This window comes from Aeromicrobium sp. (assembly GCF_047607065.1).
GTDB lineage: Bacteria > Actinomycetota > Actinomycetes > Propionibacteriales > Nocardioidaceae > Aeromicrobium.
In genome coordinates, this window is sequence record NZ_JASGDU010000054.1 from 1 (window position 1) to 57671 (window position 57671).

Below are 57671 nucleotides of genomic sequence, written 5' to 3' on the forward strand. Positions count from 1 at the left end.
GTGGCGGGCCGAGACGGCGGTGCGGCCGGGGGGCGGGGGGCCGGTTCGGCGGCGGCCTGCGTGTGCCCGGCGGCGCTCGGATCGACGATGGACTCGATGCGCCAACGCACGCCGACGACCTGGAAGATCGCCTCGGCCAGCACCTCGTCGGACTTGCTCGCGTGGAAGGAGTCGCGCGCGCCGGCGTTGACCAGCGCCATTGTCAGGACGTTGCCGTTCAGGCTCGTGACGTGGGCGTTCTGGCTCAGCAGGATCCACGTGAAACGGCGCAGCGACTGCACGGCGTCGAGGATGTGGGGCCACAGCCGGCGGACGTCGGCGACCCCCAGCTGCCCCGCAGCCGGAGCCGGGGACGCCGGCTCCGGTTCGGGTTCTGGGGTCGGTGCGGGAGCGGGTTCCGGGGTCGGCTCGGGAGCGGGTTCCGGGGTCGGCTCGGGCTGCGGTTGCGGGGTAGGTTCCGGCGCGGGCCGAGGGGCCTCCGGTGCCGGGGCTGGCTCGGGCGTCGGCGCGCTCCCCCCGCTCGCGTCGAGGCGCCGTTCGATACGGTCCAGGCGCGCGGCGAAGCCGTCGGAATCGTGGTCGGCACCGGGCACGAGGATGCGCGCGCACAGGAGTTCCAGCAGGAGCCGGGGTGCCGTCGCGCCGCGGAAATCCGTCAGGGCGGTGTCGACCAGATCCGCGTTGCGCACCAGCTCGGCCGGACCGAAGGACTGCGCCTGCGCAGTCAACTGGTCGGCGCGGTCGGCGGGTATGTCGAGCAGCCCGACGGCGAAGGCGTTCGGGACCGCGCGCACGACGACGAGGTCGCGCAGCCGCTGCAGCAGGTCTTCGGCGAAGCGGCGCGGGTCTTGCCCCGATTCGATCACCTTGTCGACGACGCCGAAGGCCGTGGCCCCGTCGCGCGCGGCGAAGGCGTCGACGGCCTCGTCGAGTAGCGAATCGGGCGTGTAGCCGAGCAGGGCGACCGCGAGCGCGTAGGTCACTCCGTCGTCGCTCGCGCCGGCGATGAGCTGGTCGAGCACGCTGAGCGTGTCGCGGACCGAACCGCCGCCGGCGCGTACGACGAGCGGCAGCGCGGCCGGGTCGAGCGTGACGCCTTCGCTCGCGCACAGTTGGTTGAGGTAGTCGCCGAGCGCCTTGGGCGGTACCAGCCGGAACGGGTAGTGGTGGGTGCGCGAACGGATCGTGCCGATGACCTTGTCCGGCTCGGTTGTGGCGAAGATGAACTTCAGGTGCGGCGGCGGCTCCTCGACCAGCTTGAGCAGCGCGTTGAAGCCCTGCGGGCTGACCATGTGCGCCTCGTCGATGATGTAGACCTTGTAGCGGCTGCTGACCGGCGCGAAGAAGGCGCGTTCGCGCAGGTCACGGGCGTCGTCGACGCCGCCGTGGCTGGCCGCGTCGATCTCGATGACGTCGACGCTGCCGGGGCCGCCCCGGGCCAGGTCGCGGCAAGACTGGCACTGTCCGCACGGGTCGGCGACGGGGGCGGCTTCGCAGTTGAGCGCGCGGGCGAGGATGCGGGCGCTGGTGGTCTTGCCGCAGCCGCGCGGGCCGCTGAACAGGTAGGCGTGGTTGACGCGATTGTTCGCCAGAGCGTGCCGCAGCGGATCGGTGACGTGCTCCTGACCGATGACCTCGGCGAAGGTCTCGGGTCGGTATCGGCGATACAGGGCGAGGGGCGCGTCCACGCCGCCAGCCTAACGACGCCCGCCGACACCCGCGACCGCTGCGCGGGGGCGGGCCTCAGCGCTCGAGGATGAAGTCGTGCAGCCAGCGGTCTGTGGCGGCGTAGGCCTGCGCGCGGACCGCCGGTGCCGACAGGTACACGTCGTGCAGCGCCCCCGGAATCGCCAGCGAGGTCACCGCATCGCCCAGGCACCCGGCCCACCGCGCGATCTGCTTCACGTCGAGCACCGCGTCGCTCACATCGGTGCGTGGCCGGTGGGTCCGCGAGAAGTAGGTGGCGTCCGAGCGCAGCACCAGCGACGGCACGCCCACGTCGATCCCGCGATGGAAGGCCGCATGACCGCGCCGGATCGCGTTGATCCAGCCGTAGGTGATCGGGAATCCGCCGATGGGTTTCCAGTCGAGGTTGTAGTCCCACTCCCCGTGCGCGCTGACGTGCAGGCTAGAGCCGTAGGCCGAACTCTTGGGCAGGTTGAGCGCGCGATACGGCTGCACCTGGGCGACCAGCCGGATGACCTGCGTGCCGACCGACCGCAGCCACGCCGCACCCTGCAGGTCGAACCACGGGCTGTCGAGCAGCAGTCCCTCGATGCCCTCCTTGCGGGCGCGGCCGGGTACCGAGTTGAGCCGGCCGGCCCACAGTGCCAGCACCAGTCCGCCGGTGGAATGCCCGCCCAGCAGGATCGGCAGGTCGCCGCTCTCCTCGCGTACGAGGTCCAGCGCCCGGCCGATCTCGGCGTCGTAGAGGCCGAGATCGGAGACGTAATGCGGGGTCTGCCCCGGCCGCCGCGACCGGCCGCACTTGTGCAGGTCGAGCGCGTAGAAGGCGAAGCCGCGCTCGACCAGGAAGTCGGCAAGCTCGGTCTGGAAGAAATAGTCGGTGAAGCCGTGGACCCAGACGAAGGCGTGCGTCGCCTTCACCGGCTCCGTGGCGCGGACGAGGGTGGCCACGATGTCGCCCTCGCCGTCGGGGTCGGCACCCAACTCGATGGTCCGCTGTTCGTAGCCGGAACCCAGGACATCCTCGACCCACGCAGACATGCCGCGAGCATAGCCGCGCTCGGAGACCGCGATGGGATTTGACGGACCGGCGGGATGCGAGGACCCCCCGCGTACCCGACAGAGCACACTGACCCTTGCTGCCTTCCGGCCCTGGGGGAGTTGGGTGAGATGTCGCCACGCGAGGGGCTGCGCACACTGTACCGACCGGGACTGGCTCGCTCCAAGTCGAGGTGGCCCGGTAAGGTCTCTCGCGGAGGATTCGCATAGTGGCCTAGTGCGCTCGCTTGGAAAGCGGGTTGAGTGAAAGCTCTCAGGGGTTCGAATCCCCTATCCTCCGCAGATGACTCTGGCCCCCGCAGCGCTCTTTGCTGCGGGGGCCAGAGTCATCTTTGAGCTAGTGATTCGAGGAGGAGGGAACTTGCGACCGACGGAGTCCCCTATCCTCCGCAGGTGGAAGTCCTGATCTATTCGGGTTGTGTGCTGTTGCCCGGTCCCTGAGGTGCGAGGCCGCTCGCGGCCGAGCCTCGAAGGGACTCAAACTGCAACTCATTTCGCCCTTCGAGGCCGCTCCTTCGTCGCGGCACCTCAGGGGCCGGATTCTGCCGACCTGCGGAGTCCCCTATGGTCCGCAGACCGAGAAGGGCACCGAATCCCGTGGATCCGGTGCCCTTCAGGTGAGGAGGCTCAGCGCTCTTCTTCGCCGCGGATGAAGGCTTCGAGCTTGGCGCGACCGAGGTCGTCGGGGCGCTGCTCCGGCGGGGACTTCATCAGGTAGGACGAGGCGCTCAGCAGCGCGCCGCCGATGCCGCGGTCCTTGGCGATCTTCGCCGCACGGATCGCGTCGATGATGATGCCGGCCGAGTTCGGCGAGTCCCAGACCTCGAGCTTGTACTCCAGGTTCAGGGGCACGTCGCCGAACGCGCGGCCCTCGAGGCGCACGTACGCCCACTTGCGGTCGTCGAGCCAGGCGACGTAGTCCGACGGGCCGATGTGAACATCCTTGTCGTGGACCTTGCCGGCCAGCGGGCCGGTGAGGTTCGACGTGACGGCCTGCGTCTTGGAGACCTTCTTGGACTCCAGGCGCTCGCGCTCGAGCATGTTCTTGAAGTCCATGTTGCCGCCGACGTTGAGCTGGTAGGTGCGATCCAGCACCACGCCGCGGTCCTCGAACAGCTTGGCCATGACGCGGTGCGTGATGGTCGCGCCGACCTGGCTCTTGATGTCGTCGCCGATGATCGGCACGCCGGCTGCCTCGAACTTCGCCGCCCACTCCGGGTCCGACGCGATGAACACGGGCAGCGCGTTGACGAAGGCGACGCCTGCGTCGACGGCGCACTGCGCGTAGAACTTGTCGGCGTCCTCCGAACCCACCGGCAGGTAGGACACGAGCACGTCGGCCTGGGTGTCCTTGAGTACCTGCACGACGTCGACGGGAGCGGCGTCGGACTCCTCGATGGTCTCCAGGTAGTACTTGCCGAGGCCGTCGAGGGTGTGACCGCGCTGCACGGTCACACCGGTCGGCGGGACGTCGGTGATCTTGATGGTGTTGTTCTCGCTGCTGCGGATCGCATCGGCCAGGTCGAAGCCGACCTTCTTGGCATCGACGTCGAACGCCGCGACGAACTCCACGTCACTGACGTGATACTCGCCGAACTGGACGTGCATCAGGCCCGGCACGGTGCCGGCCGGGTCGGCGTTCTTGTAGTACTCGACGCCTTCGATGAGGGACGTGGCGCAGTTGCCCACGCCCACAATTGCCACGCGTACCGAACCCATGGGTTCTCCTTTTGTAGTGCTCGTTCTCGGGGTCATGCTGATTGGCTGGTCGTATCGGAACCGTCGACGTCGTCGTCGACGGTCGTATACCCACCTGCACGCTCGCGGTCGATGAGCTCGGTCAACCAGGCGACCTCGCGCTCGACCGACTCCAGCCCGTGTCGCTGGAGTTCGCGCGTGTAGGAGTCCGCCCCACGCCGACCCCGAAGGGAAGCGTCGCGGACGTGCTCGAGTCGCTCCTGGAGCCGGCTGCGCCGGCCTTCGAGAATGCGGACCCGCGTCGGAGCGTCGGTCCGCGCGAAGAACGCGAATCGCACACCGAAGTTCTCGTCATCCCATGTCGCCGGGCCGGATTCCTCCATGACCTGCGCGAAGTACTCCTTGCCCTCGGCCGTCAGGCGGTAGGCGATCCGGTTGCGGCGGCCGCGGATGGCGGCACCGGGGTCGTCGTCGGCGACGATCAGCCCTTGGCGCACGAGGCTCTTCAGGCAGGGGTACAGCGTGCCGTAGGACAGCACCCGGCCCCAGCCGAGCAGCGCGATCAACTGCTTGCGCAACTCGTACCCGTGCATGGGCGAGTCGTGCAGCAGTCCGAGGGTCGCGAGCTCCAGAGCCGCACCGCGCCGTGCCATCGAAGAAAAACCTCAACCAGATATCAGGAGAATGGATATATCGGAACGATACATCGGTTCGTTGTCTCGAAACAAGTCTGGGTGCCACAACAACCCGATAGGTTTGGTGCCTGCATCACGAACAGGCACACTTGAGCAGATTGTCCGCGACCGGCCGGGTCCCTCTCGTCGGCCGAGATCACCAGAGGAGGTGCCCGCGATGGCGCGCAACGGCACCAGGAGCGCATCCACGCGAAAGGCCGCCATTCGTGACGGCATCTTCAAGTTCGTTCGAGCCATCGGCGGTGAAGGTCGGCCCCGGTGGGTTCAGGTTCTGCGATGGATCGCCTTCCTGACCGTGACCGGATTCGTGAGCGGTGCGCTGGCGTTCTTCGTCCTGTACCAGATGATCGACATCCCCGACCCCAACGAGGAGTTCCAGACCCAGACCACGAAGGTCTACTTCTCCGACGGGACCACGCTCCTGGGCGAGTTCTCCGAGCAGCGCCGCGAGAACGTCACTCTCGATCAGGTGCCCGCCTCGATGCAGGCCGCCGTGATCTCGGCCGAAGACCGGTCGTTCTACTCCAACCGCGGCATCGACTTCAAGGGCATCCTGCGCGCCCTGCGTGACAACACGGCCAGCGGCGAGATCAGTTCCGGTGGCTCGACGATCACCCAGCAGTACGTCAAGATCCTCTACCTGACCCAGGAGCGGACCTACACCCGCAAGTTCAAAGAAGCGATTCTGTCGCTCAAGATCGACAATCAGCTCAGCAAGTCCGAAATCCTCGAGGGCTACCTCAACACCGTCTACTACGGCAATGGTGCCTACGGCGTTCAGGTGGCGGCCAAGACCTACTTCGGCAAGGAGGCGGCCGATCTGACGGTGCCGGAGTCGGCCTATCTGGCGACGGTCATCAACAGCCCGTCCTTCTACGACCCCTATACCGCGAGTTGCCTGGCCGACGCCGCGAGCGCCGAGTGCCAGGCCGAGACCGCCGAGCGCGACGAGCGCATCCTGCCGCGCTACAACTACGTGATCGACGGCATGGAGAAGTCCGGGGCGATCACCGCCGAGGAGGCCACGCAGTACCGCGATACCCTCCCGGCCTTCTCGCCGCGCGTCGTCAGCAACCGCTACGCCGGCCCGAATGGCCACCTGCTGAAGATGGTCGAAGACGATATGGCCAAGAACGACTTCAGCGAGGCCCAAGTTCAGGGCGGCGGCCTGCGCATCACCACGACTATCGACGCCACCTTGCAACAAGAGGCCATCGACGCGGTCAACGACGTCAGCCCGCAGGGCCTCGACGGCCTCCATCAGGCGCTGGCGTCGGTCGAACCGGGCACCGGTGCGGTCAAAGCGCTCTACGGCGGACCGGACTTCCTGACCAGCCAGATCAACTGGGCCACGGCTGGCACCCAGCCGGGATCGACCTTCAAAGCGTTCGCCGTGGTCGCGGCCTTGGAAGACGGGTTCAGCCTCAAGACCAAACTCAACGGCAATACGCCCTATCGGATCGGCGGCGGCGCGGTGAAGAACGCCGGAGACAGTGGCGGCTCTTCCTACGGCACGATCGACCTCGCCAAGGCGACGGCTAAATCGGTCAACACCGCGTTCATCGACTTGACGGTGCAGATGAGTGACGGCGGCGATGTGAGTGTCGGTGCTCAGAAGATCCTCGATGCCGCCGTCGACCTGGGCATCCCCCAGGAGACGGTCGACCAGATCGACCCGGTAGCGGTGACCCCGCTCGGCTACGCGCCGGTGGCACCGATCGATATGGCCAACGCCTACGCGACGCTCGCGGCCGGTGGCAACCGCGCGGACTGGCACGTCGTGCAGAAGGTCGCCAGTGCGGAGGGATCGGTGTTGTACGAGCACTCCGACACCACCGACCAGGCCGTTCCGACCGATGTCGCGGCCGACACCTTGTCCGCACTGCAGGGGGTCACCAGTTCCGGCGGCACGGGAACGGCAGGTAAGACGGTGTGCCCGACAGCCGGCAAGACTGGTACTGCCACCGCATCGGACGCCTCCGGTGATGTGCGCACGTCGGCGGTGTGGTTCGTCGGTGCGACGCCCAAACTGGTGACCGCAGTGATGTATAACCGCGGCGTCGGCAATGAACAACTCGACGGCTTCCTCAAGCCTGCCTACGGCGGTGCCTACCCGGCCCGCACGTTCAAGGCGTTCATGGACAAGGCGCTCGACGCGGACGACTGCGGCAGTTTCCCGGATGCCGCCAACATCTCCGGCGACAAGGGCGAGACCGTCTCGACTCCCGCCCCGTCGTGCGGCCCCACGCAGCAGTTCAACGCCGATCACACCGGCTGCGAAGAGCGAACCGTGCCGACGTGCTCGAGCGACGAGAAACTCGACTCGTCCGGCTATGCCTGCGTGCCGAGGACGTGTGCCGACGACGGTAAGACCGGCACCTACCCGAACTGCACAGCGACAGCGACACCCACACCGACAGCCACGACAACCTCGACGGCGTACGGGTCGGTGCATCCGTCGAATCCGTCTTCAGCAGCCGCCTGTGCGGCCTACGCCTCCGAGGGCTACACCTGGTGGGGCAGTCCGGCGAGATGTCGTTATTCCGGGTAGCGCGCTCGCGGGCCGACCAGCGCAGACGCTTCGTACGCCGTGTGCCTCCGCGCTATAGCGCAAAGCCTCGTCCGAGGACGAAACATGGCTGACACGAAGGAGTCCTAGGGTGACCACGTGAACGAGCGAAGCGAGCGAAACGATGGGCCATGCACGTGGTCGTCGCCTAGTGTCGGTTCTTGTGGGTGGTGACCGCGTGAACGAGACCAGCCTGTTCGACGACTACGGTGCGGGGGCCGGATTCGACGAGATGTTCACCGCCGACGGCCACGTGCGCGGCGAGTACGCCTCGGTGCATGCGGCCTTCCGCGCGATGAGCGACGACGAGATCCGCAGCCGGGCCGATGCGCTCGCGTCGTCCTATCTCGACCAGGGCGTCACCTTCGGCGTCGCCGGCGAAGAGCGGCCGTTCCCGCTCGACCTCGTTCCCCGGGTCATCGAGGCCGCCGACTGGAAGCACGTCGAGGCCGGGGTCAAGCAGCGGGTCACCGCGCTGGAAGCCTTCCTCGCCGACGTCTACGGTCCCGGCGAGTTGTTCGCCGACGGCGTTGTTCCCCGTGAAACAGTCGTCACCTCCCCCCACTTCCACCGGGTCGTGGCCGGACTGGAACCGGCCAACGGCGTGCGTGTCCACGTCGCCGGCGTCGACCTGATCCGTGACGGCGACGGCCACTTCCGGGTGCTGGAGGACAACGTGCGGGTGCCGTCGGGTGTCTCGTACGTGATGACGAACCGGCGGGCGCTGTCGGGCGCGCTGCCGGAGGTGTTCGCCGATCACCGCATCCGGCCCGTGCAGCAGTACTCGCGCCACCTCCTCGGGGCGTTGCGCGCGGCGGCCCCTGCCGGTGTCGGCGAACCGAACGTCGTGGTCCTGACGCCGGGCGTCTACAACTCGGCGTACTTCGAGCACACGCTGCTGGCCCGCACGATGGGCGTGGAGCTGGTCGAGGCGCGCGACCTCGTCTGCCAGGGTGGCCGGGTCCTCATGCGCACGACGCGCGGGCTGGTGCCGGTCCACGTGATCTACCGGCGCATCGACGACGAGTTCCTCGACCCCGCCCAGTTCCGCCCCGACTCGGTGCTCGGCATCCCCGGCCTCGTGACGGCGGCGCGGGCCGGCAACGTCGCCATCGCCAACGCCATAGGCAACGGGGTGGCCGACGACAAGCTGCTGTACACCTACGTCCCCGACCTGATCCGCTACTACCTGCACGAGGAGCCGATCCTGCGCAACGTCGACACCTGGCGTCTGGGCGACGCCGATCAGCGCGCCGAGGTGCTGGACCGGCTCGACGAACTCGTGCTCAAGCCGGTCGACGGCTCGGGCGGCAAGGGCATCGTCATCGGTCCGGCGGCCGACCGCGCCGAACTGGACGACCTGCGCACGAAGATCGCCGCCGACCCCCGCGCGTGGATCGCGCAGCCGGTCATCTCGCTGTCGACCGTGCCCACGCTGGTCGATCAGGGAATCCGGCCGCGCCACGTCGACCTTAGGCCGTTCGCGGTCAACGACGGCGACACCGTCTCGGTGCTGCCGGGCGGGCTGACCCGGGTCGCGCTGCCCGAAGGCGAGTTGATCGTCAACTCCAGTCGCGGCGGCGGCTCCAAGGACACCTGGGTCCTCGCCGATCCCTTGGTCGACCCCAGCCCGGAGGACGAGGCCGACGAACCGGCTCCCGCGCGCGGCAAGGACGCGGCCAAGCGGACCGCTCAGAAGCAGGTCGCCGACGGAAGGACGGTGGCCTGATGTTGAGCCGGATCGCCGAATCGCTGTTCTGGATCGGCCGCTATCTAGAGCGCGCCGACGACACCGCCCGCATCCTCGATGTCGAGTTGCAGGTGCTGGTGGAGGATCCCTCCGTCGACGAGGACCGCTCGTGCCGCCAGATCCTCACCATCATGGGCGTCGAGGACCTCCCCTCGACGGTCGACCGCTGGAGCGTGCTCGACCTGTTGGCGCACAATCCGGAGTCGGCCGGCTCCATCGCCTATGCCATCGACGCGGCGCGCGAGAACGCGCGGGGTGCCCGCGAGACACTCTCGACCGACATGTGGGCGGCGATCAACACGATGTGGCGCGGCCAGCCCGCATCGCGTTCGATGCGACCGATCGACATGTTCGGCTGGGTGCGCGGCCGCACGGCGATGATCGCCGGCATCGCCGATGCCACCATGACCCGCGACGAAGGCTGGCAGTTCTTCATCCTGGGGCGCAGTATCGAGCGGGTCGACATGACCGCGCGACTCCTGTCGGCGGCCTCCCTCGCCTCCGAGGCACACCTGGCCTGGCCCACGACGCTGCGCGCGTGCGGGGCGTACGAGGCCTTCATCCGCGCCTACCGCGGAGTGGAGGCCGACCGGCTCGCGGCGGAGTTCCTGCTGCTGGATCGCTGGTATCCGCGTTCGGTCGTCTCGGCGCTGGTCGAGGCCGAACGGGCGCTGTCGACGCTGGAGGCCGAGGGACGCCGTTCGGGCTTCACCGACGAGGCGCTGCGGTTGCTCGGGCGAGCGCGCACCGAGTTGGAGTACCGGCCGCTGAGCGAGATCATGTTCGACCTGCCGACGGAGATGGAGGGCCTCCAGCGTCGGTGCGCGGAGGCCAGCGACGCGGTCACGGCGCGCTACTTCTCCCACGGTGAGGCCCACGTCTGGAGTGAGGGGGCGCTGCTGTGAGCACCACCGACACGATGCAACTGCGCATCCGCCACACCACCGGTTACACCTACCCCGAGGGGGCCAGCGCCTCGCTCAACGAGGCCCGTATGACCCCGATGACCACCAGCGATCAGACGCTGCTGCGCTCGCGGCTGGAGATCTCGCCGAGTCCGTGGTCCTTCGAGTTCCGCGACTACTGGGGCACGACGGTCACCGCCTTCGAGGTGACCGAGGAGCACACGGACCTGCAGGTGGTCGCGACCTCGACGGTCGAGACGGTCGCGGGTAGCGAGGCGACGGCTGACCGGTCACGGGCGGCGTGGGAGGACCTGGCCGAGGTGGCCGACACCTGGTGCGAGTTCCTCATGCGTTCGACCTGGGTCGAGCCGCCGGACGACCTCGTTGCCGCCCTGGAGCCGATACGGCAGGCGGCCGCCCGGCCCGGCGATTACGTGCGCGCGGTCGGTGCGTTCCTCCACGAGCAGATCGCCTACCTGCCCGGCAGTACGACGGTCGACTCGACCGCAGCCGAGGCGTGGGCGGCGCGCGCGGGGGTCTGTCAGGACTTCGCACACCTCATGGTCGGTGCGCTGCGCTGGGCAGGCATCCCCGCGCGGTACGTCTCGGGCTACCTGCACCCCTCCCCCGATCCGCGTATCGGTGAGACGGTCAGTGGCGAGTCGCATGCGTGGATCGAGTGGTTCGACGGCGAGTGGACGGGTTGGGACCCGACCAATGCGGTCGCGCCGGCCGGGCGGCATGTCGTCGTCGCGCGGGGGCGGGACTACTCCGACAACCCGCCGCTGCGCGGCATCTACGCCACCACCGACACCTCAGCGTTGTTCGTCGTCTCCGTCGAGATCACCCGCCTGCGGTAGGCAGCCACCACGGCCGGTGAGGTGCGACGAGGAACGAGAAGCCTCGAAACGACCTCTCGCTCACGCCAGGACGGCGACGGGGGTGGGGTCGGGGCGCCCGCGCAGCACGACCGGCTCGGCCGGGGTCCAGCGTCCCGCCTCGGCCGCTGCGGCCGCATCGACGGAAGCCTGCATGACGAGCACCCGACCGGGGACGTCCTTGGCGAGATCGGTCAGCCGAGAGGCGGAGTTCACCGCGTCGCCGATGACGGTGTACTCGAAGCGTGACTCGTCGCCGATGTTGCCCGCGACGACCTCGCCGGTGGCCACGCCGATGCCGGCACCGACCTCGACGACCTCGGCCGCGAGCCGCCGCGCCATCGCCCGCGCCGCCGCGAGCGCCTGGGCCGCGTGGTCCGCGCGGGTGACGGGGGCACCGAAGATCGCCAGCACCGCATCGCCCATGAACTTGTTGACCAGCCCATGATACCGGTCGACCTCCTCGACCACGACCCCGAAGAAGCGATTGAGCACTTCGACCACCTCGGTCGGTGAATGCTCGGTCGCGTAGGTCGTCGATGACACCAGATCGACGAACAGGACCGTGACGAAGCGCGTCTCGCCGCCGAGTTCGACAGCGCCCAACTCGGCCGCCTCGGCGACTTCGCGGCCCACATGGCGCCCGAACATGTCTCGTATCGCCTCGCGCTCGCGTAGGCCCTGCACCATGTCGTTGAAGCCCGCCTGCAGCGTGCCCAGCTCGGTGCCGTCGTAGACGACCACCTCGGCGTCGTAGTCGCCGTCGCGCACCCGGCTGAGCGCGTCGGTGACCGAGCGCAGCGGGTTGACGACCGACCGTGCGGTCAGGGCGGTCACGAGTAGGCCGAAGGCCAAGATGATCCCCGACAGTCCCAGCACGACGATGGCGAACTGTACTTTTGAGGACGCGGGGAAGACGAGTACCAGCATGGCGGCGACGACGAGTCCGAGGACGGGTGCGGCGGTGCCGAGTCCCCAGAAGACGAGCATGCGCCATTGCACGCCCATGCCGCGGGTGCGGGTCGGCTCGTGCCCGGCGAGCGCACGGGCCGCGACCGGCCGCAGCGCGAATTCGGCGAACAGGTAGGCGATGGTCGTAACCACCAGACCGGCGATGACGACCGACGCCACCGCCCCGAACACGGCCCGCGGCTGCAGGAAGAACGCGAGCGTCCCGTAGAAAATCGCGGCGACATCCCACAGTACCGCCTGCATGAGGCTCAGCCGCCAGGGCAGCCGTAGGGCCGCGTAGCGTTCGACGTCGGTCGGCTCACGTTCGAGGATGACCCAGCGCAGGCCGCGCAGGCCCATGATCGTGCCGAAGGTGGCACCGAAGATCACCGCGAGCAGGACGTAGGTCGGCGTGGTGATGGCGACGACGAGGCCGAAGCGGGCGTTGATGCCTTCGCCGGGGATGACGACGAAGGTGAGGGCCGCGACGATGACCGAACCGATGATGTTGGTGCCGACCAGCAGCACCGTGAGCATCGTCTGGATACGCACCCGCAACCGCAGAGGTCCTTGATCGGCGGACCCGAGCAGCAGCGAGCCGTACGCCGAGCTGCTTCTGCGTGCCATGGGGGTCCGTTCTCGTCTGCCGTCCCGCCCGATCCTAGAGGTTCGGCCGCCTGTTCTCCCGCCACCGGTCCTACAGTGGAGGCGTGTCCGAGACGAGTGCGGCCCCGTGGAGCCACATCGAGATCACCCGCCCGACGGCTTTGCTGATCGTCGACGTGCAGCACGGATTCGTCGGGCCGCATACCGCGCATGTCCCGGCCGCCGTGCGGTCGTTGCTCGTCGAGCGCCGCAGCGACTACGCGGCGGTGATCGCCACCCGTTTCCACAACCCGCCCGAATCCAACTTCCGCGAGCTGATCGACTGGCACCGGCTTGCCGAGCCGCCCGAGACGGACTTGGTCGACGGGCTGGAGTCCGTGATCGACACCGTCATCGACAAGGACACCTACGGTGCGGTCGAGGCCATCGCCGCCGTCCTGGATCACCTCGGCGTCCGCGATGTCCACCTGTGCGGCATCGACACCGACGTCTGCGTCCTGCAGAACGCCGCCGGCCTCTTCGACCGCGGATACCGTCCGGCCGTGCTGATCGACGGGTGCGCCACCAACGGCGGCCCGGATGCGCAGGCCTCGGCCATCCCGTTGCTCGGTCGCACCATTGGTGCTCGCCAGGTGATCCGGCGTGATGACCAGTAGCAGGGCCATGAGCGTCGCACCGCTCGATCTCGGTCCGACGGTCGAGACCTTCGCGCGCGCCACACCCACGAAGATGCGCCGCAGTTACGACGACAAGATCGTTCACTACGCGATGACCACCTACTTCCTGACCGCCACGACGAGCGATCCGCAGCGGCTCTCCGACGAGGCCTGCCGGCATCTGACGGCCTGCCTCGACCCGTCGGTCATCGACTTGGACGACACCCCCTTCACTGCCGACCTCGTGACGACCGACGAGTCGCTGGCCGCGCATCTGGCGGACTTCGATGACCGGATGGAGCGCGTTCAGGAGCGGATGTCGGACTATCCCGACTACGACACCTCCTCCGCGACGGCCGTGTTCGCGAGCTGGTCGAGTGTCGTCGTGCTCGGCGACACCGACGAGGAGACCACCTATCTCATGGCCGCGTTGCAGGCGCGGGTGCAGATCTCCTGGCTGGCCGCCTGGACGATCCAGGATATCTCCTCGCGCGTCCTGCACAGTTCGCGCAAGGGGATCAGCCGGGTGTCGCTGGACTGGCAGGCCGTGGAACTCAATCGCCTCAAGCGATACGCGCGCGCTCGGGTCGACTCTTCCGAATCGGACCGCATCGCCCGGCTGCTGGAGTGCTTCGAGACCACGAGCGGGCTGACGCGTGAGTGGAACCTGGCCGAAGAAGCCTTGGAGGATGCCCGGGAATACGCCGAGGTCGCCAATGCGAGGGGCGCCGAATCCCGCCAGCTCACCATCGAAGCGCTCCTGCTGCTGTTCTCCTTGGCGTCGTTCGCGCCGATGTTCCTCGAACTGCCGCTGACCGGGTGGTCTGATGTCCGCGAGCAGTGGCAGATGTGCGTGACGCTGTTGATCCTGCTCGGAATCGGCCTGGCCGCGGTCTTCCGCCGCGACCGCTGAGAACCTCAGCCGGCGGGCTTAGAACGCGCGCGGATAGGCGGAACCCGGTCCCTGAGGTGCGAGCTTGCGAGCCTCGAAGGGACCTCACCGCGACGGGCTTCGCCCTTCGAGGCTCCTCGTTCCTCGTCGCTCCTCAGGACCCGGCTCGGCCGCGGGCCTACCCCCGCGTTGTCAGAAGGTGCGGTGGCGGCGCAGGGCGGCGGGGCGGCCGTCGGGGTCGTGGAGGTAGCGGTACCACGGCGCCGCGAAGGCCTGACGGAACAGCGGCAGCGACGGCGCGGGCAGGCGGCGCAGCCGGCCGGCGGGCCGAGGCCCCTGCCGGCCGTCGCGGTGCCAGGCCTCCAGCCGCTCGGCCGCTCGCGCGAACTGGGCGAACATCGCGGCGGCCTCGACCGCCACCTCGCCCGGCTCGACATCCAGATGCTCCGCCGCCAGCGCCAGCCGCAACTCGCGCGCATAGGCGCTGTGACCCTCGCCGGCCGGGTCGATCACCACGGCCGACAGCTCCGAGTCGTGGGTCCACGGCCGGCGGCAGAAATTGTCCGAGCCGATGGACGCCCACCAGTCGTCGAGCACGCACACCTTCGCGTGGACATAGACCGGTGTGCCCGCGTGATTCTCCAAGCCGTAGAAGGCCACCCGGTCCGGCGCCGCCGCGTACACCCGGCGCAGGGCGCGCAACCGACCGAGCACCTGCGGGTCGCGGGCGAACCAGCCGTCCTGGTCCGGGAATTGCGGCAGCACCCCGATCAGGTGCAGGCCCGGATGCGACTCCAGCGCGTCGACCAGGACCTCGCTCATCTGCCGGCCCCAGAGGAACTGGTCCTCCACGTAGATCAGCGACCGGGTCCGGCGCACCGCCTTGGCGTAGCCGCGCGCCACCGAGCGCTCCCCCTGCGGCGCGAAGTCGTACGCCCAGCCCAGGCCGAGCTTCGGGTAGGTGCGCAGCAGCTGCACCCGGTGGCCGGCGGGCCGCGGCGGCGGAGGGGGAGCCTGCGGCGGCAGCGGACGGCGTTCGCGGTGCAGCCCGCGCAGGGCGTCTCGCAGGCGGCGCAGCGGGTTGCGGGTCAGCGGCGTGGCGTCGTCCCACCGCTCGCGGAACACCGTCTCGACGTCGTGGACGACCGGCCCTTGCAAGGCGACCTGCACGTCGTGCCAGGGCGGTCGGTCGCCGTATTCGGACGCGAGGGCATCGGCCTGCGGATCGCCGAGGTGCCCGGCGTCGTCGCGCCGGCCGTGGCACAGGTCGATCCCGCCGACGAAGGCGATGTCGCGGTCGGCGTCCCGGGCATGACGGATAACGACGAACTTCTGGTGATGTGCGCCGCCGGGCCGCACCCGCATGTCCAACTGCACGTCGGCGCCGCGACGCTGGAGCAGGTCACCGAGCCGCCGGTGCTTCCCGGTCGCATAGCCCAAGGCGCCGCTGTGCGAGCGCCAGATGAGGGCGCGCATGTCGACACCGCGCTCCACCGCACGCCCGAACGTCTCGGCGACGCTGCTGCCCGGGTCGTCGGTCAGCCGCTGGTCGGGGTCGCCCTGCCAGTCGGTGAAGCAGATGAGGGCGCACGGGCCGGTCGCCTCGATCCGGTCGTACAACTCGCGGAAGTAGGCGGCGCCGTGCAGGAGCGGCCGGGCCTCGTTGCCGTCGCGCCAGGCCCGGTCGATCCCGTCGGGGCGGGTGTCGAGGCGCGTCGCGGGGTTGCCGCGCTCGGCGGCGGTGAGGAACCAGGCCGCCCGTTCGGTATGCCCGTCGATGCCCATACGCGTCCTCCCACCCGGTGCGGATCGACATTACGCCCGCACGGGTGCAGCGAGTTTTCCCCGGGCGCGCAGCACGGCTTGAGCGCACCTCGATGACCGGGGTCGCGCGGCGGCGGGACTCCGGGGTGCGGCGAACTACACTGGATCGCTCGCCCTGAACGCCCGAGGAGACCGGTGACCTCACCTGCCGCAGCCCAACGCGAGATCGCGTCCGAGCAGTCCTACGTCGACACCGTCTACGAACGGCTCGATGCCTCTGCGGACGTCGCGCGCGCCCTCGTCCGGGAGGGTTTCGCGCGTGCTGACGTCGGCCACGAGGGCGGACTCGTCGAGCGCGACGCGATGGTCTTCCAGGCCACCCGCCGGCTCACGGCGCTGAACGCCGCCCACGACGGCCTGGTCTTCGGCCGCCTCGACCTGACCGACGGACAGAAGCGCTACATCGGCCGGATCGGCGTGCGCGACGCGGAACGCGAGATCCTGCTCGTCGACTGGCGCGCGCCCGCCGCCTCGCTGTTCTACCAGGCCACCGCCGCCAACCCGTCCGGCGTCGTGCGGCGTCGCGTCCTGCGTTGTTCGGGCAGCACCGTCATCGGGGTCGAGGACGACCTGCTCGACGCCGAGCATGCGCCGCCGGACATGGTGATCGTCGGCGATGGTGCCCTTCTGGCGAGCATGTCTCGTGCCCGTGACGCCCGCATGCACTCGGTCGTCGCCACGATCCAGGCCGAGCAGGACGACGCGATCCGCGCCCCCAGTCGCGGGGCCACCATCATCGGCGGCGGCCCCGGCACCGGCAAGACGGTGGTGGCGCTGCATCGCGCGGCCTACCTGCTCTACACCGACCGGCGGCGCTTCGAGTCCGGCGGCGTGCTCGTGGTCGGCCCGTCGAACGTGTTCATGTCCTACATCGAGCGCGTGCTGCCCAGCCTCGGCGAGACGAGCGTGACCCTGCGTTCGCTCGGCGAGGTGGTCGACGGTCTCACGGCGTCGCGCCACGACGAGCCGGTCGCCGCAGCGGCCAAGGGGTCCTCGCGCATGGTGCGGGTGCTGCGCCGGCTCGCGGTCGAACCCGCTCCGGAGACGCCGGCGGAGTTCCGCTACTTCTACAAGGACGACGTGCTGCGGCTCGACGCGGCGCGGCTGGCCGGCCTGCGCCGCCACCTTCTGCACCAGTCGACCTATAACCGCGCGGTGCCTCGCGTGCCCGCCGCCCTGGCCGACGCGCTGTGGCGGCAGGTCCGCGGGGAGCGGGCGCGCGAGGGGGGCCGGGCGGAGTTCCTCGACCGGATCGCCGACGACCGCCGGTTCGTCGACTTCGTCGAAGCCTGGTGGCCCGAGCGTGACGCCGTGCGGATGTGGCGCAGCCTGCGCGAGCGCGTCGCGGAGGTCGCGCAGGGGGCCTTCCGCCGCGCCGAGCTGGACGCCCTGCGGGCCTCGTGGGAGGCCGGCGGTGGCACCCCGAGCATCGAGGACATCCCGCTGATCGACGAGCTGCGCTACCTGCTCGGCGAGGTGCCTCCTCATGACGAGGCCGACGACGACCTACCGAAACAGTTGATGAGTTTCGAGCGCCGCGAGCGCGAGGAGGTCCGCACGACCACCTCCATCGCCGACGACGGCTACGCGCATGTCCTCATCGACGAGGCGCAGGACCTCTCGCCGATGCAGTGGCGCATGGTCGGCCGTCGCGGGCGGCACGCGAGCTGGACCATCGTCGGCGACCCCGCGCAGTCGTCGTGGCCGGTGCCCGAGGAAGCCGAGCGCGCCCGGGTCGAGGCGCTGGACGGCAAGCCCGAGCACCGTTTCCGGCTGTCGACGAACTACCGCAACTCTGCGGAGATCTACGAACTGGCCGCCGGGGTGGCTCGCCGGGCGATCCCCGGTGCGGACCTGGCCGACGGGGTGCGGCGCACCGGCGAGCATCCGGCCCACCTGGAGGTTCCCGCCGGAGCCGTCGCGGCGGCCGTGCGCGAGGAGGCCGAGAAACTGCTCGCGCGGGTCGGGGAGGGCAGCGTCGCGGTGGTGACGCCGCTGGCGCTGCGGGCCGGCCTCGAACGCGAGCTGGCCCCGGTGCTGGCCGCGCACGAGCGGGTCCGGCTGCTCGACGCGCTCGACACGAAGGGCCTGGAGTTCGACGGGGTCGTGGTGGCCGAGCCGGACACGCTGATCGGCGAGTCCGAGGCCGGATGGCGTACGTTCTATGTCGTTTTGACCCGCGCGACGCAACTGCTGACGACTGTCGGCTCGTCCGCGCGCTGGCGCACCGAGGAGCCCCGATGAACCTTCCCGCCCCGTTGCGTCGGCTGGCGGCGCGCGCCCTGCCCCCGCTCCTGCTTGCGGCCGTCGTGGTCCCGGTCGGTGTCGCCGTGGCGAGGACCACCTTCGAGACCTCCGAGCGGCCGATCTCCATCGGTGCCCACCAGGCGACGCTGCGCCCGGACTACAGCGGCGACATCGTGCTCGACTTCGGGCCGCTGCTGCCCCAGGTGAAGATGGACTTGGACGATCCGCGCTTCGGTATCGGCGCGACCATCCAGTTGGGCGACGCCGAGGTCACCTCGCTCGACGAGCTGATTTCCCGCGACGCGGTAATCGCCTCGCAGCCCGACGGCGAGGTCGCGGCGGTGGAGGCGGCGCTGCGCGATATGTGGATCGCGTCGGCCTGGCGCGGCGCGGGCGTGGCCGTGGCGCTCGCCGTGGTGCTGAGTGTGGCGTGGATCGCCGTCGGCCGCGAGCGGCGCGCCGCCCTGGTGGAGGGTCGCAAGCCCCTTCGGATCACGGCGGCGGTCGTCGCCCTCGCCGTGGCCGGCGGGGGCGTCGTCGCGGCCGTGCGCTCGGACCCGTCGCGCGACCCCGATCCGGTCTCGTGGGTCACCCTCGCGGAGGCCTTCCCGGACCTGCCGCTGCCCGACGACTCGCGACTCGGCGCACTGCAGCTGTCCGACGGTGCCGCGCTGCGCAGCGGGGAGTCGCTGATCGAGGGCGCCCTCAACACCTACACCGCCTCGAATGCCTTCTTCGACCAGCTTGCCACGACCGCCGAGGACGTCAAGGTGCGGCGTCCGGGCGAGGGCCAGACCGTCGCCCTGGTCGTCACCGACCGGCACGACAACGTCGCGATGGACCCGGTCGCCCGGCAGATCGCCGAGAACGCTGATGCCACGATGCTGCTCGACCTCGGTGACGACACCTCCAACGGTGCCGCGTGGGAGGAGTTCAGCATCAACTCCCTCGCGCGCGAGTTCACCGGCTTCGACATCGTCGCGGTCGCGGGCAACCACGACCAGGGCGCGCACATTGCCGACTACATGGCCGACAGCGGCTTCACCCTGCTCAAGGGCGAGCCGGTGACCGTCGACGGCATCCGGTTCATCGGTGACAGCGATCCGCGTTCCTCCGGTCTGACGAAGGGCTACACCGGCAACGAGGACGACAACATCGCCGCGATCAGCGAACAGGATCAGGAACTGACGGAGACCGCCTGCGACGACGGTGAAGTGGCGGTGGCGCTCGTTCACAGCATCGCGTCGGCCAAGCAGTTGGCCGAGTCCGGCTGCGTCGACCTGATCCTGTCGGGGCACCTGCACCGCCAGGTCGGCCCTGACGTGGTCCGCAGCGATGATGACGAGCCGACGGTGACGCTGGCGACCGGCAGTACCGGCGGCGCGGTGTATGCGTTCGCGCTGGGCACCGGGCTGCGGCGCGAGGCGCAGATGACGCTCGTGACCTTCGCCGACGGTCGTCCGGTGGGCCTGCAGCTGGTGGACATCGACACCGGGGGGCATATCGCCGCGCAGCCGTACGTCACCCTCGACGACCTCATCGGCGACTGAGCGCCGGGCGGGGGCAACCGGGTCCCTCAGGTGCGAGCGAGGAACGAAGGGACGTGGGCGGGTCATTTCGAGGCTCGGCCGCGAACGGCCTCGCACCTCAACGACCGGCTCCGTACGTCGGTCCCTGAGGTGCGAGCGAGGAACGAGCGAGCCTCGAAGGGACCTACCTCGCACCTCAACGACCGGGAGCCGCCGGGTCCCCGAGGTGCGGGCGGGGCGGACCGGCGCGCTAGGCTGCGTGTCATGTCCGAGCGTCGCTGGTGGTCCCTCCCGTAGAGGAGGACTGCCGTCGCACGCGCCCAGACCCCTCGCACCGGGGCTGGGCGTTTTTCGCGTCGGGACCCGGGCGAACCCGTGAGGAAGCATATGAATCTGCTCGACACCGTTGTCCTGAAGGACGTGCTCGCCCAGCCGGCCTTCGCCCTGATCCGTTCGCGCGAGGCCGACACGGTCACGCTCATCGGCGGCCCGCGCATCGACGTGGCCTCCCTCGACGACATCCCGGTGGAGACGGCACCCACCGGCCGACCCGAATGGGACCACCTCGTCTTGATCCCGTTCGCGCAGGTCCGTGAGCGCGGCTACGAGGCGCACCAGGACGGCACCCCGCTCAGCGTCATCCGTGCCGAGGTGTGTGCCGAGGTGCCGCTGGCCGATCTCCTCGCGGACCTCCCCGATGTGCCGGTGACCTTCGCCGACTCCGGCGGCTTCGCCATCGGTGACGACGAGTACGCCGGCGTGGTGCGCCGGATCATCGACGACGAGATCGGTCGCGGCGAGGGCGCCAACGTCGTCATCGGCCGCCGCTACACCGCCGAGCTGGAGGGGTGGGGCCACGACCAGGCGCTCACCGTCCTGCGCCGGCTGCTGGAGCGCGAGCGCGGCGCGTTCTGGACCTTCTGCATCTTCACCGGCGACCGGCATCTCATCGGCGCGAGTCCGGAGCGGCATGTCAGCGTCGAGCACGGCGAGGTCCGCATGAACCCGATCAGCGGCACCTTCCGCCTGCGAGGCCTGGAGACGCAAGGCGAGCGCACGGAGGCGCTGCTGGACTTCCTGCGCGACGAGAAGGAGATCTACGAGCTCTTCATGGTCGTCGACGAGGAGCTGAAACAGATGTGCCGCATCTGCCACGAGGGCGGCCTCGTGCTCGGCCCCTACCTCAAGGCGATGAGCCACCTCGTCCACACCGAATACCTGCTGTCGGGCCGCACCGACCTAGACGTGCGTGAAGTGCTGCGCGAGTCGATGTTCGCCGCGACGGTCACCGGCAGCCCGGTGGAGAACGCCTGCCGGCTCATCGCGCGCTACGAGGACGAAGGGCGCGGCTACTACGCCTCGGTGGCGGCGCTCATCGGGCGTGACGCCGACGGGGGCGTGCGCGCCGACGCGCCGATCCTCATCCGCACGGCCGATGTCGATGCCTTCGGGCGGCTCTCGGTCACCGCAGGCGCGACGCTCGTGCGCGATTCGGACCCGGTCAGCGAGACCGCCGAGACGTGGGCCAAGGCGAGCGGCATCCTCAGCGCCTTCGGCCTAGTCGACGCCGCACCGCCGGCGACCGACGGGTTCGCGGCGTTCACGCGGGCCGACGACGTGCTGGTGGCGCTCGGCGCGCGCAATCAGCGGCTGAGCCAGTTCTGGCTGACCGACCAGTCCGGTGCCGCGCCGGAGGCCTCGCTGACCGGCAAGCGGGTGGTGATCCTCGACGGCGAGGACGACTTCGTCAACATGCTCTCGCACGTGTTCGGCGTCCTCGGCATGACGACCGACATCGTCCGCCACGATGCTTCCGACCTGTCTGCCGAGGGCGCGCTCGACGGTTACGACCTCATTGTGGTCGGCCCTGGTCCCGGTGACCCGCGCGACACCGGCGACCCGAAGATCGCCACGATCCACGGCGTTGTCGACCGGCTGCTCGCCGCCGAACGCCCGTTCTTGGCGATCTGCCTCGGCCACCAGGTGCTCTCGCACCGTATCGGCCTCGACCTGGTGTTCAAGGACATCGTTTTCCAAGGCACGCAGAGCCGTCTGTCAGTGCTGGGCCGGACTGAGACGGTCGGCTTCTACAACACCTTCGTCGCCCGTGTGCCCGAGGCGGGGCTGCCTGCGGGCGTGAGTGTCGAGGCCGACGAGGAGACCGGCGACATCCACCTTGTCGCCGGCCCCCACTACCGCGGCGTGCAGTTCCACCCCGAGTCGGTGCTGACCCAGAACGGCTTCGCCATTCTCCGCGATCTCACCCTCGACCTCCTGGGCTGAGACCATCGCCGGTCCCTGAGGTGGGGGTCATTTCGAGGCTCGCAAGCTCGCACCTCAATGACCGGCTCGGCCTCGCACCGGCTCACTCCTGGGAGGAGGACAACTCGCCGCCGTCGGAGTCGAGCTTGACGTCGACGGTGTCGGACTTGCCGTCGCGCAGGTAGGTGATCTTCACCGTGTCGCCCGGCTGGTGGCCGCGCACGGCGGCGACCAGGGCGCTGGAACTGGCCACCGGGTGACCGTCGAGCGCGGTGATGATGTCGCCCGCTTTCAGTCCCGCATCGTCGCCCGCGCCGCCGGATTCGACTTCGCGGATCTCCGCGCCGATGCCGGTCAACTCGTCCTTCTCGGTCGCCGGAGTGACCGTGACGCCGATCCGGGCGTGCTCGACCGTATCGCCCTTGACCAGTTGCTCGGCGACATTGCGGGCCAGGTCGATGGGGATGGCGAAACCGAGGCCGATGGACCCCGACGCGCTCGAATCGGTACGGATCGCGGCGTTGATGCCGATGACGTTGCCGGCCAGGTCGACGAGCGGGCCGCCGGAGTTGCCGGGGTTGATCGCCGCATCGGTCTGGATGGCGGGGAAGACCGTGGCGTTGTCGCCGGAGGCGTCGCTGGATTCCACCGGACGGTTCAGCGCGCTGACGATGCCCTGGGTGACGGTGCTCTCCAGGCCGAAGGGTGAGCCGATGGCCACGACGTCCTGGCCGACGACGAGGTCCGCCGACGAGCCGAGTTTGGCCGGCGTCAGGCCCGAAACATCGTCGGCCTGGATGACCGCGATGTCGGTGACCGGGTCGCGGCCGAGGATCGAGGCCTGCGCGTTGGTGCCGTCACTGAAGGCGACCATGATGGTGCCGCCGTCGGCCGCCGTCTCGACGACATGGTTGTTGGTGAGGATCTGGCCGTCTCCGCTGAGGATGACCCCGGATCCGGAGCCGCCCTCCTCGCCGTTGCGGACGTTGATCTGCACGACCGACGGCATGACCTCGGCGGCGACGCTCTCGACCTCGCCCGAGGGGGCTTCGTCGGTGGAGGCGGGGCGATCGAGCGAGGAGGTGCTGTCGTCGGGCGTCGAGGAGGTGCTGTCGTCGTCGCCGCGATTCTGCAGCCACGTGCCGCCGTACCCGGCTCCTGCGGCCAGCGCGATGATGACCGCGCCTGCCCCGACCCGACGAGCAACGGTACCGCCGCGCTTCGAGCCGGAGCCGGGAGCGGCAGCGGGCGGACCTGGCAGCGGCTCACCGGCGGCGGCCGCCGCTTCGGGCGGGGCGGGGACCACGGGGCTGGGCGGCAGGACCGTGGTCGGGGCGGCGTCGCTGGCCGGAGGCGGGGCGATCTCGGTCGTCGCCTCGATATCGGCGGAGGTCTCCGCAGGGGGTGCCGGATCGATGGGGGGAGCCGGGACCTCGTGGTCGCTGGTCTCGGCGAAGGGGTCGTGCGAATCGGTCATGGTGTCAGCATCTCCGAGGTCACTGAGACGGCTCTGAAGCCGTGGTGTGAGGGGGCGAAAAAGGGTGCGGGTCGGCCGGTGGGATGGTCATCGAGAACGTCGCTCCCTGGCCGCGGACCGACTCGACCTCGACCGTACCGCCGTGGCGTTCGGCGGCGCGGCGGACGATGGACAGCCCGAGACCCGATCCGGGCTGGGTGCGGGCCTCGGGCGAGCGGTAGAAGCGGTCGAACACGTGCGGCAGGTCCGCATCGGCGATGCCCGGCCCGTGGTCGCGGACGGTGACGACGCCCTCGCGCAGGGCGATCTCGACCGTGCCGTCGACCGGACTCCACTTGGCCGCGTTGTCGAGCAGATTCGTGATGGCCCGTTCCAGCGAGCGCGGCTCGCCCACGACCCACCACGGAGCGAGGTCCGCCTCGAAGGTCACCGAGGGCGCGCGCAGGCGTACCCGGTGCAGGGCGTGTTCGACCACCTCGGCGAGGTCGACAGGCTCGGGGTCATGGGCCAGCGGTTCGTCGCGGGCCAGTTCGACGAGATCGCCGATGAGCGTGGTCAACTCCTCGACCTGGGCGTGGATGTCGCCCATGACCTCGCTGACCTGTTCGTCGCCGAGCGGCCGGCCGGCTGCGCTGGCCTGGGTCAGGAACTCGATGTTGGTGCGCAGGCTGGTCAACGGCGTACGTAGTTCGTGACCGGCGTCGGCGACGAGCTGGCGCTGTTGGGTCTGCGAGGCGTCCAGCGCGACAAGCATCTGGTTGAACGATGCAGTGAGCCGGGCCAGTTCGTCGCGGCCGATCACCTCGATGGGCTGCAGTTCCTCGGTCCGGGCGACGTGCTCGGCAGCGGCGGTCAGGCGGCGCACCGGGCGTAGGCCGTTGGTCGCCACAGCCCAGCCCGCGCCGCCGGCGACCGCCATGCCGACGAGCGTCGTGATCGCCAGGACCAGGCCGAGCCGGTCCAGGGTGCTCTGGATCGAATCCATGCGTTGCACCATGACGAGGGCAGCGCCGGGACCGGCCTGGATCGCCACCACGCGGTAGGCGGTGTTATCGATCACCGTCGTGCGCGCCGACGTCTGCTCGCGTCCCAGGGAGACAGCCAACTCAGTATCGGTCAGGCGGACTTCGGTGCTCCCGGTGAGGCTGGCGAACAGCCGGTCGCCCTCGACTCGGAAGATTTCCAGACCCGCGACGTCGAGCAATTCGGCGTCCTGTTTGTCCAGGGATCCGGGGGTGTAACCGGAGGCCACAGCCTGATGTGCGCGCGCCCGGATCGAGGCGTCCAGGTTGGCGACCAGCTCGGCCCGAACAACGAGATAGATCGCCGAACTGACGCAGCCGAGGGTCAGTGCCACCGCGATGGTGGTGAGGGTGGCGACGCGCGCCGCAAGTGAGACGCGCAGCGTCCACTGGCGCAGTCGTGTCCAGAGCGGGCCGTCGTCGGAGTGGTTGCGGAGTCGGTCGAAAGGCCGGCTCACGGCGGCGTCTCGCGCAGGACGTAGCCGACCCCGCGAACCGTGTGCAGCAGCCGGCTCTCGCCGTCGGCCTCCAGCTTGCGGCGCAGATAGCCGACGTAGACCTCCAGGGAGTTGGCCGTCGTCGGGAAGTCGAAGCCCCATACCTCTTGCAGAATGAAGGACCGCTCCAGGACTCGCTTCGGCCTGCGCAGGAACAACTCCAGCAGCGTGTACTCGGTGCGGGTCAGGGAGATCTGGCGCTCACCGCGCATGACCTCGCGGGTCACCGGGTTGAGTGACAGGTCGGCGAAGGAGACCGGTTCCTCGTCCGGTTCCTCGTCGGTGCGCGTAGCGCGGCGCAGCAGCGCGCGCAGGCGGGCGAGCAGTTCTTCGAGGGCAAAGGGCTTGGTCAGATAGTCGTCGGCTCCGGCGTCCAGGCCGTCAACCCGGTCGGTGACGGCGTCGCGGGCGGTCAGCACGAGGATCGGGACGTCGTTGCCGGCCCCTCGTAGTGCGCGGGTGGTCTCCAGGCCGTCCAAGCGCGGCATCATCACGTCCATGACGAGGGCGTCGGGCTGGACCTGCGGTACTCGGGCGAGGGCGTCGATCCCGTCGGTGGCGACTTCGACGACATAACCGTTGAACTCCAGGGACCGCCGGATCGAATCACGGACGGCGCGATCATCGTCGACCACCAGAATGCGCATGGTGCCAGTGTGCCGCGCAGGCCTAAGACTGCGCTGAGACCCAGCGCGGGGGCCGCTGAGGAGTCCGCGATCACGGTTGCGGTGGTGTCAGGCGCGCCGAGCGGTGTGGAGCGGGTCGTTATCGTGGCAGCGGTTCGCCACAGAGCATCGACACAGGAGGCCGACAGCCCTATGACCCCTCGCGCCGCCCTGGTCGGCTCCCTGCTCGCTGCGGCCCTGGTGTTGACCGCCGGATGCGGTGGCGGTGACGATTCGCCGTCGAAGACGCAGGTTAACCCTGAGAACGTTTCCCCGCAGGATCTGCCCGACGTCCCCGACCTTCCCGGTGCCGAAGGGGCGATCGCCGATGCCACTTTCGGCGAGTGCGGTACCGACGCCGGATCGCAGACCGTCGAAGGCGAGGTCGAGAACTCCACCAAGGCTGCGGCGAACTACGTCGTTGCGATCAGTTGGATCAACGAGCGTTCGGACGTCCTGGCGCGTGGTGTGACCGAGATCCAGGACGTCAAGGCGGGCAAAACCGAGGGCTTCGAGGTCACCGCCGAGGTGCCCGAGGGTGTCGGGTCCTGCACCTACTACGTCCTGCGCGCCGCCGCGTAGGGAGCGCGGGCTTGCGGCGCTACACTCGGGCCGTCAGACAGGGGAGCGCCGGGTCCACCGCAGACGGACAGGGGCGCTGAGAGTGCGGGTGAAGCCGCAGACCCTCCGAACCTGCTCCGGTTAGTACCGGCGAAGGGAGTCCACATGAGTTCTGCATCCCTGCGCGATCTCCTGCGCTACCGCACCATCGACCTGGTGACCATCGCGACCCTAGGCGTCGCGTTCGGCGTCGTCTTCTGGGGGTGGGGCAAGCTGTACGCCCTGTTCGACATCGCCGCCAAGCTCGGCTTCCCGCCGGCGGCGGCTCTCATGGGCGGCGGTTGGCTGATCGCCGGCGTGGTCGGCGGACTTGTGGTTCGCAAGCCCGGTGCCGCGCTGGTGACCGAGCTGATCGCTGCCTGCGTCTCGGCGTTCATGCCGGGCAACGAGTGGGGCAGCTCGGTCCTGGTGTCCGGCTTGCTGGAGGGTCTCGGTGCCGAGCTGGTGCTGGCGGTCTTCGCCTACCGGCTGTTCGGGCCTGCCGTCGCTATGGCCGCCGGGGCGCTTGCGGGGGTCTTCGAGGCCGTTTACGAGTGGGGGTCCTGGTACGCGGACTGGGATTTCGACTACCGCCTGGCCCACCTCGTGCTGTTCGTCGTCTCCGGGGCGCTGATCGCCGGGGTCGGCGGCTGGTTGCTGGTGCGCGCGCTGGCCAGGGCGGGTGCGCTCGACGCCTTCCCGGCCGGGCGTGAGGCCGTCACCACCGTCTAGATGACGTCCGTGCTGCGCCGGGGCGAGGTGGTCGCCCGGTTCACCTGGCGACCCCTCGGCCGGCGTGAGCCGACGGTCCGCGACCTCGACCTGCGCGTCGAACCGGGCGAGCGGCTGCTGTTGGTCGGCCCGAGCGGCAGCGGCAAGTCGACGGTCCTGCAGGCGCTCGCCGGTGCGCTGGGGCCGACGGTGCCCGGCGACCTGGACGGCTCGGTCTGCGTCGGCGGGTTCCTCGGCTTCGTCCCGCAGAATCCGCTCGACGGTCTTGTGGCGGACCGCATCGACCGCGAGATCGCCTTCGGTCCGGAGAACCTGGGCCTGCCGCGCGAGCAGATCCGGCGGCGTATCGCCGAATCCCTGGCGGCGGTGCGGCTGCCCTATGGCCTCGATCATCCGACTGCCGCGCTGTCCGGCGGCGAACAGCAGCGGCTGGTACTCGCCGGCGTGCTGGCGATGCGGCCGGACGTGATGGCGCTGGACGAGCCGACGTCGATGCTTGACGAGGCGACCGCGCGGGAGGCGCGTTCGGCCGTGCTCGACGTGACCGGCGACCGGACACTGATCGTCGTCGAGCATCGCTTCGCCGGGTGGCTGGAGCACGTCGACCGGGTGGTGGTGCTCGATGCCGGGCGGATCGTGTTCGACGGGTCGCCCGCCGCCCTGCTCGACGCGGCACCGGCGGGTTTGTGGCTGCCCGGTCGGCCAGTGCCGGAGCCGGTGGCGCTGCCCGCCGGCCTCGTCGGGGCCTCGGGCGAGCCGGTGGTGATCGAGTCCGTCTCGGCCGACCTGACCACCCGGACGCTGCGCGGGACCCGCCGGCACCGCGCGCTCGCCGGGGTGAGCGCGCGGTTCGATCCCGCCCGCGTCCACGCGGTGACCGGGCCGAGCGGATCGGGCAAGAGCACGCTGCTGCTGACGGCTGCGGGCCTGGTGCGGCCGGCATCGGGGCGGGTGCGGCCGGACCGGTCGCGACGCCGTCCGCGCGACCTGGCGGCTGGCCTCGGCTGGGTGCCGCAGAATCCCGAGCACGGCTTCGTCACGACCAGGGTCCGCGACGAGGTCGCGCGCACCTCCGGGGTCGTCGGTGCCTCGGTCGATGTCGGGGCCGTGCTGGAGGCGGTGGGGCTGTCGCGGCTGGCCGAGGCGCATCCCTTCCGGCTGTCCGGCGGCGAGCAGCGCCGGCTCGCGCTGGCCGCAGCGCTCGCACACCGGCCGGGCCTGGTCGTGCTGGACGAGCCGACCGTCGGCCAGGACCCCCAGGCGTGGGCGCTGGTCGCGGGGTGGATGACGAGCGCGGCTCGTCACGGCGCGACGGTGTTGGCGAGCACCCATGATCCGGACCTGCCGCGCGATGCCGAGGTGCGGTTGTGACCGGTCTCATCGCACGGGTCAATCCGCTGGTGCTCGTCATCGTCGGCCTGTGCGCCCTGGCCGGGTCGCCGTTCGTGCGCAGCTGGCCGGTGGCGCTGGTGACCCTCGGCACCTACGGGCTGGCCGCGGCGCTGTTCGTGCCGTCGTGGCGGTATGTGCTCGTCTGCCTCGCCTTCACCCTCGTCGCCGGGGTGAGCGTCGCCTATTCGACGTGGCGGCTCGGTGGGCACGACCCGGCCCTGGCAGTGACGGCGGGCCTGCGGATCGTCGTGCTCGCCTGGCCCGGATCAGTCGCCGCCGGCTACATCGATCCGGCGCGGCTTGCGGACTATGCCGGCCAGCGGCTGCGGCTGCCCGCGCGCGGGGTGGTCGCGTTCTCGGCGGCGTTGCAGCGCTTCTCCCACCTCGCGCAGACCTGGACGACGCTGCAGCGCACCCGCCGTGCCCGAGGCCTGCGGACCCGGCCCGGTCCGCTGGCCTTCGCGCTGCTGGTCGACGCGATGCGCGGCGCGACCCGCTCGGCGGTGGCGATGGACGCGCGGGGATTCGCCTCCGCGCGGCGGCGCACCTGGCTCGTGCCGGCACCGTGGACCGGCCTGGACTCGGCGGCCGTCGCCGTGGCCGTCACCCTCGCCGCCCTCCCCGCGCTCCTGTCCCGCCTCCTGTGAGGCCGCGTGTGGGCCTAGTCACTGAGCCGGGAAGCGACTAGGGTGCGAACTAAGCAAGCGCTTAGAACATGTGCGGATAGGCGCTGGCTGAGGTGCGAGCGAGGAACGAGCGAGCCTCGAAGCCTGCCACGGCTGGGTCATTTCGAGGCTCGCAAGCTCGCACCTCAATGACCGGCTCCGCCTATCTGCGGAATCTCATAGTCACCGTGGAAGGAATCCCATGCCCCGCGTCTTCTCCAGCCTCGACGATTTCAAGGCCGCCGCCGGCACCGAACTCGGCACCAGCGACTGGATCACCGTCACCCAGGAACAGATCAACACCTTCGCCGACGCCACCGGCGATCACCAGTGGATCCACGTCGACCCCGAGGCCGCCGCGAAGGGTCCCTTCGGCACCACCATCGCCCACGGCTACCTCACCTTGAGCCTGTTGCCGGTCTTCGCCGAGCAGATCTACGAGGTGCAGGGCCTGGCGATGGGCGTCAACTACGGTGCCAACAAGGTCCGCTTCCCCAACCCCGTGCCGGTCGGCTCCCGCCTGCGCGCCACCGCCACGCTCAAGGAGACCGCCGACATCGCCATCGGCACGCAGGCCACCATCTCCTTCGTGGTCGAGCGCGAGGGTGCCGACAAGCCTGCCGTCGTCGCCGAGGTCGTCTACGTGATGGCGAGCGCCTGACATGCACTTCGGTTTCGACGACACCACGAACGCGCTGCTCGAACGGGTCGGTGCCTTCATGGACGAACACGTCTACCCGGCCGAGCCGGTGCTGGCGGCGCAACTACAGGAGCGGGTGCGCGCCGACGACTGGACGATCCCGGAGGTCATCGGCGACCTGCGCGAGAAGGGCAAGGCCGCAGGCCTGTGGAACTTCTTCATGCCGGGCGAGGGCAACGGGGGTGCTGGTCTGACGAACCTCCAGTACGCGCCCATCGCCGAGCTGACCGGACGCAGCATCCAGCTCGCCCCGCAGGCGTTCAACTGTGCCGCGCCCGACACGGGCAACATGGAGGTCCTCCACATGTTCGGCACGCCCGAGCAGAAGGAGCGCTACCTCACGCCGCTGCTGGACGGCACGATCCGCTCGGCCTTCGCCATGACCGAGCCGGACGTCGCCAGTTCCGATGCCACCAACGTCGAGACGTCCATCGTGCGCGACGGCACCGACTACGTCATCAACGGCCGCAAGTTCTACATCACCGGCGCGATGAACCCGAACTGCCGGGTCTTCATCGTCATGGGCAAGACCGATCTGTCGGCCGACCGCCATCGCCAGCAGTCGATGATCCTCGTCGACCGCGACACCCCGGGCGTCGAGATCGTGCGCGGTATGCACGTCTTCGGCTACCACGACCGCGACCACGGCGGTCATGCGGAGGTGATCTTCCGCGACGTGCGGGTGCCCGCCGCGAACCTCATCGGCGAGGAGGGTCAAGGGTTCGCCATCGCGCAGGCACGCCTCGGACCGGGCCGCATCCACCACTGCATGCGCTCCATCGGCATTGCCGAGCGGGTCGTCGAGATGCTGTGCCAGCGGGTGCAGAACCGGGTGGCTTTCGGCAAGCCGCTGGCACGGCAGGGCGTGATCCGCGACTGGATCGCCGAGTCGCGGGTGCGGATCGAGCAGTTGCGGCTGCTGGTGCTCAAGACCGCCTGGCTCATGGACACCGTCGGCAACAAGGGTGCGCACACCGAGATCCAGGCGATCAAGATCGCGACGCCCGAGACGGTCAACTGGATCATCGACAGGGCGATCCAGGCGCACGGTGCGGCCGGGATCAGCCAGGACTTCCCGCTGGCCGAGATGTGGGCGGGCATCCGGACGCTGCGCTTCGCCGACGGTCCTGACGAGGTACACAAGAATTCGCTGGCCCGCGCGGAACTGCGCAAGCACGCGAGTCCGCCGGTGTGATCCCAGTCGTCACCGCGGTCCCTGAGGTGCACCCTTCGAGGCCGCTCGTTCCTCGCGGTACCTCAGGACCCGCGCAAGCACACTGGTCCCTGAGGTGCGAGCTTGCGAGCCTCTAAGGGACCTACCACGGCGGGCTTCGTGGCTGAAAGCTCGCACCTCAATGACCGGTTCCGCCTATCTGCGGAGACCTCTAGGGTGTCGGCATGGGTCGAGAGTCCAAGCGTGTCGTCGGCATGTGGCTGGCCGCTGTCGTCGTGACGGTCTCGTGGGCGATCTGGCTGGTCGACGGCTGGTCGTCCGACACCGTCACGGCAGCCCGGTTGGCGGTGATCGCCGCTGCGGTCGTCAGTGCAGTGATCGCCTATCAGACCTTCACGGTCGCGTCCTCGCGCGATCCCCTTCTCATCTCCTCGATGGCGGTCTCGTTGGTCGGCGGGGCCGCGCTGGTGTCGATGACGATGAACGCGCCGGCCGGGCAACTGCTCCCCCACGGCCCCTACGCGGTTGTGGGCGTGGTCGCCCTGATCTATGCCGCCGCAGCGATGACGTTCGCCGCGCGCCGCACCTGACTGCCCGGAGCCGTCAGCCTTCGCGGCCATGACGCTGACCTTCTAGGGTTGACGTGTGCGCCTGACCAACCCCCTGTGGTACCTCGCTGCGGTCCTCGTCGCCATCGCCGGATCGATGGTGGGCACCGCCATCGCCGCGAGTGCCTGGGACGGCGTGCGCGATGCGGTCGTGGAGCCGGCCACCGAGCCGATCAACGCCGCCGGGCACTCGCTGGCGATCTTCACCGATCAGCTTCAGCCCGAGCGCGACATCGCCTGCCGATCCCGCCCGGCCGACCAGCCCGAGGCCGAGGGCACGGCGCTGAGCAAGGCCTCCATCGACATCGTCGTGGACCGCAACGGCAGCCAGTGGCACCTGATCGCCCTCGCCGCCGAGGGTCGCGACGGCGTCATCGTCAGCTGCCTGCCGGCCGACGGAGCCGCCGACTCGGCCGCCTATGGCTATGCGGTCTTCGACGGCTCCGACAAGATCGACCGCGGCACGCAGGTCGGCGCTCTCTCGCTCGCTGCGGGCCTGGTGCTCGCCGGATTCGTATTCTGGTGTCGTTGGCAGGCCGGGCGCACTACTGAGGAGGACTGACATGTCCCGCTGGAGTACCACCGACATCGGCGACCAGACCGGACGGCGCTTCCTCGTCACCGGGGTCACTGGCGGCCTCGGCACGCAGATCGCGGGCGAACTGGCCCGGCACGGTGCCTCGCTCATCGTCACTGCCCGTGACGCCGCCAAGGCCGAGGCCACGCTCGAACGGGTGCGGCGGCTCGCGCCGGAGGCCGACATTCGGTTGGTCGACCTCGACCTGGCCGACCTGGCCTCGGTCGAGCGTGCTGCGGAGGCCGTGCACGGGCTGACCGACCGGATCGACGTGCTCGTCAACAACGCCGGGATCATGGTCCCGCCGCTGCGGCACACCGCCGACGGCTTCGAGTTGCAGATCGGCACGAACCACCTGGGACATTTCGCCCTGACCGCCCGGCTGTGGCCGCTGCTGGCCGACGCGCCGGGCGCGCGCGTCGTGACCGTTTCGTCGCTGGCGCACACGGCGGCGCGCCGTGTCGATCTGCGCAGTCTGACGCCCGAGGGTGCGCCGCGCCGCTACCGCCGCTGGCCGGTGTACGCCGAGTCGAAGCTCGCCAATCTCCAGTTCGCTCAGGAGCTGCATCGTCGCGCCGGAGCGGCGGGACTCGACGTGGCGAGCGTCGCCGCGCATCCGGGATTCGCGGCGACCGAACTGACCAAGACCGGATGGGGCCTCGGCGGACTCGCGCCGGTCGGCTTCGTCATGCACCAGGGGACCAAGGTCATCGCGCAGTCGGCGCATGCGGGGGCGATGCCGATCCTCATGGCGGCCACAGACCCGGCCCTGACCGGCGGCGAATACCTCGGGCCGCAGGGGTTCCGCGGGCTTCGCGGTCGTCCCGGTCCCAGCCCGATGACGCGGGCCGCCCGTGACGCCGACCTCGGTGCCGCGCTGTGGGCGGCCTCCGAGAGCGCGGCGGGTCTGTCCTTCCCCGTCACCTCTGCGGGGTAGGGCTGCTGCTGGCTGTACCGCCCACCCGGAGGGCGGGCGACCTCAGGGAAGTGCTGGTTGAGACGTGCCGAAGATAGGTCCGCTGGCTGAGGTGCGCCCTTCGAGGCCGCTCGTTCCTCGCGGTACCTCAGGACCCGCGAGGAACGAGCGAGCCGGGTCCTGAGGTGCGAGGAGCGGTCCCTGAGGTGTGAGGCCGCTCGCGGCCGAGCCTCGAAGGGTGAAGCCTGCCGTAGGTGGATCATTTCGAGGCTCGCAAGCTCGCACCTCAGGGACCGGCGGGTGGCCTCAGCGGTCGGTACGGCGGATGACGGTGAGCCGCTTCTGCTCGTCGACGGCCTCCTCGTAGGCGGTGACGAGTGCCTGTACGGTCAGCGGCTTGAAGCGCTCGACCATCGTCGTCAGCAGCTCGGGCGGGTAGTCGGACGCTTTGAGGTGCGGCCAGACGGCCACGCGGAACATCTCGGTGAGCTGCTGGGCGAGCTGGCTGCTGTGCTCGGTGATGATCTTGCGCGCGGCGAGCGCGGCCTCAATGGGCAGCGTCGCGTCGAGGAAACTGACGCCGATGGCCAGGTGCGCCGGGGCGAGCCGGAACTGATCCTCGACCGGCGTCGGCTCGACCACGCCGAGCGCCACCAGCACCTCGATGTCGTCGTCGGACAGCGCGCGGCCGCAGCGCGTCTCCAGCGCGGCCCGGTCGACGGTCTCGGGCATCTCCGGCGTCCACGGCGCCAGCAGCGTGCGGTGCAGCGCGACCTGCTCGGGCGTGGCGTCGGCCGGGATGCGTTCGAGGTAGCCCTCGATGGCCGACAGTGTGAAGCCGTGGGCCTGGAGTTCGCGGACGAGTTCGAGCCGGGCCAGGTGATCGGGGCCGTAATAGCCGTTGCGGCCCTCGCGCCGCGGCGGGGGGATGAGGCCGCGGCCGGCGTAGAACCGGACCGTCCGTACCGTCATGCCGACGCGCGCGGCCAGTTGCTCCACGGTCAGCGTCTGTTCGGCGTCGGGGTCGGCGGTCACGGTGCCGAGAGTAGCCCGCATCGGCGCGCCGACAGCCCCTGGTTGATGTTGACAGTAGTGGTGTCACAATGAAACGGCGCGGTGTCCCACCGTGCGCCCCTCCGTGCTGGCATCCTCAGCGAGTCAGCCGACATGACCCACTCGTCTGCGAGGACTCACACCCATGACCGAAGCATTCATCTACGACGCGATCCGCACCCCCCGCGGCCGCGGCAAGAAGACCGGTTCACTGCACGAGGTCAAGCCGATCTCGTTGGTGACCACGCTCCTGGACGCCATCAAGGAGCGCAACCCGAACCTGGCCCCCAACGAGGTCGACGACGTCGTTCTCGGCGTCGTGTCCCCCGTGGGCGACCAGGGTGCCGACATCGCCCGCACCGCCGTGCTCGCGGCCGGCTTCGGCGAGCAGGTCGCCGGCGTGCAGCTCAACCGCTTCTGCGCCTCCGGCCTGGAGTCGATCAACCAGGCCTCCGCGCGCGTCAAGTCCGGCTGGGAGGACCTCATCCTCGCCGGCGGCGTCGAGTCCATGAGCCGCGTGCCGATGGCCTCCGACGGCGGCGCCTGGGCAATGGACCCCAAGACCGCGCTCGACACCGACTTCGTCCCGCAGGGCATCGGTGCCGACCTCATCGCCACCATCGAGGGCTACGACCGCGAGGCCGTCGACACCTTCGCCGCTGAATCGCAGGCGCGAGCCGCCAAGGCCATCGCCAACGGCTACTTCGCCAACTCGATCATCCCGGTCACCGACATCAACGGCCTGCCGATCCTCGACCACGACGAGTTCGTGCGCGAGGGCACCACGGTCGAGTCGCTGGGCAGCCTGAAGCCGTCCTTCGCCGACCTCGGCGACTTCGCCGGCTTCGACTCGGTGGCACTGGAGAAGTACCTCACCGTCGAGAAGATCAACCACGTCCACCACGCCGGCAACTCCTCGGGCATCGTCGACGGTGCCTCGCTGGTGCTCATCGGGAACGAGAAAGCCGGTGAGCGCCACGGCCTCACGCCCCGCGCGCGCATCGTCTCGACTGCCGTCATCGGCTCGGAGCCGACCATCATGCTGACCGGCCCCGGCCCCGCCTGCCGCAAGGCCCTCGACAAGGCCGGCCTGTCCATCGAGGACATCGACCTCATCGAGATCAACGAGGCCTTCGCCGCGGTCGCCATGAAGCTCATGCGCGATCTGGACGACTTCCCGCACGAGCGCACCAACGTCAACGGCGGCGCGATCGCGATGGGCCACCCGCTCGGCGCGACCGGCGGCATGATCCTCGGCACGCTCGTCGACGAACTGGAGCGCCAGCAGAAGCGCTACGGCCTGGCCACGCTGTGCATCGGCGGCGGCATGGGCATCGCCACCATCGTCGAGCGCGTCTGACCCGACCTCACCGAAGAAGAGAGAACTCACATGACTGAAGCAGTGCGTTACGAGGTCGACGGCGGCATCGTCAACCTCGTCATCGACGACCCGACCCAGTCGGCCAACACGATGAACCCGATCTACTCCGCCTCGATGGCCAAGGCCGTCGACCGGCTCGCCGACGAGATCGCCGCCGACGGCGACGCGATCAAGGGCGTCATCGTCTCCAGTGCGAAGAAGACCTTCTTCGCCGGCGGCGACCTCAAGCTGATGATGCAGTCCGGCCCCGAGGATGCTGCGCGCCTCTTCGAGGAGATCGAGGCGATCAAGGCCACGCTGCGCAAGCTGGAGACCATCGGCAAGCCGGTCGTCGCGGCGATCAACGGTGCCGCGCTCGGCGGCGGCCTGGAGATCGCCCTGGCCTGTCATCACCGCGTCGCGGCCGAGGGCCGCTACGAGATCGGCCTGCCCGAGGTCACCCTCGGCCTGCTGCCCGGCGGCGGAGGCGTCACCCGCACGGTGCGCATGTTCGGCATTCAGGACGCGCTGATGAACATCCTGCTGCAGGGTCCGCGCGTGAAGCCGGACAAGGCGCAGGCGCTCGGCCTGGTCGACGAGCTGGTCGCGCCCGAGGAGCTGCTGGGTGCGGCGAAGGCCTGGATCGAGTCGGTCCAGGGCGACGCGGACGCGGCCAGCCAGCCGTGGGATCGCCGTGGTTACAAGATGCCCGGCGGCACCCCGTCGAACCCGAAGCTCGCCATGAACCTGCCCGGCTTCCCCTCGATGCTGCGCAAGCAGATCAAGGGCGCGGCCTACAAGGCGCCGCGCAGCATCCTGGCTGCGGCGGTCGAGGGCGCGCAGGTCGACTTCGACACCGCCAGCCGGATCGAGTCGCGCTACCTCGTCGACCTCATCACCGGCCAGCAGTTCAAGAACATGACGCAGGCGTTCTTCTTCGATCTCGGGGCGATCAACGCCGGCGGCTCGCGTCCCGACGGCATCGAGGCGACGAAGGCGACCAAGCTGGCCATCCTCGGCGCGGGCATGATGGGCGCGGGCATCGCCTACGTCTCGGCGCGCAACGGCATCGAGTGCGTGCTCAAGGACATCTCTTTGGAGGCGGCCGAGAAGGGCAAGCAGTACTCGGTAAACCTGCTCGACAAGGCCGTCTCGCGCGGCAAGATCACGCAGGAGAAGGCCGACGAGATCCTGGCCCGCATCACCCCGACGGCCGACTACGCCGACCTCGCGGGCTGCGACTTCGTCATCGAAGCGGTTTTCGAGTCCGTCGAGCTGAAGCATTCGGTCTTCGGCGAGCTGGAGCCGATCGTCAACGCCGACGCGCTGCTCGGCTCGAACACGTCGACGCTGCCCATCACCGACCTGGCCGAGGGCGTCAAGCGTCCCGAGGACTTCATCGGCATCCACTTCTTCTCCCCGGTCGACAAGATGCCGCTGGTGGAGATCATCGTGGGCGAGAAGACCTCCGATGCGGCCATCGCGCGAGCCATCGACTACACCAAGCAGATCAAGAAGACGCCCATCGTCGTCAACGACAGCCGCGGCTTCTTCACCTCGCGGGTGTTCGGCACGCTGGTCATGGAGGGCGCGCAGATGGTCGGCGAGGGCATCAACCCCATCACCATCGAGCGGGCGGCCTCGCTGGCCGGCTTCCCGGGTCAGCCGCTGGCGATGATCGACGAGGTGTCGCTGACGCTGCCGCAGAAGATCGCCGCAGAGGCCAAGAAGGCCGCCGAGGATGAGGGCAAGGTGTTCCCCGACAGCCTCGCGATGGACGTCGTCAACAAGCTGGTCGACCTGGACCGCAAGGGCAAGGCCGCCGGCGCGGGCTTCTACGAGTACCCCGAGGGTGGCAAGAAGTACCTGTGGCCGGGCCTGGCCGAACTCTTCGGCGGGGACAAGGAGATCCCGCTCGAGGACATCAAGGAGCGCCTGACGTTCATCATGTCCATCGAGACGATCCGCTGTGTCGAGGAGGGCGTGCTGCGCACCACCGCCGACGCCAACATCGGCTCGATCTTCGGCATCGGCTTCCCGCCGCTGCAGGGCGGTGCGCTGCAGTACGTCAACGGGTACGAGGCGGCTGACGGCCGGATCGGCATCGAGGCGTTCACCGAGCGCGCGCAGGAGCTGGCTGCGGCCTACGGCGAGCGTTTCGCTCCGCCGCAGTTGCTGCTCGACAAGGCCGCGAAGGGCGAGAAGTTCGCCTGACGGGCCGGTCTGACAGCCGGTGAGGGGTTGTGGTCGCCACGGCGGCCACAACCCCTCATTGCCGTTCGGGGGAACCGATGCTTCCTGACACGGTTCCGCCAGCGGACCTATTGGCGGAACCTCTTGCCCCCGATCAGTGGGACATGGCTCAGTGCAGCCGCAGGGCGGGGTTCATCGGACCCTTCGGCTCGACCCAGAAGTCGAGCGCGAGGTCCTCTTCCTTCCCGCCGTTGAGGTAGACGCTGAAGTCGGTCACGCCAGCCTCGGCCAGCACATCGTCGTCGATGAAGAAGTGTCCGGTGCACTCGCGGCTCGGGCGGGTGAGGATCTCGTAGGCGGCGTCGGCCATGATCGCGGGCGTGCGCGAGTTGGCGCTCAGACCGGGGCCGACCACATTGCGCACCGCAGCGGTGTCGATGGCGGTGCGCGGCCACAGTGAGTTCGCCGCGATGCCGTCCTCGCGCAACTCGCCGGACAGGCCCAGCGTTACCAGGCTCATGCCGAACTTCGCGATGGTGTAACCGGTGAAGGTCGTGTGCCACTTCGGGTCGAGCTCCAGCGGCGGGCTGAGCGTGAGGATGTGCGCGTTGGCCGACTGCCGCAGCCACGGGATGCACGTCTTGGACAGCAAGAAGGTGCCGCGGCAGTTGATGTCGTTCATCAGGTCGTACTTCTTCATCGGCAGGTCTTCGGTGCGCGTCAGGTCGATGGCGCTGGCGTTGTTGACCACGATGTCGATACCGCCGAAGGTCTCGGCGGTCTGGGCGACGGCGTCGATGACGAAGGCGTCGTCGCGGACGTCGCCGACGAGCGGCAGGGCGCGGCCGCCGGCCTCCTCGATGGCCTTCGCTGCCGTGTAGATCGTGCCGGGCAGGTTCGGGTGCGGCTCGGACGACTTGGCCAGCAGCGCCACGTTGGCCCCGTCGCGCGCGGCACGGACGGCGATGGCCTCGCCGATGCCGCGGCTGCCGCCGGACATGATGATCGTGACTTCGGACAGCGACATGGGTCCTCCTGAATGTGACTGCCGTCATCATGGCAGTGCCGGTGGGACGATGTCAGGGTGATGAACGAAAACTCCGATCTGCTGGTGCTGACCGACCAGATCGTGCGGGCGCGATGGAGCTGTCGCGGCTTCCGGCCCGATCCGGTGCCCCGGCCGCTGATCGAGCGCCTCCTCGAGACCGCGCAGGCGACGCCGTCATGGTGCAACGTCCAGCCGTGGCAGGTGGCGGTGGTGTCCGGGGAGGCTCTGGACGAGCTGCGCGCGGCGGTCGCGGCCGACGAGCGCTGGGGGTCCGACATCGACTTCCCGCCCGGCTACGACGGCGAGTACGCGGTGCGCCGCCGGGCGGTCGGCTGGCAGTTGTACGAGGCGGTCGGGGTGGCGCGCGATGATCGGGAGGCGTCCGCGCGGCAGATGATGCGCAACTTCGACTTCTTCGGCGCGCCGCATCTGGCGGTGATCTCGGCACCGGCGAGCCTCGGCCCGTACGGCCTGGTCGACTGCGGCCTGTACGTGCAGTCCTTCCTGCTCGCGGCGCAGGCGGCGGGGGTGGCGACGTGCGCGCAGGCGGCAGTGGCGATGAAGTCGGTGCTGCTGCGCGAGCGGTTCGGCTGGGGTGAGGACCGCCGGGTGGTCTGCGGTGTGTCCTTCGGCTGGCCCGACCCCGACCATCCGGTGAACTCCTTCCGCGCCCCGCGCGTCCCCGTAGCCGACGCCGTCACCTTCCACGACTGAGGGGCGGTGTCGCGGGGCAGACGTCCCCGATCGCTCCTCAGGCGGCGTAACTATCGCGCACGATCGAGTCACAGCACGGCGATCTCTCCATCAGTGCCGCATGGCAGGATGGGGTCTCGTGAAAGGCATCATTCTCGCCGGAGGCTCGGGAACCCGTTTACACCCGATTACCCTGGGTGTGTCCAAGCAACTCGTGCCGGTGTACGACAAGCCGATGGTCTATTACCCGATGTCGACGCTCATGCTGGCCGGCATCGACGAGATCCTCGTCATCACGACTCCGCACGACGCCCCCGGCTTCCACCGCTTGCTGGGAGACGGTTCACAGTTCGGCATCTCCCTGACCTACGCCGAGCAGCCCTCGCCCGACGGGCTCGCGCAGGCCTTCACGATCGGTGCCGACTTCATCGGCGACGACAAGGTCGCGCTCGCGCTCGGTGACAACCTGCTCTACGGCCCCGGCCTGGGCAGTCAACTCCAGCGCTACTCCGACGTCGACGGGGGCGCGGTCTTCGCGTACTGGGTCAGCGAGCCGAGTGCCTACGGTGTGGTGGAGTTCGACGCCGACGGACGCGCCGTGTCGCTGGAGGAGAAGCCGGCCGCGCCCAAGAGCAACTATGCGGTGCCCGGCCTGTACTTCTACGACAACGACGTGGTCGAGATCGCCCGCAACCTCCGGCCGTCGCCGCGCGGTGAGTACGAGATCACCGACGTCAACAAGGCCTACCTGGCCCAGGGTCGCCTCCAGGTCGAGGTGCTGCCGCGCGGTACCGCCTGGCTCGACACCGGCACCTTCGACCAGATGACCGATGCCGCCGAGTACGTCCGCACGATCGAGCGACGCACGGGCCTGCGCATCGGCGTGCCCGAGGAGGTCGCCTGGCGAAGGGGTTTCCTGAGCGACGACGAACTCCGCGAGCGCGCGGAGAAGCTGGTCAAGTCCGGCTACGGTTCCTATCTGCTGACCATGCTCGAACGGGGTAAGTGACATGTCCCATCTGCTCGTCACGGGCGGTGCCGGGTTCATCGGCTCCAACTTCGTCCATCACGTCGTGGCGCATACCGACCATCGGGTCACCGTGCTCGACGCGCTGACCTACGCGGGCAACCGAGCCTCGCTTGACGGCCTGCCCGAGGACCGCTTCTCCTTCGTCCACGGCGACATCACCGACGCCGCGCTGGTCGACCGTCTCGTCGCCGAGAGTGACGCCGTCGTCCACTACGCGGCCGAGTCGCACAACGACAACTCCTTGGACAACCCGCGCCCCTTCCTCGACACCAACATCATCGGCACGTACACGCTGCTGGAGGCGGTGCGCCGGCACGAGCGCCGCTTCCACCACATCTCGACTGACGAGGTTTACGGCGACCTCGAGCTCGACGACCCCGCCCGCTTCACCGAGGACACGCCGTATAACCCGTCCTCGCCCTACTCCTCGACGAAGGCCGGTAGCGACCTGCTCGTGCGCGCCTGGGTGCGCTCCTTCGGCGTGCAGGCCACGATCAGCAACTGCTCGAACAACTACGGGCCGTTCCAGCACGTCGAGAAGTTCATCCCGCGTCAGATCACCAACGTCATCCGCGGCATCCGCCCGAAGCTCTACGGCAAGGGCGAGAACGTGCGCGACTGGATCCACGCCGACGACCACTCCTCGGCCGTGCTGACGATCCTCGACCACGGACAGATCGGTGAGACCTATCTGATCGGTGCCGACGGCGAGAAGAACAACAAGGACGTCGTGGAGCTGATCCTCGGGCTCATGGGCCAGCCGGTCGACGCCTACGACCATGTGACCGATCGCGCCGGACACGACCTGCGGTACGCGATCGACTCCACGCGGCTGCGCACCGAGCTCGGCTGGCAGCCGCAGTACCGCGACTTCGAGGCCGGCCTCGCCGCCACGATCGAGTGGTACCGCGAGCACGAGGCGTGGTGGGCACCGGCCAAGGACGCCACCGAGGCGTTCTACGCAGCCAAGGGGCAGTGACACGGCGATGACTGAGTTCGGCAAGGACCTCACCGTCACCGAGACCCCCATACCGGGACTGCTCGTGATCGAGCTGCCCGTGCACGGCGACAGCCGCGGCTGGTTCAAGGAGAACTGGCAGCGCGAGAAGCTGCGTGCCCTCGGCGTGCCCGACCTCGGTGTCGTGCAGAACAACATCTCCTTCAACGACGCCGTCGGCACGACCCGCGGCATCCACGCCGAGCCGTGGGACAAGTTCGTCTCGGTCGCCCACGGACGCATCTTCGGTGCCTGGGTCGACCTGCGCGCCGGCGACAGCTTCGGCACGGTCTTCACGGTCGAGCTGGACGCCTCCCGTGCGGTGCTCGTGCCGCGCGGGGTCGGCAACTCGTACCAGACCCTCGAGCCCGACACGGCCTACACGTACCTCGTCAACGACCACTGGTCGCCCGACGCCGCGTACACCTTCCTCAATCTGCGCGACGAGACGGCCGCGATCGACTGGCCCATCAGCCTCGACGACGTGGAGATCTCCGAGAAGGACCAGGCTCACCCGCGGCTGGCCGACGTCACGCCCTTCGGACCACGCAAAGTCCTCGTCACCGGTGCCAACGGGCAACTCGGCCAGGCCCTGCGCACCCTGTTCGCCGGTCTCGACCACGTCGAGTTCACCGACGTCGACGAGCTCGACCTCACCGCCGACCTGAGCCGGGCACGGCCGTGGCGCCAGTACGACACGATTATCAACGCCGCCGCCTACACCGCAGTCGATCAGGCCGAGACGGCCGAGGGGCGCGTCGCCAGCTGGCGGGTCAACGTCGAGGCCGTCGCCAACCTCGCCCGCGTCGCCACGGCCCACCAGCTGACCCTGGTCCACGTCTCCAGCGACTACGTCTTCGACGGCAGCCGTGAGGTTCACACCGAGGACGAATCGTTCAGCCCGCTCGGCGTCTACGGGCAGACCAAGGCTGCGGGAGACGCCCTCGCCGCTACCGTGCCCCGGCACTACGTGGTCCGCACGAGCTGGGTCATCGGCGAGGGCAGCAACTTCGTCCGTACTATGGCCTCCCTGGCCGAGCGCGGGATCGACCCGAGCGTCGTCGACGACCAGCACGGGCGGCTCACGTTCACGAGCGACCTGGCTGCCGGGATCGGCCACCTGCTCGACACCGGTGCCCCGTACGGCACCTACAACCTGTCCAACGACGGGACTGTGCAGTCGTGGGCCGACATCGCCAAGCGCGTCTACGAGCTCACCGGACACGACCCGGCACGAGTGACCCCGGTCAGCACCGCCGACTACTACGCCACGGCCGAGGGGCCGATCGCGCCACGACCGACGCACAGTGCGCTGGACCTCACGAAGGTCACGGCCGCAGGCTTCGTGCCACGTGACGCCGACGAGGCCCTGCGCAACTATCTCGCGGACACTGCGCAATAAAAACGTGCGCAGATACGTCCCGCTGGATGAGTCGCGTAGGCCGCAAGCGGTCGAAGCCCCGAATCCTGCATCGGCGGGTCATTTCGAGGCTCGCTGTGCTCGCACGGAGTAGCCCCGGCCTACGGCCGGCGACGTTCGCGGACGCGGCGGCGGGACCGCCAGATGTTCGCCAGGCCGAGGGTCCACAGCACGTACTGGCTCGCCATCGCCCAGCGGAAGGCCTGCGGCGTGTACTCCGACCCGGCGGGCGTCAGCCAGTCCAGCACGATCCCGATGGCGATCACGAGGATGAGGCTGGCGACGAATCCGCCTTGGTTGATGATGCCGATGGCCGCGCCGAGGCGGTCGTCGGGATTGAACTCCCTGCCGTACTCGAAACCGATCACCGAGGCCGGGCCGCCCACGCCGACGACGACCATGAGCAGGACCAGCAGCCAGGTCGGCGCGTCGCCGGGCCACAGCAACACCGCCGCCCAGACGGCCATGATCGTTATCACGATGCCCATGACGAGGTCGGAGCGCCGGTACGGATGGCGTGAGGTGATTCCGGCTAGTACCGGTCCGGCGGCGATGACCGCGATCACCAGCACGGTCAGCAGCGCCCCGGCTTGATCCGACGACCGGCCTTCGCCGCGCACGAAGAACGGATAGCCCCACAGCAGGCTGAGTGTCGTCGCGCTGAACTGGGTCGAGAAGTGCGTCCAGAAGCCGAGCCGGGTGCCGGGGTGGCGCCAGGAGTCGCCGAGGCTGGAGCGCACCAGGGGCCACGAGATCGGCTTGCCGCGGCGGTGCCACGCCCCCGGTTCGTCGCGCACGACGAGGGCCAGCAGGAGCGTCACGACGATGCCGGCCGAGGCCGAGACCAGGTAGGCGCGCGTCCAACCCCAGTGGGCGAAGGCCCAGGTCATCGGCAGCGCGGCGATGATCGCGCCGAGCTGGCCGAGCACGCCGGTCAGCTGGGTCACCAGTGGGATGCGGGCCGAGGTGAACCAGGTGGCGATGAGCCGCAGGACGCAGGTGAAGGTCATTGCGTCGCCGGCACCGACGAGCAGCCGCGCGCCGATGGCCTGCGGATAGGACTCGGCCAGCGCGAAGCACGCCTGGCCGAGGGTCATCGTCACCGCGCCGATGACGATGACGCGCCGCGGGCCGAAGCGGTCTAGGGCCAGGCCGACCGGCACCTGCAGACCCGCGTAGACGAGCAGCTGCACGGTGGCGAAGGTCGCCAGCTGGGCTGCGGAGATGCCGAAGCGGTCGGCCGCCTCCAGTCCGGCTACGGCCAGCGAGGAGCGGTGGAAGACCGCCAGGAGATAGGCCGAGAGGCCGACCAGCCAGATGACGACCGCCGACTGCCTCCTCACATCCTCACCCTAGGGAACGGTCGATGCCGCCCCGCACCCGGTCGTTGAGGCGCGCCCTTCGAGGCAGGGACCGGACTCCCCGCGCCCGAGCCTCGAAGGGCGAAAGGTCAAGCGGCGTCGAGGGCTGCGCGCAGCAGGGCCTCGGTCAGTGCCAGTTCACCGGCCGAATCCAGGTCCGACCCCGGCGTCACCGTGACGGTGTAGAGCACGCCGTCCTCGTAGGCGGCACCGGTCGTCATGCTGAAACCCGACGCGGTGCCGGTGAGGATGCGCGCACCCTCGCCGAGGTCCGGCGTGCTCTCGTCCTCGACCTCCAGCGGTGCCTGCATGGCGGCGAGATAGTCGTCGAAGGAGCCGCCGAGGTCGGACTGCACCATCAGGTCCAGCGAGAAGCTGGTGGCCGTCGGGTCCTCCTGGTCGTACTCACACGCGCCGAGCGGCCCGCTCTCGGCGGTCACCGTGAACCCCGCAGCCGCGCTGGCGTCGTCGGCCGAGAGCACGTCGCACGCCTCCGGAGCCTCGGTGGGGGCCTCGTCGGCCTGGCTGACGGAGTCGGAGGGATCGGGCGAATCGGCGGTCGTGTCGTCATCACCGCACCCGGCGAGCACCAGGGCGAGGGGCAGCAGGACGGCGGAGGCGAAACGGAGACGGCGCACGGAGACTCCCGGGGACGAAGGGACAGGGACGATCCGATCGTCACGCTAGGGCTGCGGCCTCCCCGGTGCCAAGGGGGTTTTCCCTCACCCTGGCCCCGCCGGCCGGCGTCCTCGCTAGGCTGCCTTCCGTGTCGTCCACCGCCTTGCATGTCGTGACCGGCAAGGGGGGCACCGGTAAGACCACGACTGCCGTGGCGCTGGCGCTCGCCCTCGCCGACCGGGGCCAGCGCGTCCTCGTGTGCGAAGTCGAGGGGCGCCAGGGCATCGCGCAACTGCTCGACGTGGCCCCGCTGCCGTACGAGGAGCGGCGCGTCGCCACCGGGCTGGGCGGCGGTGAGGTGTTCGCCCTGGCCATCGACGCCGAATCGGCGCTCCTGGAATACCTCGACATGTTCTACCGGCTCGGCCGCGCCGGCAAAGCGCTCGACCGGTTCGGCGTCATCGACTTCGCCACGACCATCGCGCCGGGGGTCCGTGATGTGCTGCTGACCGGGAAGATCTACGAGATCGCCCGCCGCCGCGGCCAACACCAGGACACCGGGCCGCTGTACGACGCCATCGTCATCGACGCGCCGCCGACCGGGCGGATCACGCGCTTCCTCAACGTCAGCGCCGAGGTGGCCGGCCTGGCCAAGGTGGGACCGATCCGCCGCCAATCCGACGCGATCACCGAGATGATGCGTTCGGAGGCGACCCGTGTCCACCTCGTCACGGTGCTGGAGGAGATGCCGGTGCAGGAGACGCTCGACGGCATCGCCGAACTGCACGCGGCCGGGCTGCCGGTGGGGCACGTGGTGGTCAACCTGGTCCGCGCGGCGCTGGTGTCGGACGAGACCGCCGCCGCGCTGGAGGACGGCATCCTGGATGCCGCTGCGGTCGCCGGCGTGCTCACCGGGGCCGGACTCGATCCCGACGTCGCCGCCGCGCTGCTGGCTGGGGGCCGCGGGCACCTGGAACGGCAGGCGCTCCAGCAGTCCCAGCGCGACCTGCTGGCCGCCGACGCCACGCCCACGGTCGAACTGCCCGTCGTGGAGCGGACCGACCTCGGCGGCCTGCTGGAACTGGCCGGGTTGCTGCGCGAGGGGAGCCTGGCATGAGTCCCCGCGCCCGCACGGCACCGGACGCCCGCCGCGCCCGCACCCGGCCCCGGGTGGTGGCCCGCGACGTGCGCGGCACGCTCGATGTCGATGCGCTGATCGCCGACAGGTCCGTCGAGATCGTCGTGTGCTGCGGATCGGGCGGGGTCGGCAAGACGACGACCTCGGCCGCGCTGGCCATGCGGGCCGCCGACGCCGGCCGCCGCGTGTGTGTCCTGACCATCGACCCGGCACGGCGGCTCGCGCAGTCGATGGGGCTGACCGAGCTGGACAACACGCCCCGCTCGGTCGCCGGCGCGGGCGCGAACGGCGGCTCGCTCGACGCGATGATGCTCGACATGAAGCGCACCTTCGACGAGGTGGTCGAGGCGCACGCGAGCGCGGAGAAGGCGCGGCAGATCCTCGCCAACCCGTTCTACCAGGCGCTGTCCAGTTCCTTTGCGGGCACGCAGGAGTACATGGCGATGGAGAAGCTGGGGCAGTTGCACGCGAGCGGTGCCTGGGACCTCATCGTCGTGGACACCCCACCGTCGCGCTCGGCGCTGGACTTCCTCGACGCGCCCGAGCGGCTGTCGTCGATGCTGGACGGGCGTTTCATCAAGCTGCTGCTCGCCCCGGCGAAGGGTCCGGCTCGCCTGCTCAGCGCGGGGTTCGGCCTGGTCACCGGGGCGATCAACAAGATCCTCGGTGCCCAGGTCCTCAGCGACGTGCAGACCTTCGTGGCGGCCTTCGACACGCTGTTCGGCGGTTTCCGGCAGCGCGCCGAGGCCACGTATGCGCTGCTCAAGGCGCCGGGGACGGCGTTCGTGGTGGTGGCCTCGCCCGAGCCGGCGGCGGTGCGCGAGGCGTCCTATTTCGTCGAACGACTCGCCGGCGATCAGATGCCGCTGGCCGGGCTGGTCGTCAACCGGGTTCACGACGACGTCGCCGATCAGATCGATCTGGCGGCGGCGCAGGCGGCCATCGCCCGGCTCGCCGAGGGTGACGCGCTGCAGCGGCAGGTGGCCGAGCTGCTGGCCGTCCATGCCGAGCGTCTGGCTCTGGCTGGTCGGGAGCGGCGCGAGCGGGAGAGTTTCGCCCGGTCGCATCCGGGGGTGGCGCAGGTGCCGGTCACCGCGCTGTCGAGTGACGTCCACGACCTCGACGGCCTGCGCCGCGTCGGCGACCTCCTCGCCCGCTGAGCGAGGCCTGGTCCCTGAGGTGCGAGGAGCTTGCGACGAGCCTCGAAGGGACCTATCGGTACGTCTCTCAGGCGGGCTGGAGGACGCGACGCCACTGGGTCACGTGCGGGCGACGGCGCAGCAGCGCGCGGCGCTCTCGCTCGGTCATTCCGCCCCAGACGCCCCATTCGATCCGGTTGTCGAGTGCCTCGGCCAGGCATTCGGCGGCCACCGGACAGTGCGTGCAGACGACCTTGGCACGGTTCTGCTCAGCGCCCTGGACGAATAACTCCTCGGTTCGCCCACGGCAGGCCGCATGGGCGGCCCAGTTCTCGTTCCACGTCATCGATCAACCTCCCGAGGTCACCCCGGCAGGGCGGGGCGAAGGTGTCTGGGACGACCGTACGAAAAACCTGAACGTTTCCGGCAGGGCCGCAGGGAGTGTTTCTGTCTAGTCCTTTCGGACTAGGAATGCCGTAGTCCGCAGCCGTCGTGGGAGGCTCCTTCAAGCGCATGGGTCGTCGCCTGCGTGGAAGCGCGTCCCGTACCCTAAGCGCATGGAGTGGGACAAAGTCGCTGCGGCTACCGCCACCGCGACGAGCGGGCGCGTTGGCCGTCTGCGTCGCCGTGTCCGCGATGAGCACCGTCCGCCTTCGCCCGGCGCGGCTGTCATGTCGATCTTGCGGCTCTCGGGCATCGCGGGCCTGCTGGTGGCTTTTATCGTCACACCGGCTGCGGCCCTGACGACCTACACCTTCACCCGGGTCGTCGACGACGTGATGACGCTGCCGCTCGAGTTGCCCGAGACTCCGAATGCGCAGACCAGCCGTCTGTACGCCGCCGGCGGCGAGTTGATCGCGTACTTCTACCAGGAGAACCGCCAGGACGTTCCGCTCGACCAGATCGCGCCGGTCATGCGCGATGCGATCTTGGCCATCGAAGACCATCGCTTCTACGAGCACGGCGCGCTCGACCTCGAAGGCACCCTGCGCGCCGCGTTCAACAACGCCGCCGCCGGCTCCACCCAGGGCGGCTCCACGATCACCCAGCAGCTCGTCAAGATGACCCTGCTCCAGCAGGCCAGCACCGACGAGCAGAAGAAGGCCGCGACCGAGCAGACACTGGCGCGCAAGATGCGCGAGTTGCGCCTGGCCATCGATATGGAAGAGCGGTACACCAAGGACGAGATCCTGGCGAAGTACCTCAACATCGCCTACTTCGGTGACGGCGCGTACGGGGTGTTTGCCGCAGCCTCGCACTACTTCTCGGTGACGCCCGACCAGTTGACCACCGCGCAGGCGGCGATGCTTGCCGGTCTGGTCAAGAATCCCGTGGAGTTCGACCCGAACGTCTACCCCGAGCGCTCGCTGCAGCGCCGCAACACCGTCTTGTCGGTCATGGCCGATCAGGGAAAGATCAGCGCGTCGGAGTCCCAGGAGTTGCAGGCGACCGGCCTGGATCTCCACGTGACCGAGTTCCCGAACGGCTGCGTGTCCTCCACGGCTGCGTTCTCGTGCGACTACGCGCGCCGCTATCTGCTCGACGAGCCGGCCCTCGGCAGCACGGTCGAGGAGCGCCGCGAGCGGTTGGAGCGCGGCGGCCTGACGATCAAGTCCAACATCGACCTCAACATGCAGACCGCGATCAACGACGCGGTCGCCGCCAGCGTGACGCCCACCGAGAACGCCATCGGTGCGCTGGCCCTCGTCGAACCGGGTTCGGGCAAAGTCCGCGGTGTCGCGCAGTCGCGACCGATGGGCCGTGACAAGGCCGCCGGACAGTCCTACATCAATTTCGCCGTGCCCACGCAGTATGGCGATTCCGCCGGATTCCAGGCCGGATCGACGTTCAAGATGTTCACCCTCGCCGCCGCGCTCAACGCAGGGCTACCCGTGACAACGAGTTTCAACTCGCCCGCGACCATGACCCTGCCGTCGGGCACGTACTTCGATTGCAACGGCGATGGCACCGGCAAGTGGACGGTCAGCAACTCCACTTCGTCGGGCACCATGAACATGTACACGGGTATGCGGCTGTCGGTGAACACCTACTTCGCGCAACTCGAGGCCAAGGTCGGCTTGTGCAAGACCATCCAGATGGCCGAGGCCATGGGCATTGAGGTGCCGGACGGGTCCGACGGGCGGCCGACCAGCCACGTCCCCTCGTTCACCCTGGGTGTCACCGACGTCAGCGCGCTCGACATGGCTGCGGCCTACGCCGTGCCCGCCTCGGGCGGCATGTACTGCAAGCCGCAGCCCATCGCCGAGATCCTCGACCACGAAGGTGACGTGCTCAAGACCTACCAGCCCGAATGCACGCGGGTGTTCTCCGAAGAGGTCGCCGCGCAGATCAACGACATTACTCGCGGCCTGCAGGAACCGGGCGGCTTCGGCTACTCCCACGGCACCGGCCTGAACATTCCCTCGGCGGCCAAGACCGGTACGACGAGTTCGGCCAAGGCCGTCTGGTACGTCGGCTACACGCCGGAGTTGTCCACGGCGGCGATGATCGCCGGGGCCGACGCCGACGGCATCCCCATCGCCCTGCGCGGCGGTAACGCGGCTGGCAGTTCGGTGGCCGGTCCGATGTGGGCACGCGCGATGAAGGTGATCCAGAACTACCTGAGTCCGGTCGACTTCGCCGCGCCGCCGTCACGCCAACCGTCGGCAAACCCGTCGCCGACACCGACCACGACTCCCACCACGCCCCCGGCGAACCAGCAGACTGACCCGAACGTCACCGTCGTCACCCCGTAGGCACCCGGTGCCTGAGCCTCGAAGGGACCCACCTCAGCCAGCGGACCTCCCCGCGCGCCAGGCCGGTCCCTGAGGTGCGACGAGGAACGAGGAGCCTCGAAGGGCGAAGCCTGCGGTGGTGGTCATTTCGAGGCTCGCAAGCTCGCACCTCAACGACCGGCTCCGCCTATCTGCGGAATCGCCTACCCGCGAACCTTATGCGCCGAGTTGGCGCTTGACCTCGGCGGCGACGACCCCGCCGTCGGCGCGGCCCTTGACCTGGGGCTGCACGACGCCCATGACCCGTCCCATGGCTTTCATCCCCTCGCCCGCCGCGCCGATGTCCTGCACCGCCGCCGTCACGATCGCGGCGATCTCCTCGGCACTCAGCGCCTCCGGCAGGTAGCCGGCCAGGATCGCGGCCTCGTCGCGCTCCTTCTGGGCCAGCTCGGGGCGGCCGCCGGCCTCGAATGCCTCGGCCGACTCGCGGCGCTTCTTGGCCTCCTTGGCGATGACGTCGAGGACTTCGTCATCGGACAGATCGCGCGCCTCGGTGCCGGCGACCTCGGCGTTGCTGATCGCCGTGAGCACCAGGCGGATCGTCGAGGCGGTCAGTGCCTCACGGGCCTTGAGAGCGGTGGTCAGGTCGGCGCGCAGACGGTCCTTGAGTTCAGCCATACCCCCAGTCTGACCCATGACGCCAGGTGCCGGCCCCGAGGCGTCGTGTGCAACGCTGGGGTCGTGAGAGTGCGTCACGTCCTGGGAGGGGCTGCGGCAGCGAGTGCCGCAGCAGTTGCTTGGGGGGCCTTGATCGAGGTGCGGGCGTTTACGCTGCGCGAGTTCGCCGTGCCGGTGCTCGCTCCGGGGTCGCGGCCGGTGCGCATCTTGCACCTGTCCGACGCGCACATGCTGCCCTCGCAGGGCCGCAAGCAGGCGTGGCTGCGGGCGCTGGCCGACCTCGAACCCGATCTCGTCGTCAACACGGGCGACAACCTCTCGCACGTCGACGCGCTGCCGGCCGTGCTCGACGCCTACGGACCGCTGCTCGACGTGCCCGGTGTGTTCGTGTTCGGCTCGAACGACTACTTCTCCCCCCGGCCGAAGAACCCCGTGCGCTACCTGCTGGGCGGCACCGGCGTCGCCTCCGGCGGGGCCTGGCAGCGGGTGCCCGACCTGCCGTTCGAGCAGATGCGCGAGGCGTTCACCGGGCGCGGCTGGGTGGACCTGACCAACCGCCACGACGCGCTCACCGTCGGCGGCCAGCGGCTCGCGTTCGTCGGGGTCGACGATCCGCACCTGGAGTACGACGTGCTCGACGACGCCCCCGCCGATCCGGGGGCGGACCTGGCCATCGGCGTCGCGCACGCCCCCTACCTGCGGGTGCTCGACCGATGGAACACGCTCGGCTACCGGCTGATCCTCGCCGGGCACACTCACGGTGGTCAGTTGTGCCTGCCGTACGTCGGCGCGCTGGCCACCAACTGCGATCTCGACACCGCCCGCGCGAAGGGGCTGCACACCCACCGGGTGCCGGGACACGAGCCGTCCTGGATGCACGTCTCGGCGGGCCTCGGCACTTCCCCGTACGCGCCGATCCGCTTCGCCTGCCGACCCGAGGCGACACTGCTCACGCTGACTGGGTAGACTCGCCCCGGTCGTTGACGCTGACGACTGCCACGGGGTGTGGCGCAGCTTGGTAGCGCGCATCGTTCGGGACGATGAGGCCGCAGGTTCAAATCCTGTCACCCCGACGTTGCCCTCAGGGGCGCGAAGACTCCCGGATCACACGCGATCCGGGAGTCTTCGCGTTGTTGCGCAGGTCCGCTCGCCTGATGCGCCGTCGCAGATGTCGGCTCCGGCCGGTAGACTTCGGCTACGACCCGATCCTCGACGGAAGGCGGCGGTGGACATCCACGACCTCGACCAGTTCCTGCTGATCGGGTCTGCGGTGCTGATCGTTGCGGTGCTCGCCGTGCGGCTGTCGGTCACCGCCGGGCTTCCCTCGCTGCTGATGTACCTGGCCCTCGGCCTGCTGCTCGGTTCCAGCGGCCTCGGCATCGAATTCGACAACGCCGACCTGGCCCTGTCGTTCGGCCTCTCGGCGCTCATGCTCATCCTCGCCGAGGGCGGTATCACGACCAACTGGTCGCATGTGCGCCCGTCTATCGGCTTCGGGCTGCTCCTGGCGACCCTCGGCTCGGTGGTCAGCGTGCTGGTCGTCTCGGTCGGGGTCCATGTGTTGTTGGACCTGAACTGGACACTCTCGATACTGCTCGCTGCGGTGCTCACTCCCACCGACGCCGCCGCCGTGTTCTCCGTGTTGCGCAGCGTGCCGTTGAAGCACCGGGTCAGCGGCACCCTCGAAGCCGAGTCGGGCCTCAACGACGCACCGATCGTCGTGCTGGTGCTGGCGATCAGCAGCGGCGACCTCGCCCACGGCGGCCTCGTCTCGTTCGCGGTGCTCATCGTTTACGAAGTGGTCGCCGGCATCGGCCTCGGCGCAGCCGTCGGCCTCCTCGGCGGTGCGCTGCTCAAGCGGGTGGCACTACCGGCCTCCGGTTTGTATCCGCTCGTCGTGGTGGCGTTCACGATCTTCGCGTACTCCTCGGCGGCTGCGGTACATGCGTCCGGATTCGCCGCGATCTACGTGGCCGCGCTCATCCTGGGCAACACCGAGCTGCCGCACCGTATGGCGACTCGGTCCTTCGTCGAGGGGGTGGGATGGCTCGCGCAGATTGCGCTATTCGTCATGCTGGGCCTGCTGGCCAGTCCCGGTGAGTTCTCGTGGTGGCACATCTGGATGGGCGTCGCCGTCGGTGCGATCCTCACCTTCGTCGCCCGGCCGCTGTCCATCGCCGTCTGCGGCGTGTGGTTCGGCATCCGCATGCGCGAGCAGCTGTTCCTCGGCTGGGCCGGGCTGCGGGGCGCAGTGCCGATCATCTTGGCGACGATCCCGCTGGCCCACGATGTACCCGGCTCGCACGACCTGTTCAACATCGTCTTCGTCGCGGTGGTGATCTACACCCTCGCCCAGGCCGCGCCGCTCGGTGTGCTGGCGTCGTGGTGCGGCGTGCTGGGCGAGGTACGCCAGCTCGAGGTGGAGGCGGCACCACTCGAACGCATTGCCGCCGACCTGCTGCAGGTGCGCGTGTCGAGTGGCTCGAAGTTCGTCGGCCTGGAGGTCGGGGAGCTGCGCCTGCCGCAGGGGGCGGTGGTGTCGCTGCTCGTGCGGGGCGAGGAGACGCTCGTCCCGTCCAGGAACACCCGCATCATGGTCGGCGACGAGATGCTCATCGTCAGCTCACGCCAGGTGCGCGACCGGGTCGACCGGAGGCTGACGTCGGTGGCGCGCCACGGCCGGCTCGCCGACTGGGGCCGGTAGGAGGATCTCTGCCCCTGAGGTGCGAGGAGCTTGCGGCCTCGAAGGGCGAAGGGATCCCCTCGAAGGCCGAAGGGACCCAGACAGCGGGCCGTTGTTGGGGTCCGTTCGAGGCTCCTTCGTCGCACCTCAGGGACCGCGGCGGAACGCTCTTACAGTTCGAGGTCGGGGACACACACGTCGACGTCGCGCGAGGCGGTGATCTCCGTCGGGGCGGCCTCGTTCAGATCGGTGTAGTTCGGTCCCACGACCACGGTGACGCCGTCGCCGATCTTCACATCGGGTGCGACGATCTGCGGCGTGACCTGGAACTGCTGCGCTACGAGTTGCACCAACGGGTCCTCGGGATCCTCGGTGAAGATCGCGACCTGATCGATGGGGATTTCGCTGGTGCTGTTGGCGATGGAGCCGGCGAGGAAGCCGTGCCTCTGCAGGTTGATGCTGACCCGGTTGGCCAGGCCGCTGCGCCCGGAGGCGTTGAGCACGTCGACCTCGATGAGGTTCGCGGTGAGGTTTTCCCCTGCGGCGACGTGGTGGTCGGTGCAGCTTGGCCCGGGGTCGGTGGTCTCGGGCTTTTGGGTCAGCAGGTTCCAGCCGACCATCGCCCCGCCGACGAACATCACCCCAGCGGCGGCCGTGACCAACAGACTCGTCGATCGCGTCATCGGCGCGCTCCCCTCGTGTGTGCCCGTGTGTGCCCGTGCAAGATCACTTCGACAGTCTAGGTGAGCCAGTCCGGGGGTTTGCGGTCGTAGGGGGTCGGCTGATCGGAGGACTCGGCTGGGTCACGTTCCGTAGTAGGCTCGCGGGCATGCTCCGCCGCCGTCGTAGCCGCCCCGAGCGCTTGTACGTCATCGGCGTACCAGGTCACCCGAACTTCGGAGACGAAGCAATCGCTCGTGCGTGGCTTCGATGGTTGGCACGTCACCGGCCCGATGCTGAAATCTGGCTCGACACCCCCAATCCGTCGGGTGCCTCGGTCCTCCACCAGGGCATTCATCCGCGAGTAGTCTTCGTGGATACGATCTGCCGTCTTGGTGGTTGGGAGCGTGAGGGTACGCCGCAGGAGCGGGCCGCTGGGGTTGAACGGATCCTCGACAACCCCTCCTTGGCCCCTCGGTGGATGGCCGGCCTGGAAGCGTTCCATACTGCGGACCGTGTCCACCTCATCGGTGGCGGCTACCTGACCGGTGCCGATCCGGTCTTCTCTGGCCTTGTCGGTGCCGTGCGGTGGGCGCATTATCGACGAGGCATCCCTGTGGCGGCTACAGGCCTCGGCATGATGCCGATGTCTGATGAGTTGATTCAACTCTGGCGAGATTCTGCCGATGCCTACACGGTGCTGACGGTCCGCGACGAGTCGACACGGACGGCACTGAGAGGGGTCGCCGACTTGGCGCCCGATGACGTCTTCCTCGGCGGCACGGGGACCCACGTGTCTCATGGCGGTCACCATCCTCGGACCGTCGTCGTCGCGCAGGAGGATGGACATGATCGCTTCGATCTCCTCGAACAACAGGTCACCCGCCTCTTGGAGATGTGGGGCGTCACCGACGATCTCTGCTTCGTCGAGGCCAATCCGCCGCTAGACCGCCGGATCTTCTCGGCCTTGCGTGATCGGTGGCCGACTGCCGGGTTCCTGTCGTTCACCGAACTCATGCGTCAGGGATTGCCCGTCGGCGGCCACCAACAGTGGATTTCGACCCGGTACCACCCGCACCTTTTGGCGGCCTCCCAGGGCGCTCGTGGGGTGGCCTTGAACGTCAGCGACGACTACTACGGTGTCAAGCATGCGGCCGTCGAAGCGTGGGGGTCGGCTTGGCCCATCATCGGGCTGCATGATGACCCAGTTCTTCCGGGAGACCCGGGTGACCTTCCCGGTCGGTCGGCCGGCTATTCCGCACACCTGAGGCAGATCGCCGAGACGATCTACTCGTAGTCTCCAGTGGGTTGTCATCCCTTTGGCCGACGGTCAACCTGTGTGACACCGCACAGACAGGGGGAACACAGTCGGGGAGAGGCGACGTCGGGGAGGCCATCGCGAAATGGCTTGCCCTGTAGGCTCTGAGGGGTTTCTGCCGCAAGCGGCCTACGCGCTCTAGCCTGCGGCTCTAGATTCGTCCTTAGGATTCCACGGTGGACACTTCCCCCCGACCACAGCCGATGACACAGGTCATCCAACGTATGTTGTTCGCTCCGCTCGACGCTGTGCCGGAGGAGCTTTATGTCCTCACGTCGGGACAAGTCGCCTGCACCCGCACCACCGGATCTCTCGGCCCGTGGTCCAGTCTCAGCACATGTACGTATTTTGGCCGGGTGCCGGTGTCCTACGTGCAGCGGTGGACCACGGTGACGGCTGTCGATGTCGTCATGACCGTGAGCGGGCGAGGGCGAGTGCGAGTCATGGCCGACGATCACCTCTCAGGCAGCCGCATTGTGAGCCAGGAGGAGTTCGACAGTGAGGTTCCGCTCACGCTGCGTCTTCAGGCACCGGTGGACCGTTATCTCGAGGCCGGGCACATCTGGGTGGAGGCAAGTACGACACATGGTCACCTGACCGTCGGTGACGTGCGCGTCGATGCGGTGGGCACGAGGAGGCCGCGATCAGCCTCCGTGGTGATCTGCACCTACAACCGGCCGACCTACTGCACTGCCACGCTCGCGCGGATCGCGTCGGACCCAGCCGTGTTGGACTTGATCGACCGAATCGTTGTCGTCGACCAAGGCAGCGCACTGGTTACCGACGCCCAGGGTTTCGGCGAAGTCGCGAGGGACCTGGGCGAGCGGTTGCATGTGGTGCAGCAGGGAAACTTCGGCGGTGCGGGCGGCTTCACTCGAGGGTTGATCGAGTTGCGCGGGTTGTCGCGGTCCGCAGACTTCGCGGCGATCCTCATGGATGATGACATCCAACTTGAACCTGAGTCGTTGCTCCGCTTGGTAGCTTTTGATGCCCAGCGGCGTGATCCGACGATCATCGGCGGTCAGATGCTCAAGTTGTTCCATCCATCGGTATTGCTGACGCACGGAGAGCAGACGGACTTCTCCGATTTGCGTGGGGGCGTGCCCGTTGACCACGAGGTGCACGGCGTCGACCTGCTGGAGACGCTACCGGCTCGCCGGATTGACGTGGAGTACAACGCATGGTGGTTGTGCCTGGTGCCCTCGGAGTTGCTCGACAAGGTGGGCCTCCCTCTGCCGATCTTCTTTCAAGGCGACGACATCGAACTTGGCCTGCGTGCTCGTGAGGTAGGCGTACAGACGGTGACGCTGCCCGGTGCTGCGGTGTGGCACGCGGACTTCGAGTTCAAGGACTGGGACAGCCCGATCGCGTTCTTCGCGATACGCAACGCACTCATCAACGCGGCCCTGCACACCGATCTCGTTCCTTCCGGGGTGGTGGAGAAGCTAGCTATTCGGTTACGACACCAATTGATCGAGTACCGCTACGGACTCACCGCGACCATTCTGTTCGCGATCGAACAGTTCCTTGCCGGTCCGGCGATCTTGGATGCGGGCGGCGCTGAGGATCTCGAGGCGGTCATGCGCTTACGAGCGAAATACCCGGACACCCATCGGTTGACTGCCGAGGAGGTGCGGGAGCGGGGTCTCGGCCATGTGCGGTTGCGTCAGGAGGACTGGGTCCCCGACGACGCGGATAAAGCATCACTGCGGCGGTTTATCGGTCAGTTGCGAGGGCGCGTCATGCCGGAGGTGGCTCTTCCGTCGTTGGCCCCGTGGTGGCAAGGGAGTTCCTTTCGGACGATCGTTGCCACCGACTGTTCGCAGGATGCTTTTCGCGTGCGCTCTCTTTCGCGGAGAGAGACTCTTCGGCAGGCGCGTGAGTGTCGACGGGTGTTGCGCAGGCTGCGTCGTGAAGGCCCGCGTGTCGTCGAAGCATGGCGGGCCGCGCGACCCGAACTCACCTCCGAAAAGTCGTGGCGAACGTTGCTCGGACTCGTCTGACGGGTGCCGCACCGCGAAGGTCAGGGGGCATCCTTCCCACCGGGATTCATGCGGGTTACCTAGTGAGGCCGAGACGCGGGCTTCAGGTCCGCCGATATCGCGTTTTGTCGCCGTAGAGTTGACCCATGGCACGCCGATCCTTGTACATGACGCTGTTGCAGCGCCATCTGTCCGAAGGCGAGCCGTGGACCGAGGCCTCCGAGCACGCGCTCAGTGGCGTGGCGCACGCCTACGACCTCATCAAGCAGGCCGTGATCGGTCCGCCGGCCCTCCGCCCAGGCCGGCGGTCCTCCTCCGCCGACCAGTGACGTT

49 protein-coding genes, 2 tRNA genes, 1 other RNA gene and 1 riboswitch (1 of these 53 running past the window's edge) are annotated in these 57671 nt (G+C 69.1%); of the genes, 34 read left to right on the top strand and 18 right to left on the bottom strand.

Annotation, left to right across the window (positions count from 1 at the left end; translation table 11 throughout):
• From QM597_RS08625 to ffs, 3 genes are all read right to left on the bottom strand, one after another.
• Positions 1-1688: DNA polymerase III subunit gamma and tau (locus tag QM597_RS08625; protein WP_415004472.1), on the bottom strand; the 1688-nt coding region annotated here is incomplete at its 3' end.
• A 55-nt stretch (positions 1689-1743) separates the two neighbouring features.
• Complete coding sequence (locus QM597_RS08630) at positions 1744-2727, bottom strand: alpha/beta hydrolase (RefSeq protein WP_415004473.1); 984 nt, start codon at positions 2725-2727, stop codon at positions 1744-1746.
• A 55-nt stretch (positions 2728-2782) separates the two neighbouring features.
• An RNA gene (ffs, locus tag QM597_RS08635) (signal recognition particle sRNA small type) lies at positions 2783-2879 on the bottom strand.
• A 61-nt stretch (positions 2880-2940) separates the two neighbouring features.
• On the opposite strand from ffs, the gene QM597_RS08640 reads away from it, so the two are divergent.
• A tRNA-Ser gene (locus tag QM597_RS08640) sits at positions 2941-3025 on the top strand.
• A 347-nt stretch (positions 3026-3372) separates the two neighbouring features.
• Here the strand turns inward: QM597_RS08640 and QM597_RS08645 are convergent.
• Positions 3373-4464: an inositol-3-phosphate synthase gene (locus tag QM597_RS08645; RefSeq protein ID WP_415004474.1), complete on the bottom strand. Its 1092-nt coding sequence runs from the start codon at positions 4462-4464 to the stop codon at positions 3373-3375.
• 32 nt (positions 4465-4496) lie between these two features.
• Complete coding sequence (locus QM597_RS08650; RefSeq protein ID WP_415004475.1) at positions 4497-5096, bottom strand: PadR family transcriptional regulator; 600 nt, start codon at positions 5094-5096, stop codon at positions 4497-4499.
• 337 nt (positions 5097-5433) lie between these two features.
• On the opposite strand from QM597_RS08650, the gene QM597_RS08655 reads away from it, so the two are divergent.
• From QM597_RS08655 to QM597_RS08670, 4 genes are all read left to right on the top strand, one after another.
• Positions 5434-7689, top strand: coding sequence for a transglycosylase domain-containing protein (locus QM597_RS08655; RefSeq protein ID WP_415004476.1), 2256 nt, complete (start codon positions 5434-5436; stop codon positions 7687-7689).
• 250 nt (positions 7690-7939) lie between these two features.
• Positions 7940-9436 (top strand): circularly permuted type 2 ATP-grasp protein, encoded by a 1497-nt coding sequence (locus tag QM597_RS08660; RefSeq protein WP_415004535.1) that lies wholly within the window; start codon positions 7940-7942, stop codon positions 9434-9436.
• A complete protein-coding gene (locus QM597_RS08665; protein ID WP_415004477.1) occupies positions 9436-10362 on the top strand; it encodes an alpha-E domain-containing protein in 927 nt (308 codons plus the stop codon). Before QM597_RS08660 ends, QM597_RS08665 begins: the two co-directional genes overlap by 1 nt.
• A complete protein-coding gene (locus QM597_RS08670; protein WP_415004478.1) occupies positions 10359-11222 on the top strand; it encodes a transglutaminase family protein in 864 nt (287 codons plus the stop codon). Before QM597_RS08665 ends, QM597_RS08670 begins: the two co-directional genes overlap by 4 nt.
• Positions 11223-11282: 60 nt before the next feature.
• Here the strand turns inward: QM597_RS08670 and QM597_RS08675 are convergent, their stop codons facing one another.
• Positions 11283-12818 (bottom strand): adenylate/guanylate cyclase domain-containing protein, encoded by a 1536-nt coding sequence (locus tag QM597_RS08675; protein ID WP_415004479.1) that lies wholly within the window; start codon positions 12816-12818, stop codon positions 11283-11285.
• Positions 12819-12901: 83 nt separating this feature from the next.
• On the opposite strand from QM597_RS08675, the gene QM597_RS08680 reads away from it, so the two are divergent.
• Both QM597_RS08680 and QM597_RS08685 read left to right on the top strand, forming a co-directional pair.
• Complete coding sequence (locus tag QM597_RS08680; RefSeq protein ID WP_415004480.1) at positions 12902-13453, top strand: cysteine hydrolase family protein; 552 nt, start codon at positions 12902-12904, stop codon at positions 13451-13453.
• A gap of 7 nt (positions 13454-13460) precedes the next feature.
• Positions 13461-14366, top strand: coding sequence for a hypothetical protein (locus QM597_RS08685; protein WP_415004481.1), 906 nt, complete (start codon positions 13461-13463; stop codon positions 14364-14366).
• Between the two features lie 171 nt (positions 14367-14537).
• Here QM597_RS08685 and QM597_RS08690 read toward each other — a convergent pair whose 3' ends face one another.
• Positions 14538-16130 (bottom strand): phospholipase D family protein, encoded by a 1593-nt coding sequence (locus QM597_RS08690; RefSeq protein WP_415004482.1) that lies wholly within the window; start codon positions 16128-16130, stop codon positions 14538-14540.
• A 174-nt stretch (positions 16131-16304) separates the two neighbouring features.
• On the opposite strand from QM597_RS08690, the gene QM597_RS08695 reads away from it, so the two are divergent.
• From QM597_RS08695 to QM597_RS08705, 3 genes are all read left to right on the top strand, one after another.
• Complete coding sequence (locus tag QM597_RS08695; RefSeq protein ID WP_415004483.1) at positions 16305-18413, top strand: HelD family protein; 2109 nt, start codon at positions 16305-16307, stop codon at positions 18411-18413.
• Complete coding sequence (locus tag QM597_RS08700) at positions 18410-19966, top strand: metallophosphoesterase family protein (RefSeq protein ID WP_415004484.1); 1557 nt, start codon at positions 18410-18412, stop codon at positions 19964-19966. Before QM597_RS08695 ends, QM597_RS08700 begins: the two co-directional genes overlap by 4 nt.
• Before the next feature lie 366 nt (positions 19967-20332).
• The gene (locus QM597_RS08705) at positions 20333-22228 is read left to right on the top strand and encodes an anthranilate synthase family protein (protein ID WP_415004485.1); all 1896 of its coding nucleotides are present in this window, start codon (positions 20333-20335) and stop codon (positions 22226-22228) included.
• A gap of 82 nt (positions 22229-22310) precedes the next feature.
• On the opposite strand, the gene QM597_RS08710 is transcribed toward QM597_RS08705, so the two are convergent.
• From QM597_RS08710 to QM597_RS08720, 3 genes are read right to left on the bottom strand one after another with little or no spacing between them, the layout of a single operon-like run.
• The gene (locus QM597_RS08710) at positions 22311-23684 is read right to left on the bottom strand and encodes a S1C family serine protease (RefSeq protein WP_415004486.1); all 1374 of its coding nucleotides are present in this window, start codon (positions 23682-23684) and stop codon (positions 22311-22313) included.
• 19 nt (positions 23685-23703) lie between these two features.
• On the bottom strand, positions 23704-25164 hold the full coding sequence (locus QM597_RS08715) for a sensor histidine kinase (RefSeq protein WP_415004487.1): 1461 nt from the start codon (positions 25162-25164) through the stop codon (positions 23704-23706).
• Positions 25161-25850 carry a response regulator transcription factor gene (locus QM597_RS08720; RefSeq protein ID WP_415004488.1) on the bottom strand — a complete coding sequence of 230 codons (690 nt, stop codon included), beginning with the start codon at positions 25848-25850 and terminating at the stop codon, positions 25161-25163. Before QM597_RS08720 ends, QM597_RS08715 begins: the two co-directional genes overlap by 4 nt.
• A 171-nt stretch (positions 25851-26021) precedes the next feature.
• Here QM597_RS08720 and QM597_RS08725 point away from each other — a divergent pair, with 171 nt between their 5' ends.
• From QM597_RS08725 to QM597_RS08765, 9 genes are all read left to right on the top strand, one after another.
• Positions 26022-26450 carry an FxLYD domain-containing protein gene (locus QM597_RS08725; RefSeq protein WP_415004489.1) on the top strand — a complete coding sequence of 143 codons (429 nt, stop codon included), beginning with the start codon at positions 26022-26024 and terminating at the stop codon, positions 26448-26450.
• Between the two features lie 29 nt (positions 26451-26479).
• A riboswitch (TPP riboswitch) is annotated at positions 26480-26605 on the top strand.
• The gene (locus QM597_RS08730; protein ID WP_415004490.1) at positions 26595-27200 is read left to right on the top strand and encodes an ECF transporter S component; all 606 of its coding nucleotides are present in this window, start codon (positions 26595-26597) and stop codon (positions 27198-27200) included. Its footprint overlaps the riboswitch before it by 11 nt.
• Positions 27201-28571 carry an ABC transporter ATP-binding protein gene (locus QM597_RS08735; RefSeq protein WP_415004491.1) on the top strand — a complete coding sequence of 457 codons (1371 nt, stop codon included), beginning with the start codon at positions 27201-27203 and terminating at the stop codon, positions 28569-28571.
• The gene (locus QM597_RS08740; protein ID WP_415004492.1) at positions 28568-29239 is read left to right on the top strand and encodes an energy-coupling factor transporter transmembrane component T family protein; all 672 of its coding nucleotides are present in this window, start codon (positions 28568-28570) and stop codon (positions 29237-29239) included. Before QM597_RS08735 ends, QM597_RS08740 begins: the two co-directional genes overlap by 4 nt.
• A gap of 220 nt (positions 29240-29459) precedes the next feature.
• Complete coding sequence (locus QM597_RS08745) at positions 29460-29918, top strand: MaoC family dehydratase (RefSeq protein ID WP_415004493.1); 459 nt, start codon at positions 29460-29462, stop codon at positions 29916-29918.
• A gap of 1 nt (position 29919) precedes the next feature.
• The gene (locus tag QM597_RS08750) at positions 29920-31152 is read left to right on the top strand and encodes an acyl-CoA dehydrogenase family protein (protein ID WP_415004494.1); all 1233 of its coding nucleotides are present in this window, start codon (positions 29920-29922) and stop codon (positions 31150-31152) included.
• Positions 31153-31355: 203 nt separating this feature from the next.
• Entirely contained in the window at positions 31356-31721 is a 366-nt protein-coding gene (locus tag QM597_RS08755) for a hypothetical protein (protein WP_415004495.1), read from the top strand.
• 55 nt (positions 31722-31776) lie between these two features.
• On the top strand, positions 31777-32301 hold the full coding sequence (locus tag QM597_RS08760; RefSeq protein WP_415004496.1) for a hypothetical protein: 525 nt from the start codon (positions 31777-31779) through the stop codon (positions 32299-32301).
• 1 nt (position 32302) lies between these two features.
• Positions 32303-33253, top strand: coding sequence for an oxidoreductase (locus tag QM597_RS08765; protein ID WP_415004497.1), 951 nt, complete (start codon positions 32303-32305; stop codon positions 33251-33253).
• 285 nt (positions 33254-33538) lie between these two features.
• Here QM597_RS08765 and QM597_RS08770 read toward each other — a convergent pair whose 3' ends face one another.
• Entirely contained in the window at positions 33539-34267 is a 729-nt protein-coding gene (locus QM597_RS08770) for a MerR family transcriptional regulator (protein ID WP_415004498.1), read from the bottom strand.
• A 163-nt stretch (positions 34268-34430) separates the two neighbouring features.
• Here QM597_RS08770 and QM597_RS08775 point away from each other — a divergent pair, with 163 nt between their 5' ends.
• Positions 34431-35645 (top strand): acetyl-CoA C-acetyltransferase, encoded by a 1215-nt coding sequence (locus tag QM597_RS08775; protein ID WP_415004499.1) that lies wholly within the window; start codon positions 34431-34433, stop codon positions 35643-35645.
• 30 nt (positions 35646-35675) lie between these two features.
• Complete coding sequence (locus QM597_RS08780) at positions 35676-37859, top strand: 3-hydroxyacyl-CoA dehydrogenase NAD-binding domain-containing protein (protein WP_415004500.1); 2184 nt, start codon at positions 35676-35678, stop codon at positions 37857-37859.
• A 148-nt stretch (positions 37860-38007) separates the two neighbouring features.
• On the opposite strand, the gene QM597_RS08785 is transcribed toward QM597_RS08780, so the two are convergent.
• Entirely contained in the window at positions 38008-38865 is an 858-nt protein-coding gene (locus QM597_RS08785) for an SDR family oxidoreductase (protein ID WP_415004501.1), read from the bottom strand.
• Between the two features lie 60 nt (positions 38866-38925).
• Between QM597_RS08785 and QM597_RS08790 the strand changes: the two genes are divergently transcribed.
• The 4 genes from QM597_RS08790 (at position 38926) to QM597_RS08805 (ending at position 43008) form a co-directional block, all read left to right on the top strand.
• Positions 38926-39600 carry a nitroreductase gene (locus QM597_RS08790; RefSeq protein ID WP_415004502.1) on the top strand — a complete coding sequence of 225 codons (675 nt, stop codon included), beginning with the start codon at positions 38926-38928 and terminating at the stop codon, positions 39598-39600.
• A 118-nt stretch (positions 39601-39718) separates the two neighbouring features.
• The gene (gene rfbA, locus QM597_RS08795) at positions 39719-40588 is read left to right on the top strand and encodes a glucose-1-phosphate thymidylyltransferase RfbA (RefSeq protein ID WP_415004503.1); all 870 of its coding nucleotides are present in this window, start codon (positions 39719-39721) and stop codon (positions 40586-40588) included.
• Between the two features lies 1 nt (position 40589).
• On the top strand, positions 40590-41588 hold the full coding sequence (gene rfbB / locus QM597_RS08800) for a dTDP-glucose 4,6-dehydratase (protein ID WP_415004504.1): 999 nt from the start codon (positions 40590-40592) through the stop codon (positions 41586-41588).
• Between the two features lie 7 nt (positions 41589-41595).
• Positions 41596-43008: a sugar nucleotide-binding protein gene (locus tag QM597_RS08805; protein ID WP_415004505.1), complete on the top strand. Its 1413-nt coding sequence runs from the start codon at positions 41596-41598 to the stop codon at positions 43006-43008.
• 119 nt (positions 43009-43127) lie between these two features.
• Here the strand turns inward: QM597_RS08805 and QM597_RS08810 are convergent, their stop codons facing one another.
• Together QM597_RS08810 and QM597_RS08815 are read right to left on the bottom strand one after the other, a co-directional pair.
• Complete coding sequence (locus QM597_RS08810) at positions 43128-44369, bottom strand: MFS transporter (protein WP_415004506.1); 1242 nt, start codon at positions 44367-44369, stop codon at positions 43128-43130.
• A 107-nt stretch (positions 44370-44476) separates the two neighbouring features.
• Positions 44477-45025, bottom strand: a complete 549-nt coding sequence (locus QM597_RS08815; RefSeq protein ID WP_415004507.1) for a hypothetical protein — start codon at positions 45023-45025, stop codon at positions 44477-44479.
• 128 nt (positions 45026-45153) lie between these two features.
• Between QM597_RS08815 and QM597_RS08820 the strand changes: the two genes are divergently transcribed.
• Together QM597_RS08820 and QM597_RS08825 are read left to right on the top strand one after the other, a co-directional pair.
• Positions 45154-46122 (top strand): ArsA-related P-loop ATPase, encoded by a 969-nt coding sequence (locus QM597_RS08820; RefSeq protein WP_415004508.1) that lies wholly within the window; start codon positions 45154-45156, stop codon positions 46120-46122.
• Positions 46119-47303: an ArsA family ATPase gene (locus tag QM597_RS08825; protein WP_415004509.1), complete on the top strand. Its 1185-nt coding sequence runs from the start codon at positions 46119-46121 to the stop codon at positions 47301-47303. Before QM597_RS08820 ends, QM597_RS08825 begins: the two co-directional genes overlap by 4 nt.
• 67 nt (positions 47304-47370) lie before the next feature.
• Here QM597_RS08825 and QM597_RS08830 read toward each other — a convergent pair whose 3' ends face one another.
• Entirely contained in the window at positions 47371-47628 is a 258-nt protein-coding gene (locus QM597_RS08830; RefSeq protein WP_415004510.1) for a WhiB family transcriptional regulator, read from the bottom strand.
• A gap of 211 nt (positions 47629-47839) precedes the next feature.
• On the opposite strand from QM597_RS08830, the gene QM597_RS08835 reads away from it, so the two are divergent.
• A complete protein-coding gene (locus QM597_RS08835) occupies positions 47840-50038 on the top strand; it encodes a transglycosylase domain-containing protein (protein WP_415004511.1) in 2199 nt (732 codons plus the stop codon).
• Between the two features lie 195 nt (positions 50039-50233).
• Here QM597_RS08835 and QM597_RS08840 read toward each other — a convergent pair whose 3' ends face one another.
• On the bottom strand, positions 50234-50695 hold the full coding sequence (locus tag QM597_RS08840) for a GatB/YqeY domain-containing protein (protein ID WP_415004512.1): 462 nt from the start codon (positions 50693-50695) through the stop codon (positions 50234-50236).
• A 63-nt stretch (positions 50696-50758) separates the two neighbouring features.
• Between QM597_RS08840 and QM597_RS08845 the strand changes: the two genes are divergently transcribed.
• The 3 genes from QM597_RS08845 (at position 50759) to QM597_RS08855 (ending at position 53399) form a co-directional block, all read left to right on the top strand.
• A complete protein-coding gene (locus QM597_RS08845; RefSeq protein WP_415004513.1) occupies positions 50759-51661 on the top strand; it encodes a metallophosphoesterase in 903 nt (300 codons plus the stop codon).
• Positions 51662-51694: 33 nt separating this feature from the next.
• A tRNA-Pro gene (locus QM597_RS08850) sits at positions 51695-51768 on the top strand.
• A 152-nt stretch (positions 51769-51920) separates the two neighbouring features.
• Entirely contained in the window at positions 51921-53399 is a 1479-nt protein-coding gene (locus QM597_RS08855; protein WP_415004514.1) for a potassium/proton antiporter, read from the top strand.
• A gap of 149 nt (positions 53400-53548) precedes the next feature.
• On the opposite strand, the gene QM597_RS08860 is transcribed toward QM597_RS08855, so the two are convergent.
• Positions 53549-54061 (bottom strand): LytR C-terminal domain-containing protein, encoded by a 513-nt coding sequence (locus tag QM597_RS08860; protein ID WP_415004515.1) that lies wholly within the window; start codon positions 54059-54061, stop codon positions 53549-53551.
• Positions 54062-54207: 146 nt separating this feature from the next.
• Between QM597_RS08860 and QM597_RS08865 the strand changes: the two genes are divergently transcribed.
• From QM597_RS08865 to QM597_RS08875, 3 genes are all read left to right on the top strand, one after another.
• Positions 54208-55335, top strand: coding sequence for a polysaccharide pyruvyl transferase family protein (locus QM597_RS08865; protein ID WP_415004516.1), 1128 nt, complete (start codon positions 54208-54210; stop codon positions 55333-55335).
• 197 nt (positions 55336-55532) lie between these two features.
• The gene (locus QM597_RS08870) at positions 55533-57359 is read left to right on the top strand and encodes a glycosyltransferase (protein WP_415004517.1); all 1827 of its coding nucleotides are present in this window, start codon (positions 55533-55535) and stop codon (positions 57357-57359) included.
• A 125-nt stretch (positions 57360-57484) separates the two neighbouring features.
• Complete coding sequence (locus QM597_RS08875; RefSeq protein WP_415004518.1) at positions 57485-57667, top strand: hypothetical protein; 183 nt, start codon at positions 57485-57487, stop codon at positions 57665-57667.
• Between the two features lie 3 nt (positions 57668-57670).
• Here the strand turns inward: QM597_RS08875 and QM597_RS08880 are convergent, their stop codons facing one another.
• Position 57671: a 1-nt sliver of a zinc-binding dehydrogenase gene (locus tag QM597_RS08880; RefSeq protein WP_415004519.1), read on the bottom strand. It continues 1151 nt past the right edge of the window; a 1-nt sliver of its 1152-nt coding sequence is all that appears in the window; its start codon lies off the right edge, out of view; only part of the stop codon is in view: it crosses the right edge, with 1 base visible at position 57671.

What these genes read in the sequence shown, in the direction of transcription:
- QM597_RS08630 (WP_415004473.1), bottom strand. Translation starts at nt 2,727, where the DNA reads ATGTCTGCGTGGGTCGAGGATGTCCTGGGTTCCGGCTACGAACAGCGG.
- QM597_RS08645 (WP_415004474.1), bottom strand. Translation starts at nt 4,464, where the DNA reads ATGGGTTCGGTACGCGTGGCAATTGTGGGCGTGGGCAACTGCGCCACG.
- QM597_RS08650 (WP_415004475.1), bottom strand. Translation starts at nt 5,096, where the DNA reads ATGGCACGGCGCGGTGCGGCTCTGGAGCTCGCGACCCTCGGACTGCTG.
- QM597_RS08660 (WP_415004535.1), top strand. Translation starts at nt 7,940, where the DNA reads ATGTTCACCGCCGACGGCCACGTGCGCGGCGAGTACGCCTCGGTGCAT.
- QM597_RS08665 (WP_415004477.1), top strand. Translation starts at nt 9,436, where the DNA reads ATGTTGAGCCGGATCGCCGAATCGCTGTTCTGGATCGGCCGCTATCTA.
- QM597_RS08675 (WP_415004479.1), bottom strand. Translation starts at nt 12,818, where the DNA reads ATGGCACGCAGAAGCAGCTCGGCGTACGGCTCGCTGCTGCTCGGGTCC.
- QM597_RS08685 (WP_415004481.1), top strand. Translation starts at nt 13,461, where the DNA reads ATGAGCGTCGCACCGCTCGATCTCGGTCCGACGGTCGAGACCTTCGCG.
- QM597_RS08690 (WP_415004482.1), bottom strand. Translation starts at nt 16,130, where the DNA reads ATGGGCATCGACGGGCATACCGAACGGGCGGCCTGGTTCCTCACCGCC.
- QM597_RS08700 (WP_415004484.1), top strand. Translation starts at nt 18,410, where the DNA reads ATGAACCTTCCCGCCCCGTTGCGTCGGCTGGCGGCGCGCGCCCTGCCC.
- QM597_RS08705 (WP_415004485.1), top strand. Translation starts at nt 20,333, where the DNA reads ATGAATCTGCTCGACACCGTTGTCCTGAAGGACGTGCTCGCCCAGCCG.
- QM597_RS08710 (WP_415004486.1), bottom strand. Translation starts at nt 23,684, where the DNA reads ATGACCGATTCGCACGACCCCTTCGCCGAGACCAGCGACCACGAGGTC.
- QM597_RS08720 (WP_415004488.1), bottom strand. Translation starts at nt 25,850, where the DNA reads ATGCGCATTCTGGTGGTCGACGATGATCGCGCCGTCCGTGATTCGATC.
- QM597_RS08725 (WP_415004489.1), top strand. Translation starts at nt 26,022, where the DNA reads ATGACCCCTCGCGCCGCCCTGGTCGGCTCCCTGCTCGCTGCGGCCCTG.
- QM597_RS08730 (WP_415004490.1), top strand. Translation starts at nt 26,595, where the DNA reads ATGAGTTCTGCATCCCTGCGCGATCTCCTGCGCTACCGCACCATCGAC.
- QM597_RS08735 (WP_415004491.1), top strand. Translation starts at nt 27,201, where the DNA reads ATGACGTCCGTGCTGCGCCGGGGCGAGGTGGTCGCCCGGTTCACCTGG.
- QM597_RS08745 (WP_415004493.1), top strand. Translation starts at nt 29,460, where the DNA reads ATGCCCCGCGTCTTCTCCAGCCTCGACGATTTCAAGGCCGCCGCCGGC.
- QM597_RS08750 (WP_415004494.1), top strand. Translation starts at nt 29,920, where the DNA reads ATGCACTTCGGTTTCGACGACACCACGAACGCGCTGCTCGAACGGGTC.
- QM597_RS08755 (WP_415004495.1), top strand. Translation starts at nt 31,356, where the DNA reads ATGGGTCGAGAGTCCAAGCGTGTCGTCGGCATGTGGCTGGCCGCTGTC.
- QM597_RS08765 (WP_415004497.1), top strand. Translation starts at nt 32,303, where the DNA reads ATGTCCCGCTGGAGTACCACCGACATCGGCGACCAGACCGGACGGCGC.
- QM597_RS08775 (WP_415004499.1), top strand. Translation starts at nt 34,431, where the DNA reads ATGACCGAAGCATTCATCTACGACGCGATCCGCACCCCCCGCGGCCGC.
- QM597_RS08780 (WP_415004500.1), top strand. Translation starts at nt 35,676, where the DNA reads ATGACTGAAGCAGTGCGTTACGAGGTCGACGGCGGCATCGTCAACCTC.
- QM597_RS08785 (WP_415004501.1), bottom strand. Translation starts at nt 38,865, where the DNA reads ATGTCGCTGTCCGAAGTCACGATCATCATGTCCGGCGGCAGCCGCGGC.
- QM597_RS08790 (WP_415004502.1), top strand. Translation starts at nt 38,926, where the DNA reads ATGAACGAAAACTCCGATCTGCTGGTGCTGACCGACCAGATCGTGCGG.
- rfbB (WP_415004504.1), top strand. Translation starts at nt 40,590, where the DNA reads ATGTCCCATCTGCTCGTCACGGGCGGTGCCGGGTTCATCGGCTCCAAC.
- QM597_RS08805 (WP_415004505.1), top strand. Translation starts at nt 41,596, where the DNA reads ATGACTGAGTTCGGCAAGGACCTCACCGTCACCGAGACCCCCATACCG.
- QM597_RS08825 (WP_415004509.1), top strand. Translation starts at nt 46,119, where the DNA reads ATGAGTCCCCGCGCCCGCACGGCACCGGACGCCCGCCGCGCCCGCACC.
- QM597_RS08830 (WP_415004510.1), bottom strand. Translation starts at nt 47,628, where the DNA reads ATGACGTGGAACGAGAACTGGGCCGCCCATGCGGCCTGCCGTGGGCGA.
- QM597_RS08835 (WP_415004511.1), top strand. Translation starts at nt 47,840, where the DNA reads ATGGAGTGGGACAAAGTCGCTGCGGCTACCGCCACCGCGACGAGCGGG.
- QM597_RS08840 (WP_415004512.1), bottom strand. Translation starts at nt 50,695, where the DNA reads ATGGCTGAACTCAAGGACCGTCTGCGCGCCGACCTGACCACCGCTCTC.
- QM597_RS08860 (WP_415004515.1), bottom strand. Translation starts at nt 54,061, where the DNA reads ATGACGCGATCGACGAGTCTGTTGGTCACGGCCGCCGCTGGGGTGATG.
- QM597_RS08865 (WP_415004516.1), top strand. Translation starts at nt 54,208, where the DNA reads ATGCTCCGCCGCCGTCGTAGCCGCCCCGAGCGCTTGTACGTCATCGGC.
- QM597_RS08875 (WP_415004518.1), top strand. Translation starts at nt 57,485, where the DNA reads ATGGCACGCCGATCCTTGTACATGACGCTGTTGCAGCGCCATCTGTCC.